Annotated in this window: 54 protein-coding genes (2 of these 54 cut by a window edge); 33 read left to right on the top strand and 21 right to left on the bottom strand. The window is 55.7% G+C overall.

Annotation, left to right across the window (positions count from 1 at the left end; all coding sequences use genetic code 11):
- Nucleotides 1-258 carry the final stretch of a bifunctional NADP-dependent 3-hydroxy acid dehydrogenase/3-hydroxypropionate dehydrogenase YdfG gene (gene ydfG, locus AAZT04_RS07235; RefSeq protein ID WP_044550842.1) on the top strand. 492 nt of this gene lie to the left of the window's left edge, so 258 of the gene's 750 nt are visible here — the last part of the coding sequence; its start codon lies beyond the left edge, outside the window; it ends in the stop codon at nucleotides 256-258.
- 35 nt (nucleotides 259-293) lie between these two features.
- Here the strand turns inward: ydfG and AAZT04_RS07230 are convergent, their stop codons facing one another.
- The gene (locus AAZT04_RS07230; protein ID WP_434679428.1) at nucleotides 294-620 is read right to left on the bottom strand and encodes a YnfA family protein; all 327 of its coding nucleotides are present in this window, start codon (nucleotides 618-620) and stop codon (nucleotides 294-296) included.
- Between the two features lie 148 nt (nucleotides 621-768).
- On the opposite strand from AAZT04_RS07230, the gene AAZT04_RS07225 reads away from it, so the two are divergent.
- Both AAZT04_RS07225 and AAZT04_RS07220 read left to right on the top strand, forming a co-directional pair.
- Complete coding sequence (locus tag AAZT04_RS07225) at nucleotides 769-1,137, top strand: DUF1283 family protein (protein WP_020826762.1); 369 nt, start codon at nucleotides 769-771, stop codon at nucleotides 1,135-1,137.
- An 88-nt stretch (nucleotides 1,138-1,225) separates the two neighbouring features.
- Nucleotides 1,226-1,525, top strand: a complete 300-nt coding sequence (locus AAZT04_RS07220) for a DUF1161 domain-containing protein (RefSeq protein WP_020826761.1) — start codon at nucleotides 1,226-1,228, stop codon at nucleotides 1,523-1,525.
- Between the two features lie 33 nt (nucleotides 1,526-1,558).
- Here the strand turns inward: AAZT04_RS07220 and AAZT04_RS07215 are convergent, their stop codons facing one another.
- On the bottom strand, nucleotides 1,559-3,046 hold the full coding sequence (locus AAZT04_RS07215; protein ID WP_434679426.1) for an MDR family MFS transporter: 1,488 nt from the start codon (nucleotides 3,044-3,046) through the stop codon (nucleotides 1,559-1,561).
- A gap of 274 nt (nucleotides 3,047-3,320) precedes the next feature.
- Between AAZT04_RS07215 and clcB the strand changes: the two genes are divergently transcribed.
- Nucleotides 3,321-4,601 carry a voltage-gated ClC-type chloride channel ClcB gene (gene clcB, locus AAZT04_RS07210; RefSeq protein WP_434679424.1) on the top strand — a complete coding sequence of 427 codons (1,281 nt, stop codon included), beginning with the start codon at nucleotides 3,321-3,323 and terminating at the stop codon, nucleotides 4,599-4,601.
- Here the strand turns inward: clcB and bioD are convergent.
- The 3 genes from bioD to AAZT04_RS07195 form a co-directional block, all read right to left on the bottom strand.
- Complete coding sequence (gene bioD / locus AAZT04_RS07205; protein ID WP_020826758.1) at nucleotides 4,598-5,269, bottom strand: dethiobiotin synthase; 672 nt, start codon at nucleotides 5,267-5,269, stop codon at nucleotides 4,598-4,600. The genes clcB and bioD overlap by 4 nt on opposite strands.
- 152 nt (nucleotides 5,270-5,421) lie before the next feature.
- Nucleotides 5,422-6,639, bottom strand: a complete 1,218-nt coding sequence (gene mlc, locus AAZT04_RS07200) for a sugar metabolism global transcriptional regulator Mlc (protein ID WP_434679422.1) — start codon at nucleotides 6,637-6,639, stop codon at nucleotides 5,422-5,424.
- A 159-nt stretch (nucleotides 6,640-6,798) separates the two neighbouring features.
- Nucleotides 6,799-7,689, bottom strand: a complete 891-nt coding sequence (locus tag AAZT04_RS07195) for a LysR family transcriptional regulator (protein ID WP_046373645.1) — start codon at nucleotides 7,687-7,689, stop codon at nucleotides 6,799-6,801.
- Nucleotides 7,690-7,818: 129 nt separating this feature from the next.
- Here AAZT04_RS07195 and AAZT04_RS07190 point away from each other — a divergent pair, with 129 nt between their 5' ends.
- Nucleotides 7,819-9,084 carry an MFS transporter gene (locus AAZT04_RS07190; RefSeq protein ID WP_207214215.1) on the top strand — a complete coding sequence of 422 codons (1,266 nt, stop codon included), beginning with the start codon at nucleotides 7,819-7,821 and terminating at the stop codon, nucleotides 9,082-9,084.
- A gap of 145 nt (nucleotides 9,085-9,229) precedes the next feature.
- Nucleotides 9,230-10,168, top strand: coding sequence for a DNA replication terminus site-binding protein (gene tus / locus AAZT04_RS07185; RefSeq protein ID WP_129982916.1), 939 nt, complete (start codon nucleotides 9,230-9,232; stop codon nucleotides 10,166-10,168).
- Here tus and AAZT04_RS07180 read toward each other — a convergent pair.
- From AAZT04_RS07180 to AAZT04_RS07165, 4 genes are all read right to left on the bottom strand, one after another.
- Nucleotides 10,158-10,526, bottom strand: a complete 369-nt coding sequence (locus AAZT04_RS07180; RefSeq protein WP_129982917.1) for a VOC family protein — start codon at nucleotides 10,524-10,526, stop codon at nucleotides 10,158-10,160. The genes tus and AAZT04_RS07180 overlap by 11 nt on opposite strands.
- Before the next feature lie 89 nt (nucleotides 10,527-10,615).
- A complete protein-coding gene (locus tag AAZT04_RS07175; RefSeq protein ID WP_129982918.1) occupies nucleotides 10,616-11,305 on the bottom strand; it encodes a helix-turn-helix transcriptional regulator in 690 nt (229 codons plus the stop codon).
- 58 nt (nucleotides 11,306-11,363) lie between these two features.
- A complete protein-coding gene (gene fumC, locus AAZT04_RS07170; protein WP_434679419.1) occupies nucleotides 11,364-12,761 on the bottom strand; it encodes a class II fumarate hydratase in 1,398 nt (465 codons plus the stop codon).
- Between the two features lie 261 nt (nucleotides 12,762-13,022).
- Nucleotides 13,023-13,355, bottom strand: coding sequence for a hypothetical protein (locus AAZT04_RS07165; RefSeq protein ID WP_434679417.1), 333 nt, complete (start codon nucleotides 13,353-13,355; stop codon nucleotides 13,023-13,025).
- A 524-nt stretch (nucleotides 13,356-13,879) separates the two neighbouring features.
- Here AAZT04_RS07165 and manA point away from each other — a divergent pair.
- From manA to AAZT04_RS07145, 4 genes are all read left to right on the top strand, one after another.
- Nucleotides 13,880-15,058, top strand: coding sequence for a mannose-6-phosphate isomerase (gene manA, locus AAZT04_RS07160; protein ID WP_128864961.1), 1,179 nt, complete (start codon nucleotides 13,880-13,882; stop codon nucleotides 15,056-15,058).
- 141 nt (nucleotides 15,059-15,199) lie between these two features.
- The gene (locus AAZT04_RS07155) at nucleotides 15,200-16,699 is read left to right on the top strand and encodes a YdgA family protein (RefSeq protein WP_262259038.1); all 1,500 of its coding nucleotides are present in this window, start codon (nucleotides 15,200-15,202) and stop codon (nucleotides 16,697-16,699) included.
- A 361-nt stretch (nucleotides 16,700-17,060) separates the two neighbouring features.
- A complete protein-coding gene (locus tag AAZT04_RS07150; protein WP_434679414.1) occupies nucleotides 17,061-18,542 on the top strand; it encodes a YdgA family protein in 1,482 nt (493 codons plus the stop codon).
- Between the two features lie 354 nt (nucleotides 18,543-18,896).
- Nucleotides 18,897-20,426, top strand: coding sequence for a YdgA family protein (locus tag AAZT04_RS07145; RefSeq protein WP_434679413.1), 1,530 nt, complete (start codon nucleotides 18,897-18,899; stop codon nucleotides 20,424-20,426).
- A 199-nt stretch (nucleotides 20,427-20,625) separates the two neighbouring features.
- Here AAZT04_RS07145 and AAZT04_RS07140 read toward each other — a convergent pair whose 3' ends face one another.
- Nucleotides 20,626-21,792: a serine hydrolase domain-containing protein gene (locus AAZT04_RS07140; protein WP_434679411.1), complete on the bottom strand. Its 1,167-nt coding sequence runs from the start codon at nucleotides 21,790-21,792 to the stop codon at nucleotides 20,626-20,628.
- Nucleotides 21,793-21,893: 101 nt separating this feature from the next.
- Between AAZT04_RS07140 and AAZT04_RS07135 the strand changes: the two genes are divergently transcribed.
- The 3 genes from AAZT04_RS07135 (at nucleotide 21,894) to AAZT04_RS07125 (ending at nucleotide 24,820) form a co-directional block, all read left to right on the top strand.
- A complete protein-coding gene (locus AAZT04_RS07135; protein WP_048760935.1) occupies nucleotides 21,894-22,823 on the top strand; it encodes a LysR family transcriptional regulator in 930 nt (309 codons plus the stop codon).
- 163 nt (nucleotides 22,824-22,986) lie between these two features.
- Entirely contained in the window at nucleotides 22,987-23,589 is a 603-nt protein-coding gene (locus AAZT04_RS07130) for a TetR/AcrR family transcriptional regulator (RefSeq protein ID WP_020826743.1), read from the top strand.
- A gap of 76 nt (nucleotides 23,590-23,665) precedes the next feature.
- Nucleotides 23,666-24,820 (top strand): MFS transporter, encoded by a 1,155-nt coding sequence (locus AAZT04_RS07125; RefSeq protein WP_434679408.1) that lies wholly within the window; start codon nucleotides 23,666-23,668, stop codon nucleotides 24,818-24,820.
- A 45-nt stretch (nucleotides 24,821-24,865) separates the two neighbouring features.
- Here AAZT04_RS07125 and ampC read toward each other — a convergent pair whose 3' ends face one another.
- On the bottom strand, nucleotides 24,866-26,002 hold the full coding sequence (gene ampC, locus AAZT04_RS07120; protein WP_130015675.1) for a cephalosporin-hydrolyzing class C beta-lactamase: 1,137 nt from the start codon (nucleotides 26,000-26,002) through the stop codon (nucleotides 24,866-24,868).
- A gap of 204 nt (nucleotides 26,003-26,206) precedes the next feature.
- Here ampC and AAZT04_RS07115 point away from each other — a divergent pair, with 204 nt between their 5' ends.
- Nucleotides 26,207-27,082 (top strand): LysR substrate-binding domain-containing protein, encoded by an 876-nt coding sequence (locus tag AAZT04_RS07115; protein WP_427690418.1) that lies wholly within the window; start codon nucleotides 26,207-26,209, stop codon nucleotides 27,080-27,082.
- 2 nt (nucleotides 27,083-27,084) lie between these two features.
- On the opposite strand, the gene AAZT04_RS07110 is transcribed toward AAZT04_RS07115, so the two are convergent.
- Nucleotides 27,085-28,116: a Mal regulon transcriptional regulator MalI gene (locus tag AAZT04_RS07110; RefSeq protein ID WP_046373658.1), complete on the bottom strand. Its 1,032-nt coding sequence runs from the start codon at nucleotides 28,114-28,116 to the stop codon at nucleotides 27,085-27,087.
- Nucleotides 28,117-28,377: 261 nt separating this feature from the next.
- On the opposite strand from AAZT04_RS07110, the gene malX reads away from it, so the two are divergent.
- Both malX and AAZT04_RS07100 read left to right on the top strand, forming a co-directional pair.
- Nucleotides 28,378-29,997 (top strand): maltose/glucose-specific PTS transporter subunit IIBC, encoded by a 1,620-nt coding sequence (gene malX, locus AAZT04_RS07105; RefSeq protein ID WP_048760927.1) that lies wholly within the window; start codon nucleotides 28,378-28,380, stop codon nucleotides 29,995-29,997.
- A complete protein-coding gene (locus AAZT04_RS07100) occupies nucleotides 29,990-31,171 on the top strand; it encodes a MalY/PatB family protein (RefSeq protein ID WP_046373660.1) in 1,182 nt (393 codons plus the stop codon). The genes malX and AAZT04_RS07100 overlap by 8 nt, the downstream gene beginning before the upstream one ends.
- Nucleotides 31,172-31,374: 203 nt before the next feature.
- Here AAZT04_RS07100 and AAZT04_RS07095 read toward each other — a convergent pair whose 3' ends face one another.
- On the bottom strand, nucleotides 31,375-31,743 hold the full coding sequence (locus AAZT04_RS07095) for an NUDIX hydrolase (protein WP_122079186.1): 369 nt from the start codon (nucleotides 31,741-31,743) through the stop codon (nucleotides 31,375-31,377).
- Nucleotides 31,740-32,336, bottom strand: coding sequence for an NUDIX domain-containing protein (locus tag AAZT04_RS07090; protein WP_020826734.1), 597 nt, complete (start codon nucleotides 32,334-32,336; stop codon nucleotides 31,740-31,742). Before AAZT04_RS07090 ends, AAZT04_RS07095 begins: the two co-directional genes overlap by 4 nt.
- 100 nt (nucleotides 32,337-32,436) lie before the next feature.
- Here AAZT04_RS07090 and AAZT04_RS07085 point away from each other — a divergent pair, with 100 nt between their 5' ends.
- The 9 genes from AAZT04_RS07085 (at nucleotide 32,437) to add (ending at nucleotide 39,646) form a co-directional block, all read left to right on the top strand.
- A complete protein-coding gene (locus AAZT04_RS07085) occupies nucleotides 32,437-33,192 on the top strand; it encodes a DeoR/GlpR family DNA-binding transcription regulator (RefSeq protein WP_129982928.1) in 756 nt (251 codons plus the stop codon).
- Between the two features lie 384 nt (nucleotides 33,193-33,576).
- Nucleotides 33,577-34,557 (top strand): 6-phosphofructokinase, encoded by a 981-nt coding sequence (locus tag AAZT04_RS07080; RefSeq protein WP_129940511.1) that lies wholly within the window; start codon nucleotides 33,577-33,579, stop codon nucleotides 34,555-34,557.
- A gap of 10 nt (nucleotides 34,558-34,567) precedes the next feature.
- Nucleotides 34,568-34,882: a PTS sugar transporter subunit IIB gene (locus AAZT04_RS07075; RefSeq protein WP_020826731.1), complete on the top strand. Its 315-nt coding sequence runs from the start codon at nucleotides 34,568-34,570 to the stop codon at nucleotides 34,880-34,882.
- The gene (locus AAZT04_RS07070; protein WP_129982929.1) at nucleotides 34,875-36,242 is read left to right on the top strand and encodes a PTS sugar transporter subunit IIC; all 1,368 of its coding nucleotides are present in this window, start codon (nucleotides 34,875-34,877) and stop codon (nucleotides 36,240-36,242) included. The genes AAZT04_RS07075 and AAZT04_RS07070 overlap by 8 nt, the downstream gene beginning before the upstream one ends.
- Nucleotides 36,229-37,071 (top strand): class II fructose-bisphosphate aldolase, encoded by an 843-nt coding sequence (locus tag AAZT04_RS07065; protein WP_048760913.1) that lies wholly within the window; start codon nucleotides 36,229-36,231, stop codon nucleotides 37,069-37,071. The genes AAZT04_RS07070 and AAZT04_RS07065 overlap by 14 nt, the downstream gene beginning before the upstream one ends.
- Before the next feature lie 95 nt (nucleotides 37,072-37,166).
- Entirely contained in the window at nucleotides 37,167-37,433 is a 267-nt protein-coding gene (locus AAZT04_RS07060) for a hypothetical protein (RefSeq protein WP_129982930.1), read from the top strand.
- Nucleotides 37,434-37,442: 9 nt separating this feature from the next.
- Nucleotides 37,443-37,880, top strand: coding sequence for a PTS sugar transporter subunit IIA (locus AAZT04_RS07055; RefSeq protein WP_041415363.1), 438 nt, complete (start codon nucleotides 37,443-37,445; stop codon nucleotides 37,878-37,880).
- Nucleotides 37,877-38,470, top strand: coding sequence for an AAA family ATPase (locus AAZT04_RS07050; RefSeq protein ID WP_115058918.1), 594 nt, complete (start codon nucleotides 37,877-37,879; stop codon nucleotides 38,468-38,470). Before AAZT04_RS07055 ends, AAZT04_RS07050 begins: the two co-directional genes overlap by 4 nt.
- Before the next feature lie 177 nt (nucleotides 38,471-38,647).
- Complete coding sequence (add, locus tag AAZT04_RS07045; RefSeq protein ID WP_129982931.1) at nucleotides 38,648-39,646, top strand: adenosine deaminase; 999 nt, start codon at nucleotides 38,648-38,650, stop codon at nucleotides 39,644-39,646.
- A gap of 37 nt (nucleotides 39,647-39,683) precedes the next feature.
- On the opposite strand, the gene AAZT04_RS07040 is transcribed toward add, so the two are convergent.
- The 6 genes from AAZT04_RS07040 to AAZT04_RS07015 all read right to left on the bottom strand — a co-directional run bounded on the left by AAZT04_RS07040 (nucleotide 39,684) and on the right by AAZT04_RS07015 (nucleotide 46,479).
- Nucleotides 39,684-40,688, bottom strand: coding sequence for a bile acid:sodium symporter family protein (locus AAZT04_RS07040; RefSeq protein ID WP_046373668.1), 1,005 nt, complete (start codon nucleotides 40,686-40,688; stop codon nucleotides 39,684-39,686).
- A 66-nt stretch (nucleotides 40,689-40,754) separates the two neighbouring features.
- Entirely contained in the window at nucleotides 40,755-41,795 is a 1,041-nt protein-coding gene (locus AAZT04_RS07035; RefSeq protein WP_434679401.1) for an oxidoreductase, read from the bottom strand.
- An 81-nt stretch (nucleotides 41,796-41,876) separates the two neighbouring features.
- Entirely contained in the window at nucleotides 41,877-42,794 is a 918-nt protein-coding gene (gene araC, locus AAZT04_RS07030; protein ID WP_020826722.1) for an arabinose operon transcriptional regulator AraC, read from the bottom strand.
- Between the two features lie 104 nt (nucleotides 42,795-42,898).
- The gene (araH, locus tag AAZT04_RS07025) at nucleotides 42,899-43,882 is read right to left on the bottom strand and encodes an L-arabinose ABC transporter permease AraH (protein ID WP_020826721.1); all 984 of its coding nucleotides are present in this window, start codon (nucleotides 43,880-43,882) and stop codon (nucleotides 42,899-42,901) included.
- A gap of 17 nt (nucleotides 43,883-43,899) precedes the next feature.
- Nucleotides 43,900-45,435 carry an L-arabinose ABC transporter ATP-binding protein AraG gene (gene araG / locus AAZT04_RS07020; protein ID WP_048760901.1) on the bottom strand — a complete coding sequence of 512 codons (1,536 nt, stop codon included), beginning with the start codon at nucleotides 45,433-45,435 and terminating at the stop codon, nucleotides 43,900-43,902.
- Nucleotides 45,436-45,495: 60 nt separating this feature from the next.
- A complete protein-coding gene (locus AAZT04_RS07015) occupies nucleotides 45,496-46,479 on the bottom strand; it encodes an arabinose ABC transporter substrate-binding protein (protein ID WP_434679398.1) in 984 nt (327 codons plus the stop codon).
- Nucleotides 46,480-46,840: 361 nt separating this feature from the next.
- Here AAZT04_RS07015 and AAZT04_RS07010 point away from each other — a divergent pair, with 361 nt between their 5' ends.
- The 6 genes from AAZT04_RS07010 (at nucleotide 46,841) to rsxC (ending at nucleotide 54,185) form a co-directional block, all read left to right on the top strand.
- Entirely contained in the window at nucleotides 46,841-48,526 is a 1,686-nt protein-coding gene (locus AAZT04_RS07010) for a ribulokinase (RefSeq protein ID WP_434679397.1), read from the top strand.
- Nucleotides 48,527-48,560: 34 nt separating this feature from the next.
- Entirely contained in the window at nucleotides 48,561-50,066 is a 1,506-nt protein-coding gene (gene araA, locus AAZT04_RS07005) for an L-arabinose isomerase (protein WP_434679396.1), read from the top strand.
- 159 nt (nucleotides 50,067-50,225) lie between these two features.
- Nucleotides 50,226-50,666: a DUF2569 domain-containing protein gene (locus AAZT04_RS07000; protein WP_020826716.1), complete on the top strand. Its 441-nt coding sequence runs from the start codon at nucleotides 50,226-50,228 to the stop codon at nucleotides 50,664-50,666.
- A 144-nt stretch (nucleotides 50,667-50,810) separates the two neighbouring features.
- Nucleotides 50,811-51,392, top strand: coding sequence for an electron transport complex subunit RsxA (gene rsxA / locus AAZT04_RS06995; RefSeq protein WP_004938443.1), 582 nt, complete (start codon nucleotides 50,811-50,813; stop codon nucleotides 51,390-51,392).
- Nucleotides 51,392-51,964 carry an electron transport complex subunit RsxB gene (gene rsxB, locus AAZT04_RS06990; protein WP_004943888.1) on the top strand — a complete coding sequence of 191 codons (573 nt, stop codon included), beginning with the start codon at nucleotides 51,392-51,394 and terminating at the stop codon, nucleotides 51,962-51,964. Before rsxA ends, rsxB begins: the two co-directional genes overlap by 1 nt.
- Nucleotides 51,957-54,185, top strand: coding sequence for an electron transport complex subunit RsxC (gene rsxC / locus AAZT04_RS06985; RefSeq protein WP_434679395.1), 2,229 nt, complete (start codon nucleotides 51,957-51,959; stop codon nucleotides 54,183-54,185). The genes rsxB and rsxC overlap by 8 nt, the downstream gene beginning before the upstream one ends.
- A gap of 178 nt (nucleotides 54,186-54,363) precedes the next feature.
- On the opposite strand, the gene AAZT04_RS06980 is transcribed toward rsxC, so the two are convergent.
- Nucleotides 54,364-55,257 carry a helix-turn-helix domain-containing protein gene (locus tag AAZT04_RS06980; RefSeq protein WP_020826714.1) on the bottom strand — a complete coding sequence of 298 codons (894 nt, stop codon included), beginning with the start codon at nucleotides 55,255-55,257 and terminating at the stop codon, nucleotides 54,364-54,366.
- A 380-nt stretch (nucleotides 55,258-55,637) separates the two neighbouring features.
- On the opposite strand from AAZT04_RS06980, the gene rsxD reads away from it, so the two are divergent.
- Entirely contained in the window at nucleotides 55,638-56,723 is a 1,086-nt protein-coding gene (gene rsxD / locus AAZT04_RS06975) for an electron transport complex subunit RsxD (RefSeq protein ID WP_434679393.1), read from the top strand.
- 9 nt (nucleotides 56,724-56,732) lie between these two features.
- Nucleotides 56,733-56,778 carry the 5' portion of an electron transport complex subunit RsxG gene (gene rsxG / locus AAZT04_RS06970; RefSeq protein WP_020826712.1) on the top strand. Its footprint extends 584 nt past the window's final position, so 46 of the gene's 630 nt are visible here — the first part of the coding sequence; it begins with the start codon at nucleotides 56,733-56,735; its stop codon lies beyond the right edge, outside the window.

Here is a 56,778-nt window from a genome sequence, read left to right as displayed (position 1 = left end):
CTGCACGGCACCCGCATCCGCGTAACCGACATTGAGCCAGGCCTGGTGGGCGGAACGGAATTCTCTAACGTGCGCTTCAAAGGCGATGACGGCAAGGTGGATAAGGTCTACGACGGCGCCAATGCGTTGACGCCGGAAGATATTGCCGAGTCGGTGTTCTGGGTGGCGACTCTGCCGGCCCACGTTAACATCAACTCGCTGGAGATCATGCCGGTCAGCCAATCCTTTGCCGGATTGAATATCCACCGCGAAGCGTGATTTTATGCGGCAGGGCCAGCCCCTGCCGCCGCTTGTCAGGCCGCTCGCCAGCCCGAAAAAATAATCAGCATCCCCGCCAACGCCACCCCGGCGCCCAGCCAGTCCAACGCCGACAGTTTCACCCCATCAACCACCCGCAGCCACAACAGTGCCGTCGCAACGTAGACTCCGCCATACGCCGCATATACACGCCCGCTGGCTGCAGGATGCAGCGTCAATAACCAAACAAACAGCATCAGGCTGGCCGCCGCCGGCAGCAGCAGCCAGGCGCTGGCGCCCTTTTTCAACCACAGATAAGGTAAGAAACAGCCGACGATCTCTGCCAGCGCGGTGGCGAAAAATAACAGGGTGGTCTTTAACATGGGGAAAGCTTTCTCTCTGTAAAGTAAACGATGTGGCGCTTAATTGGTGCACTCCAAGAGCAGGATGGTATATTTATCAGCACGCCCGAGGGCGCGTTAAAGCCAGTGCTGCCGCTATCAGGCAACACTAACTCATAAGGATGAAACGATGAAAACACTTTCTACTCAACGACTGCTGCGCGGGATGCTGCCGGTCGCCATGCTGATGCTGATGGGCGCCTGGCAGGCACCGGCACTGGCCGCCAGTTGCACTCAGGGCAGCACCTGCGTGACCGTCGACGGCAGTAACAGCGGCGCCATGAGTACCGAAGCGGCTCGTCAGAGCAAAGAACAGTTCAACGACACCAAATCTCTGCGCCATAAGGTCAACACCCGCGTGGAGAAAGAGTTCGACAAGGTAGACAAGGCGATTGATAACGAAGACCGCTGCAACGACAGCCTGAACGTTAATGCATATTGGGAACCCAATACTCGCAAGTGTCTGGATCGTCAGACCGGTCGTCAGATTAATCCTTAATCTTGCGGCAGCACGCGGCGGCCGTTACTCTCCGCCGCCGTTGCTGCTATTCTGACTAAGGAAGCCCATTCTCAAAAAGGACGAATTGATGAAAAAAGCGCTTATCTTGGGTGCAGTGCTGATGGCCGCAGCCCCCCTGGCCGCCCTGGCCTCGTGCGAGAGCGTGAAGGCGGACATTTCGCAGAAAATTATCAACAACGGCGTGCCGGAATCCGGCTTCAAGCTGGATATCGTGCCTAACGATCAGGCCCAACAGGCCGGCGGGCTGGTGGTTGGCCACTGCGAGAACGACACCCAAAAGATTGTATATACTCGCCTGAGCAACGGCGACGACAGCGGTGATGCGGCCCAGACCGGCACCAGTCAAGATACCAAAACCGCACAGTAATTCTGATCCAGGGCGCTATCAGCGCCCTTTCCTTTAGGCTTGTTCCGCCTCTTCTCCCTCACCCTGCGGCCGATGCCGGGCGGGGATCAACATCGCAGCCGCCAATGCCAACAGTGAAATGATAGCGGAGACCAAAAATACCCAATGCAGTGAGGCGGCAACCTGCTGCGTCATCTCTGCCAGCATTTCCGACCCCATTGCGCCACGCGTAGCCGGCTCCATCAACTGTTGGACCGGATCGGTCGTTTGCGGCAGACGCACCTGAAGGTTAATGTTCAGTGTGGCCCCCAAAATCGCGGTACCGATCGCCGAGCCCATCATGCGGGTAAACACCGTGCAAGCAGTGGCGATGCCACGGATGCTGTGGTGCGCGGCGTTCTGCACCGAAACCAAAAACGTGGTGTTGCACAGCCCCATACCGGCACCGATCATAAAGGCGGCCACTCTGCCCCACAGCAAACCACCGCTCGGTTGCATCAGCAATAAGATCAGCCCACCGGCCACCAGCAACAGCGCGCCCAGCAGCGCCGTCGTACGGTAGGACGTCATCAGCATCAGCCGCCCGCTGAAGGTGCTGGCCAGCGGCCAACCAATCGACATCAGCGCCAGCGTGGTACCGGCTTCCAGCGGTGTCCCGCCCATCACGCCCTGAATAAAGGTCGGCAGGAAAGCGCTAATCCCCATCATCGCCGCACCAATCACCAGTCCGCCAATATTGCCGGCCACAATCACCCGGCTTTGCCACAGCGCCAGTGGGAACAATGGCTCCGGCGCACGGCGCTCCTGTCGAACCAACAACATCAGCGCAACGGCCGCCAAGCCCAACAGGGGCAGCACCCACCACCCGAGGTTTTCGGCCTGCAGCAGCGATAACAACAGCGCCGAAACAAACAGCGTCAGCCAGGCAGTGCCCGCCAGATCCAACGCATGCTTACGTAGCTGTTGGTGAGAAGGCAAATAGCGGCCAAGGAAAAACATCGCCAACAGGCCAATGGGTAAATTAACCCAGAACACCAACGCCCAAGGCAGATGCTGGACGATAAACGCGCCCAGTAGCGGGCCAACGATCGCCGAAACACCCCAGACGCTGGACAGATAGCCCATTACCTTCGGCCGTTCGGTGGCGCTGTAAACATCGCCGATGATGGTGGTGGCTATCGGCATAATCGCCCCGGCCCCCAGGCCCTGCAGCAGCCGAAAACCGATCAGCCAGTACATATTGGGTGAGAAGCCGCACAGTACCGAACCCAGCAAAAACAGCGTGGCGCCAAAGAAAAATACCCGTTTGCGCCCGAGGAAGTCCGCCAGCCGGCCATAAATCGGAATAGTAATGGCCTGCGCCAACAAATACACCGCAAACACCCAGCCCAGTAGAGAAAACCCGCCCAGATCGCCGATAATTGTGGGCATCGCCGTGGCGACAATCGTCGCCTCAATGGCTGACATAAACATCGCCAACATGCAGGCAATCAGGATCAACGGACGATGAGGGAGTGGCGCTGAGGCTTCGTTATTTGTCATAGCGTGATTACAAACCTTGGATTCTCATTTTCATCCCATTATATCAGCCCGACGAGTCGCTGCCGTTACCGCTGTCTAGTTAGCTGTTTTCGCTGGCGAAAAACGCACCATTTGAACTTCAAGTGACATCGTCACAAAAATCAGGGTAAATCCCTGCCATCCCGCTAAACCATGAACCCTCCGCCAATTCTGCAAAGATTCACTGGCCTTCGGCTGACACGCCAAGCACAATACTCCGCTGAACCTTTCATTTTTCTCCTGATTTTACTGACGCATGAAACGATGGGTCCACCTGCACCACTATCGCGCCCTGCTGCGCCGCCTGTTTATTGCCATCTTTCTTGGTATAGCCGCCGCGTTGGTGGTTTGGCTGTTTCACCGTGCGATGCTGGGCCTGGAATGGCTGTTGCTCGACCATGAGAGCGGCAGCCTTGTCGCTGCCGCCTCCGCGTTGCGGGCCTGGCGAAGGGCGCTGACCCCGGCGTTAGGCGGCCTGGCGGCGGGCACGCTGCTGTGGGTTTACCAGCGCTATCAACATCAACGACAGATAGCGCCAACCGATTATATGGAAGCGATCGAAACCGGCGACGGGCGGCTGGACGTCAGTGCCAGCCTGGTGAAATGCCTGGCTTCGCTGCTGGTGGTCTCCAGCGGCAGCGCCATCGGTCGCGAAGGTGCGATGATCCTGTTGGCCGCGCTGGTAGGTTCAGTGTTTGCTCAACGCTTCACCCACGAGAAAGAATGGAAACTGTGGGTCGCCTGCGCCGCGGCTGCCGGGATGGCCAGCGCCTACCACGCCCCGCTGGCAGGCAGCCTGTTTATTGCGGAAATCCTGTTTGGCACGCTGATGCTGGCCTCGCTGGGCCCGGTGGTGATTGCCGCCGTTTGCGCACTGCTGATGACCAACTTGCTTAACGGTGGCCAGGCGCCGTTGTATCTGGTTGAGCCTCTGCCCGCCCCCTGGCCGGTGCAATATCTGCTGATGGCGCTACTGGGCGTATTGGCCGGCATTTGCGGCCCGCTATTTTTATGGGCGATGCAGGCCACCGGCCATGCTTTCCGTTCGCTGCGCCTGAAGCCCCCTTTGCAATTGGCGCTCGGCGGCTTGATCGTGGGGTTGCTTTCGCTGCTGTTTCCTGAGGTGTGGGGCAATGGCTACAGCGTGGTGCAGTCACTGCTCAGTGCGCCGCCCGGCGTATTGCTGGTTGGCGCCATTCTGATTTGTAAACTGTTGGCGGTGCTCGCCAGCAGCGGTTCCGGAGCGCCCGGCGGCGTATTCACGCCAACGCTGTTTGTCGGGGCCGCCCTGGGTTCGGTGGTTGGGCAACTGTGCGCCACCTGGCCGGAACTGGGCAGCGCGGTGCCGCTGCTGATGGCGCTGACCGGTATGGCCACGCTGCTGGCCGCAACCACCCACGCGCCGATCATGGCTGCGTTGATGGTGTTCGAAATGACCGGTGAATACACCCTGCTGCCGGGCATTTTGCTGGCCTGCGTGATCGCCACTACCGTTTCACGCGGTTTGCGCTCGGTGTCGGTCTATCACAACGCCTAGCGGTTCAGCAGCGGTGAGATATCCAGGTAATGTGCCAATTCACGCTGCTCAGCCCGCGGCAGATAAGGAATTTCACCCAGCAACGGCGCAGGAATGCGCTGCTGCAACGCGTCGATGGTTTCGGCATAGTGCGCCAGCCCCGGGTTAATGCGGTTAGCCACCCAGCCCAGCAAAGGTAAGCCGTCATTAATGATCGACTGAGCCGTTAACAACGCATGGCTGACACAGCCCAATTTAATCCCCACCACTAAAACTACCGGCAACTGCTCCTGCACCACCCATTCGGCATAAGGCCGCATGTCGTTCATCAGCACGCGCCAACCGCCACTGCCCTCGACCACCACGGTATCGGCCTTGGCGGATAAATGCTGCAGTCCGCTGCTCATCACACCATAGTTGATATCGTCGGTAGGTTGCGCGTGAAACACTTCTTCCAGACAGGTGATGGGATTAATTTCCTGATATGACAGCGGCAGAGTTGAAGAGGCCTGCAGAACCAAAGCGTCTTTATTGCGAAGGCCTTCACTGGTTTCCTGACAGCGTGCAGCAACCGGCTTGTAGCCGGCCACTGAGCGGCCCTGTGCGGCAAAGGCCTGCAACAAAGCGCGAGAAACCACGGTTTTACCGACATCGGTATCCGTTCCTGTTACAAATAAACGCGTTAACATGACTTAATTGCCCCGAGATACACCGTTAACCAAAATATCGCCGGGTTTACGGCGAAAGAGTAGAACGGGGAAAAGTCTAGAGGATGCCGACAGGCACGGGCTTGAGGTAGCGCAACATTTTGGCGTTAAACGATAAGTATTCCTGATTGGTGTTAGCCTTGCAGTAACTGAACCAATAGCGAACCGTTGTATAACGCTTCTTTCACCAAAGCCGCACCGGGCATGGTGCCTTTGTTGAAGAACTGGGTGGACTCCACCTTAATATGCTCGCTGTAAGCCGGCAGAGATTGCTGACGAATGCAGGAGGCAATGGCCGGGTGCAGAATTTCCGCCGCGCGGTTTAGCGGGGAGCCGACCAGGATTTTTTCCGGATTGAACAGGTTGACCATGATAGCCAGGATACGGCCTACGCTATGGCCCACGCCAAGAATGATATCTTTGGCCAGTTGGTCGCCTGCCAGCGCCGCATCACACAGCGATTCGACCGTCAGCGGCATGCCGTGCAGGCTGGAACTCATCGAGGTCCCGAGCCGCGTGCGGGCGATTTCCAACATATTTTCAATACTGGCTACGGTTTCCAGGCAGCCGTGGTTACCGCAGTAACAGCGTTTGCCGTAAGGGTCGACCTGGGTATGACCAATCTCTACCACGCTGCGGCTACCGGCATGCAGCACCCGACCACCGGTGATGACGCCAGCGCCGACGTTATGATCGATCACCACCTGAATGACGTTTTGACTGCCGCGTGAAGCGCCGTATAAGGCTTCGGCCATGGTCCAGGCGCTGATGTCGTGCTGCAGATACACCGGCAGACCGGTGCGCGTTTCCAACGCCGGCCCCAAGGGCATATCTTCCACGTCGTAAAACGGCATGCGATGCACCACGCCGGAAATCGCATCCACCATCCCCGGTAAGGTAATGGCAATGGCCGTCAACCGCTCCAGTTTGCTTTGATGGCGGATAAAGAACTGATCGACTTCGGTCAGAATGCGTTTCAGCAGCGGATCGGGGTGTTTGGCGGCCAGGGGGAGGATTTCCTCAACTACCAGCTTGCTGCTGATATCACGCAGCGCCAGCGTGATGGTGCCACGGCTGATGCGGGCGGAAAGGTAATGCCAGGCTTCGGTGTCCAGCACCAGACCCACCGCCGGGCGGCCGCGGCTGCCCACTTCCTGATATTCGGTTTCTTTAACCAGATGGGCTTCCAACAGCTCCCGCACGATTTTGGTGATGCTGGCGGGCGCCAGCTGTGCTCGCTTTGACAGTTCGATGCGCGAAATTGGGCCCAGTTGATCGATTAACCGATAAACTGCCCCTGCATTTGTTTGCTTGATTTGATCAATATGCCCAGGCTGCCCAACAGCAATCACAAACCTGCTCCTACTATTTTTCGCGCTTCTAAATAAAGACTATCGGCTATGGTGGGGCTTTTGGAATACAGCGTCAACTATTTGATTCGTTATGTGATTTGCTGCACAAATTCACCCTGCTTTCGCTACGGATTGTGTTTTATTTACCCAGTTGCTCCGTCAGGGCAACAGTAACGCCATCAAGGATTTTGCCGCCGCCGTCAACGGCCGTTGACGATGGTGCACCAGCCACACTTCAGTCATCGCCTCCGGCTCCGCGAGCGGCAAATATTGTACTCCGTCGATTTTAACCCGGGCGAAAGACGCCGGAAGTATAGAGATACCCAGGCCAGAAGACACCAGGCCAATGATGGTCATCGCCTCGCCAACTTCCTGAGTGATATAGGGCGTGATCCCCGCCTTGGCCAGCAGCGACAAAATTTCGTCATGCAACGCGGTTCCCACCTCACGCGAGAAAAACACAAAGGGTTCTTCCGCCAGATGCTGGAAACGCAAGGTACCGGAAGCCACCTGGGTTAGCGGATGCCCTTCAGGCACCACTGCCACCAGGGGCTCGCACAGTAAAAGTTGATGTTTCAACACGTCCGGCAAGCGGGTGTTACGCATCACGCCCAGATCGAGCTCGCCATTGAGCAAGGGCTCGATCTGCTGCTTAGTGTTCACTTCTCGCATCTTGATGTGCACCTGCGGGTGTTGCTGACGGAAAGCCCGCAGGCTGCGCGACACTACGCTGATAAAGGGTGCCGAAGAGGTGAAACCAATGGTCAGTTCGCCAAGTTCGCCGCGTTCCAATCGCGCTGCCTTTTCCGCCGCACGACTGACCTGATCGAGCACCTGATAGGCTTCTTTCAGGAACATCTCCCCCGCCTGAGTCAGGCTGACATTGCGGTTATTCCGCGCCAAAAGGCGAGCGCCAACCATTTCCTCCAGCGCCTGGATTTGTTGGCTGAGCGGCGGTTGTGAAATACGCAGCCGCTCCGCTGCACGGCCAAAATGCAACTCTTCCGCCACGGCGATAAAATAACGCAGATGCCTCAACTCAATATTCATACTTTAAACGTCTTAATTTTAATTATTAATATATTAGACAAAAAACTGCCCTCTCCCTATCATTTTGTTAACTCATCAAGTGCTGTGTAAGGAAAGACTGTGACAACCCCTGTGCGTTCTGCGGCCGGTATGCCGTCGACGCTGGCCGCTAACGACGACGCGGCTGCTGCGCCAAAAACCCAACGTTCCACTCTTAACAAACTTCCCTACATCGAGCGCGGTACGCCACAGTTTATGCGCGTCACCCTGGCGCTGTTTTCCGCCGGGCTTGCTACCTTCGCCTTGCTGTATTGCGTGCAACCGATTCTGCCGGTTTTGTCGCAAGACTTTGGCATATCCCCGGCGGAAAGCAGCCTGTCGCTGTCGGTGTCTACCGGATTGCTGGCCCTGGGCCTGATGTTTACCGGCCCGCTGTCTGACGCCATCGGCCGTAAACCGGTGATGGTTGTGGCGCTGCTGCTGGCGGCAATTTGTACCCTGATTTGCGCCTTTATGACCAGTTGGCAAGGCATTCTGCTAATGCGTGCGCTGATCGGGCTTTCCCTGAGCGGAGTCGCCGCCGTTGGCATGACCTATTTGAGCGAAGAGATCCACCCCAGTTTTGTCGCTTTTTCCATGGGGCTGTATATCAGCGGGAATTCCATCGGCGGCATGAGCGGCCGATTGGTGACCGGGGTGCTGACCGACTTCTTCTCCTGGCGCGTGTCACTGGCGGTGATCGGGCTATTCGCTCTGGCCGCCGCCTGCATGTTCTGGCGTATTTTGCCCGCTTCAAAACATTTTCGCGCCAGTTCGTTGCGCCCACGTACCCTGCTGATCAACTTCCGTCTGCACTGGCACGATAAAGGCCTGCCGCTGCTGTTTGCCGAAGGTTTTCTTTTGATGGGCAGCTTTGTCACCATGTTCAACTATATTGGTTACCGCCTGCTGGCTGATCCTTACCACCTGAGCCAGGCGATTGTCGGCCTGTTGTCGGTGGTCTATCTGACCGGTTCATACAGTTCGCCGAAGGCCGGTGCCATGACGTCCCGCTTCGGCCGCGGGCCAGTGTTATTGGCTTCGACCCTGATTATGCTGATCGGGATACTGATTACTGCCCTGGCCCCGGTCGCGGTGATTTTTATCGGCATGATGCTGTTCACCGCCGGTTTCTTTGCCGCCCATTCGGTTGCCAGCAGTTGGATCGGACGTCGCGCCCGCCGCGCCAAAGGACAAGCATCCTCGCTTTATTTATTCTGCTATTACGTTGGCTCCAGCGTCGCCGGGGCCCTCGGCGGTGTTTTCTGGCACAGCTTCGGTTGGAATGGCGTCGTGGCATTTATCAGCGTGATGTTGCTACTCGCCCTGCTAGTCGTGCATTACCTGAAAAAACTGCCGGAAGCAGCTCGCGTTTAACCCCCCCTGTACCCACGGGTGCGGGGGGCCTTAACCCCTCTGGTTAGCCTGGACCACTCAGTGTCTCATTCCTCACCTTAGCCGATGCTGCCCTTCCGTTTGTTGTTCCCTTAATGTATGTTGTAACTAAAATGAGAGGTGCCAGATGGATAAATACGATTTAATTGGCAGGATGAATGGTTGTTTTAACCAACTGGAACAGGCGCTGACAGCCCTCCACCAGCAGGTATTACCGTTACGTTTGTTAGCCGGCAGGGTGTTCAGCCTGCCGGAAATCGAGAAAGGCAAAGAGCATGCGACGGTAGAACAGATTGCCGTCGAGCAGCATGTCGGCCAGGCCGCACGCGACCTGGCGCTGGAGCATTATCAGCGGTTATTTATCCATCACAATAAACACACCGTCAGCAGCAAAGCGGCGGTACGCCTGCCCGGCGTTATTTGCCTGGCGGTAGAGCAGCCGGAATACCTGCAGATCCAGACGCAAATTGGCCTGATAAACCGGCTGAAGGCCGAGCTGGAACAGATTATTACCGTCGATTCCGGCCTGGCGCCGGAGCAACGCTTTGACTTCGTTCATACTCATCTGCACGGCCTGATTACCCTTAGCGCCTACCGTAGTTTGACCGTTGTGACGGATCCGGACTCGGTGCGTTTCGGTTGGGCCAACAAGCATATTATCAAGAACGTAAAGCGCGACGATATTCTGGTGCAACTGGAAAAGAGCCTGAAAGCCGGCCGAGCGGTACCGCCACATAACCGTGAACAGTGGGCAGAACTGGTCAGCCGTGAAATCGATGATGTCAGTCGCCTGCCCCAGCATGCGGCGCTGAAAATCAAGCGGCCAGTGAAAGTACAACCCATTGCGCGGGTATGGTATCAGCCGCAGCAAAAACAGGTGCAGCACCCCTGCCCGTTGCCGCTGATTGCACTATGCCAGGTGGAACATGGCGCCCAGGTGCCGAAGATTGGCGAGTTGCTCAATTACGACGCGGCGACGGTCAAACATAAATATAAGCCGGACGCCAAGCCGTTGAGGTTGCTGATCAAACGGCTCCACCTGTATACCGACGCCCCTACTCGCTGAGGCTGTAAACCCGCAGACGGTGGCCGTCAGGATCGCTGGCGACGAAGCTATGACCGAAGTCCAGCGTCACCGGCGGCTGAATGATATTCAGCCCCCGATCGCGCCACTGCTGATAAAGCGCGTCCACCTGCTGCGGCAATTCGCACAGAAAACCGAGTTCCCCACCGCCACCGGTCACCGTCGTGCTCGGTTGCACGGTATGCTTCGACCACATCGCCAATTTGAGGCCGTTACTCAACACAAACAGCGCAAAAGTGGGCGAAAGCTCCACCGGCTCCAGCCCCAGTAACTGACGGTAGAAATCGGCACTTTTGCCCGGGTTATCAACATAAAGAAGAGTCATATTCGGGGTTGTCATCACATTAACCTTTGGGTGAGGGAACCGGCTGGCTCCCGAGACCTTAAGACTAAGCGCCCCTACTGACAGTTTTTGGCAGCAGTGTGGGATTACTGCGTAGGGATGCCCTGCGATTGATGCCACTCTTTCATCAGCAGGCGGCGTCCTCGTGGATAGCGTTGCGCCAGCGGCGTAGCCAACCGGATACGATCGAGACGAAAATGGCGGAATGACTGACGCAGTTCGCACCAGGCCACCAGCATCCTCGCCTGCTCAAAATAACCGAGGGCAAAAGGCCAGAGGATACGCTCGCTTTCATTGCCGTCGTTATCGCAGTAATGCACCTCGAGCTTGCGTTCCTGGCGAATGACTTCGCGGATCAACGCCAGGGTTTCGTCCGCCACCTTGATCAAATCCAAGGGGCCAATCAACAACGTGCTGGCCTCTAGCTCGTCGCGTAATGCTGCAGGCAGCACGTCGGCAATTTTTACCAGGGCATTATTGGCCGCTTCGGCTAACTGACTGTCACCCCGGCGGCCTACCCAGCGCATGCCCAACACCAGCGCTTCAATTTCCTGCTGTGAGAACATCATCGGCGGCAGCATAAACCCCGGCCGCAGTACATATCCCACGCCCGCCTCCCCAACAATCTCGGCTCCCTGCTGCTGCAAGGTGGCAATATCGCGATACAGCGTGCGCATGCTGATATTCATTTCCTGCGCCAATGCGTGGCCGGCAACCGGGTAGCGATGCCGTCGCAAGATTTGCATCAGCTCGAGTAGACGCTCGGTGCGTGACATGCATTTTCTCCATAAAAAAGGCTTACCTCAGTAAGCCTTTTACAAGCCGAGCAATCAATTACTTCTTCATACTGCCAACCATGTCTTCCGGACGTACCCACAGGTCGAACTGTTCTTCGGTCAGGTAGCCCAGCTTCAGCGCGGAGGCTTTAAGCGTCAGGCCTTCCTTATGCGCTTTCTTGGCAATTTCGGCCGCCTTGTCATAGCCGATATGCGTGTTCAGCGCGGTAACCAGCATCAGCGACTCATTCAGCAACTGGCTGATACGATCGCGATTAGGTTCAATGCCCACAGCACAATGCTCATTAAAGCCCTGCATGCCGTCAGCCAGCAGGCGGATCGACTGCAGATAGTTGTGGATCACCATAGGCCGGAACACGTTTAGCTCAAAGTTACCGGAGGCGCCACCAATATTGACCGCCACATCATTACCCAGCACCTGAGCACACAGCATGGTCATCGCTTCACACTGGGTTGGGTTGACCTTGCCCGGCATAATGGAACTGCCCGGCTCGTTTTCGGGGATCGCGATCTCGCCAATGCCGCAACGTGGGCCAGAAGATAGCCAGCGCACGTCATTGGCAATTTTCATCAGCGAAGCCGCCAGCCCTTTCAACGCGCCGTGGCCGTGCACCAGTGCATCGCAGGTAGCCAGCGCTTCAAATTTGTTAGGGGCGGTGACAAACGGCTGCCGGGTCAGATCAGCCAAAGCCTTGGCTACGCGAACCGCGTATTCCGGATGAGTATTCAAACCGGTGCCCACAGCGGTGCCGCCCAGCGCCAGTTCGCAAATATGTGGAATGCTGGCTTCAATATGCTGCAGGTTGTGCGCCAACATCGCCGCCCAGCCGGAAATCTCCTGCCCCAGCGTCAGCGGCGTGGCATCCTGTAAATGGGTGCGGCCAATTTTGACGATATCGCGATAGGCTTCCGCTTTGTCGCTCAGCGTTTTATACAGTACTTTCAGCTCGGGGATCAGGTGTTCGCGCACGGCGATCACCGCCGCCACGTGCATCGCAGTCGGAAACACGTCGTTGGAACTTTGGCTCTTGTTAACGTCGTCGTTCGGATGGACTCGCCGCTCTTCCCCACGCACGCCACCCAATAGCTCGCTGGCGCGGTTGGCCAGCACTTCATTCATATTCATGTTGGTCTGGGTACCGGAGCCGGTTTGCCAGATAGACAGCGGGAACTCGTTCGTATGCTGGTCCGCCAGCACTTCATCGGCGGCGCTGATAATGGCGTTGGCCCGCTCCGCAGGCAGCAGCCCCAGGTCCATGTTGACGCTGGCAGCGGCGCGTTTGGTCAATGCCAGCGCATGAATCAACGCGGTCGGCATCTTTTCGGAAGAAATGCGGAAGTGCTCCAGGGAACGCTGCGTTTGTGCGCCCCATAGCCGGTCGGCCGGCACTTCGATGGGTCCCATAGAGTCTTTTTCAATACGAACGGCTGCCATCACTATCTCCTTAGTACAATTCCTAAAAATGTACGATTACGCCAGCGCGCGCGAGGCCGCCGGCACACCCATCCAGTATAGTGACATAATAACTATTCGCATTAAGAGAGTTGCCTCACAGCATTTTTCCTCCATTGTCATGGTTATTGTGCGGGTTTTATTTTCTGGCAACACGTCCTTGCCTTTTTCATCGACCAATTGAATATTAACAATAGAAAAAGCGCCGTCTGGCGCTCTCTTTATTAATTTCTGACGAAGGAATTAATGGTGATGTTGATTATAAGCATTAATTCTTTGGTCCTGCAGATGGTTGATTTCATCGTAGGCATCCTGGCGTTCATTATGGCGGTAAATGCCCACCCCCAACGCACCGGCCGCGGCGGCAACCGGGTGGGCGACCGGTGCTGAAGTTACTACGGGCGCAGCGGTCACTACCACCGGCGCCGGCGCAACAACCACTGGGCGCGGTACGACTACCACCGGGCGTGGTGCGATCACCACCGGATGGACACCGTATCCATATGCATGAGTGACCACCACAGCCGCATGTGCACCGAAAGTACACATCATCAGAACCAGCAAGATTTTTTTCATTAGCGTCTCAACGTTAGGAATAATCAGAAGGTCGTTTTATTGACATGCACTGTATAGCGGCACTATTGCCTAATTTAAGCCATTTGTGTGGTTGGCGATAAAAACGGAATAATTATGATGATAGGGATATTCAGCAGGTAATAATTTACGTCAAAAAACACAGATTGAAATATAACGAATAAAAGGAACCCAAATTGGATTTATTTTTGAACTTATGACCGTTTTGAATTTAATATTTCTGCTATGTGCTCTCTCGCAAGCGAACGTGGCGTTTTTTTGAGCGACCATTGCCGGTATTCAACGACATCTGGAGGGTGACAGAGATTGTTATCTCGTTATACTTTACCCACCTTGAACTGCGGCTCGGCGTAACGCCTTTTCACCCCCACGACGACGCCACTTGTTTGATCGCGCACCACTTTTTCGCCCTCCTTCGGGTGTAGGATAAGACGCACCAAATTTGTTTGTTTTACAGTCAGCTACTTACCGTCACCTGGCGGCGAATGCAAAGGATGTTTATCAAAATGCAAAAAATGACCAACGCAGTGCAAAACTATGCATGGGGCAGCCACGACGCGTTAACCCAGCTGTATGGCATTGCCAACCCACAAGGGCTGCCGATGGCGGAACTGTGGATGGGGGCTCACCCGAAGAGCAGCTCTCGCGTAGCCGGTACCGACGGTAATTTGCGCTCGCTGCGCGATGTTATTGATGAAGATCAGCCTAAGCAGCTGGGTGCCGAAGTCGCACGTCGTTTCGGCGAGCTGCCGTTCTTGTTCAAAGTGCTGTGCGCCGATCAGCCGTTGTCGATTCAGGTGCATCCAAGCAAATCCGCCGCCGTAGCGGGCTTTGCCAAAGAGAACGCGGCCGGCATTCCGTTGGATGCTGCCGAGCGTAATTACAAGGATCCCAATCATAAGCCGGAACTTGTATTTGCCCTGACGCCTTTCCTGGCGATGAATGGCTTCCGCGAACTGTCCGACATTGTTTCCCTGCTGCAGCCGATCGCCGGTGCACACCACGATATCGCCGCCTTCCTGCAGCAACCTGATGTCAGCCATCTGTCCGCTCTGTTTGCCAGCCTGCTGGCGATGAGCGGCGAGCAGAAATCGCTGGCGCTGGGGGTGTTGAAAGCCGCGTTGAATAACCAACAGGGGGAAACCTGGGACACGGTGCGCTTCATTGCCGGTTTCTATCCGGATGACAGCGGCCTGTTCTCGCCGCTGCTGCTGAACGTGGTGCAGTTGCAACCTGGCGAAGCGATGTTCCTGTATGCCGAAACACCACACGCTTACCTGAAAGGGGTGGCGTTGGAAGTGATGGCCAACTCGGACAACGTGCTGCGCGCCGGTCTGACACCAAAATTCATCGACATCCCGGAACTGCTGGCCAACCTGCAGTTCCGCCCGCAACCAGCCTCAGGGCTGCTGACCCAGCCGCAAAAGCGCGGTGACGAACTGTTCTTCCCGATCCCGGTAGAGGATTTCGCCTTCTCGCTGCACGATCTTTCCGCCGCTCCACAGGCATTGGCGCAAGATAGCGCGGCAATTGTTTTCTGCGTTGAGGGTGAAGCGGTACTGAGTAAACAGGATCAGCAACTGGTGCTTAAGCCCGGTGAATCCTGCTTCATCGGCGCTTTCGAATCGCCGGTCAGCGTTAGCGGCACCGGTCGAATCGCGCGTGTTTATAATCTGTTGGCGTAAACACTCGGTAAATTTCCGCAAATTAGTTGCTGAAAGAGTAGCTTACCTTCACAATTAAACGCCTGCGGGCGTTTTTTTGTTGGCCCAAATTTGCCCATCCATCTGCGAGAGACAGATGGCTTAATAAGGATGAACAGAACTATGAAAAAATCGTTAGTCGCTGTTAGCGTCATTGTGGTTCTTGGCGCGGCATGGACCGGGGCTTCCTGGTACACCGGCAAACTGATCGAACAACGGATGGGTGAAGTGGTTGATAACGCCAACAGCCAGCTGAAAGCCTATCTGCCGAAAGCCGGCGTTAAACTGGGTTATGAAAATTACCAACGCGGTATTTTCAGCAGTAAAATTCGCTATGTTCTGCGCGCCGACGGCAGCGTCACTACCGACGACGCTCCGCTGAAGCCGGGTGACGAAGTGGCGTTCCAGGAAACCATCGACCATGGTCCGTTCCCGTTTGCTCAATTGAAAAAATTCAACCTGCTGCCAAGCATGGCGTCAGTGCATACCGAACTGGAAAACACCCCGGCGACCAAAGGCCTGTTTGATATCACCAAGGGCAAGTCGCTGTTCACCGCGGAGTCGCGTATTTCCTACAGTGGCGACACCTCCTCCGCCATTGACGTGATCCCGCTGGATTATCAAAAAGACAAGTCGGCGCTGAAATTCGGCGGTGCGACCATTAATGCCGATGTGTCACGCGACATGAAAGCCATCACTCTGGACGCCAACAGCGACAGCGCGGTGATCAGCGGCCCGAACCAGTTTGGTCAGACCGAACAGGTTCAGTTGCTGGGTGTATCACTGAAGAGCCAGACCCATGCCGGGCAGTTCGATCTCAGCCTGGGTAATCAGAACCTGGTGTTGAAACAGATTAAGGTTGCCGTTGACGGTAAAGACACCCTGTTGTTGGACGGCTTTAAGCTGGCGAGCCAATTTGGCGAAAAAGACAGTAACCTGAACGGTCAAATTGATTACACCATCGATTCGCTGAAGGTGCAGAACAGCGACTTCGGCTCCGGCAAGCTGTTGCTGAAAATCGACAAACTGGATGCCAAATCACTGAAAGAGTTCGCCGACCGTTACAACCAGCAGGCGATGGCCATGCTGCAACAGGCGCAAACTATGGATCCGGTGGCTTACCAACAGCAGACCACCGACATCTTGCTGCAGAACCTGCCGCTGCTGTTGAAGGGCAATCCGTCCATCAGCATCGCGCCACTGAGCTGGAAAAACAGCAAGGGTGAAAGCACCTTTACGTTGAATCTGGATCTGACCGATCCAGCGCAGGCCGGCTCCCCGGCAGAATCTCCGGACCAGTTGATTGCTCGCTCGGTGAAAAAGATCGACGCCAACCTGAGTATTCCGGTAGCGATGGCGACGGAAACCACTTCGCAAACGGCCTTACTGCAAGGCTACAGTGCCGAAGAGTCGCAAAAACTGGCGAAACAACAGGTGCAAGGGTTAGCAGCCATGGGCCAGATGTTCAAACTGACCACCCTGAAAGAGGGTGTGATCGGCAGTAGCTTCCACTACGCTGATAACCAGGTTGATCTGAACGGCAACAAAATGTCGCTGCAGGAATTCATCGGCATGTTTGGCCTGTTGGGCGCCCCTGCGGAAGACAGCGCACCGGCACAATAAACGCAAATTTACACCCAGGGGTTCGGCTTGCCGAGCCCCTTTTTATTTCCCCATGCTTACCTCGATTCATTACTTTTATTTTTCGCGCTGCGCTCGTCAAATATACTACCGCGGGCAATTGCAACCTTCGGTGCATGCTATTCAGCAATTAACCCACGTATTGACGGTTAAGCCGCACTGATTAAATCGCGGTTGTTTATCATCTGTTGATATTCCCCTCACTAGCCCCACGAAAATTGATTGCTGAAAGAATGGGCTACGCACACAATTAAACGGTTGCGGGCATTATTTGTTGGCCCCAACTTGCCTATTTATCTGTTTGGAACAGATGGCTCAATTTAATTTAAGGATGAATAAAACCATGAAAAAATCGCTAGTCGCGTTAAGTACTATTGTGGTTCTTGGCGCAGCATGGACCGGGGCCTCCTGGTACACCGGCAAACTGATCGAACAGCGGATGGGTGAAGTGGTTGATAACGCCAACAGCCAGCTGAAAACCTACCTGCCGAAAGCCGGTATTAAACTAGATTACGAAAATTACCAGCGCGGTATTTTCAGCAGTAAAATTCGTTATGTACTCCACCCCGATGACGCTCCGCTGAAAACGGGTGACGAAGTGGCATTCCAGGAAACTATCGACCATGGTCCCTTCCCGTTTACTCAGTTGAAGAAATTCAACCTGCTGCCAAGCATGGCGTCGGTGCATACCGAACTGGAAAACACCCCGGTGACCAATGACCTGTTTGATATCACCAAAGGCAAGTCGCTGTTCACCGCGGAGTCGCGTATTTCCTACAGTGGCGATATTTCTTCTACCATTGATGTGATCCCGCTGGATTACCAAAAAGACAAGTCGGCGTTGATTTTCGCTGGTGCGACCATCAACGCCGATGTATCCCGCGACATGAAGTCCATCACCCTGGACGCCAACAGTGGCAGCGTGATAATCCGTGGCCCGAACCAACTAGGTCAAGCCACTGAGACTCAATTCCTGGGCACTACGCTAAAAAGCCGGACCCATACCGGGCAGTTCGATATCAGCCTGGGCGATCAGAGCCTGGTGTTTAAACAGCTTAAGATTACCGTTGACGGTAAAAACACACTGTTGTTGGGCGGTTTTAAGCTGACGAGCCATTTAGATGAAAAAGACGGCAACCTGAAAGGTCAAATTGATTACGCCATGGATACGCTGAAGGTTAAGAACAGCGACTTTGGCTCCGGCAAACTGTCGGTGAAAATCGACAAACTGGATGCCAAATCACTGAAAAAGTTCGTCGACCGTTACAACCAGCAAGCGAAGGTCAGGTCGCAACAGATGAAAAATATGGATCCCGTTGCTTTCCATCAGCATTCCACCGACATCCTGCTGCAGAACCTGCCGCTGCTGTTGCAGGGCAACCCGTCGATTAGCATTGCACCGCTAAGCTGGAAAAACAGCAAGGGTGAAAGCACCTTTACGCTGAATATGGATCTGACCGATCAAGCGCAGGCCGTCTCCCCGACAGAATCGTCCATTCAGTTGGTTACCCGCTCAGTGAAAAACATCGACGCCAACCTGAATATTCCGGTGGCGATGGCGATGGAAACCGCGGCGCGGTTGACATTACTGCAAGGCTACAGTGCCGAAGAGTCACAGAAAGTGGCGGAACTACAGATAAATGGACTGGCGGAAATCGGCCAAATATTTAAACTGACCACCCTGAAAGAGGGTGTGATCGGCAGTCGCTTCCACTACGCCGATAACCAGGTTGAGTTGAACGGCAACAAAATGTCGCTGCAAGAATTCATCGGCTTGTTCGGCCGGTTTGGCGCTCCAGCGAAAGACGGTACATCTGCGCAATAAACCCAAATTTACACTCAGGGGTTCGGTTTACCGAGCCCTTTTTATTTCCCCATACTTACCTCGATTCACAGCTTTTATTTGTCGCGCTGCACTCGTCAAATACACCACCGTTGGCAATAGCAACCTTCAGTTCATGCTATTCAACAATTAATTCATTGTCAGTTAAGCAGTACTGGTTAAATACGGTTATTTTTCTTCTTTTGAAGTTTCCCTCACAAAATATGTGCATATTGATTGCTTAAAGAGTGAGTTACACACACAATTAAACGGTTGCGGCATTCTTTATTGGCCCCAACTTGCCTATTTATCTGTTTGGAACAGATGGCTCAATTTAATTTAAGGATGAATAAAACCATGAAAAAATCGCTAGTCGCGTTAAGTACTGTTGTGGTTCTTGGCGCTGCATGGACCGGCGCCTCCTGGTACACCGGCAAACTGATCGAACAGCAGATGGGTGCAGTGGTTGATAATGCCAACAGCTTATTAAAATCGAATCTACCGAAAGCCGGCGTTAAACTCGGTTATGAAAATTACCAGCGCGGTATTTTCAGCAGTAAACTCCGTTATGTTCTCCGCGCTGACGGCAGCGTCACCACCGACGATGCTCCGCTGAAAGCGGGTGACAAGGTGGCATTCCAGGAAACCATCGACCATGGTCCCTTCCCGTTTGCCCAGTTGAAGAAATTAAACCTGCTGCCAAGCATGGCATCGGTGCATACCGAACTGGAAAACACCCCGGCGACCAATGGCCTGTTTGATATCACCAAAGGCAAGTCGCTGTTCACCGCGGAGTCGTGTATTTCTTACAGTGGCGATATCTCCTCCACCATTGATGTGATCCCGCTGGATTACCAAAAAGACAAGTCGGCGTTGATTTTCGCTGGCGCGACCATCAACGCCGATGTATCCCGCGACATGAAAGCCATCACCCTGGACGCCAACAGTGGCAGCGTGATAATCCGTGGCCCGAACCAACTGGGTCAGGCCACTGAGACTCAATTCCTGGGCACTACGCTAAAAAGCCAGACCCATACCGGGCAGTTGAATATCAGCCTGGGCAACCTAAACCTGATGTTGAAACAGATTAAGGTTGCTGTTGACGGTAAAGACACCCTGTTGCTGGGCGGTTTTAAGTTGGCGAGCCAGTTAGATGAAAAGGACGGCAACCTGAAAGGTCAAATTGATTACAGCATGGATACGCTGAAGGTTAAGAACAGCGACTTTGGCTCCGGCAAACTGTCGGTGAAAATCGACAAACTGGATGCCAAATCACTGAAAGAGTTCGTCGACCGTTACAACCAGCAGGAGATGACCATGTTGCAACAGGCGCAAACTATGGATCCGACTGCTTATCAACAGCAGAGAACCGACATCCTGCTGCAAAACCTGCCGCTGCTGTGGAAGGGCAATCCGTCGATTAGCATTGCACCGCTAAGCTGGAAAAACAGCAAGGGTGAAAGCACCTTTACGCTGAATCTGGATCTGGATCTGACCGATCCGGCGCAGGCCGGTTCGCCGGCAACATCGATGGAGAAGTTGATTACCCGCACGGTAAAAAGATTCGACTTAAACCTAAGCATTCCGGTAGCAATGGCGACGGAAACCGCGGCGCAATTGACATTATCGCAAGGCTACAGTGCTGAAGAGTCCCAGAAACTGGCGCAACAACAGGTGCAAGGGTTGGCGACCATGGGCCAAATATTTAAACTGACCACCCTGAAAGAGGGTGTGATCGGCAGTCGCTTTCACTACGCCGATAACCAGGTTGATCTGAACGGCAACAAAATGTCGCTGCAGGAATTCATCGGTATGTTTGGCCTGTTGGGCGCACCAGTCGAAGATGGTGCACCGGCACAGGACGCAGTCCCCGCCCCTGCACAGTAAAAGCTAATTCACGCTAAAGGGGCCCGACGATCGGGCCTCTTTTTTATCCGCCGAACCCTATTTCCTGCTTTGCCTTTCTTTCCTGCCTGGCGTTAATCGTCATCATCGACAGTGGCGCATTGGTCAGGCAATATCGGTTTATACGCGGTCAGCCGCGCCGAAACCGCAGCCTTCCTTCATAGGGTTAAGCAGGAGATGCTTAGCGAGTAGGTTCGTTTGTCCCGTAAACAGCATCGCGGATTTGCAGTGGATAACATCCACTCATGCCTTCAAACGCCGTATTGGTCAATGCCACCACGCTGAGCGCCGCTTGCGGATCGTAAAACCAACTGTGGCCATAGACACCGCCCCACTGCAAAGTGCCATTATGCTGAGGTGTCGCCGCCAACTGCGCGTCCTCCAGTACCGCACCGCCGAAACCAAACCCCCAGCCGGGCCCCTGAGTCTCAGCGTGCGACCCGACATGTGGTTGACGCATCAGCGCTGCGGTGGCCGGCTGTAAAATGCCTTCCTTGCCAGTGCGCAAGGTTTCCACCAACTGCAACACGTCGTCTGCATCGCCAACCATGCCAGCGCCGCCAGAAGGATAGGCCTGAGCGTCCAGTGCGCGCGAGGGTGCCAGTTCAATCTCGAAGCCGAACCCTTCCGGCAGGGTCAGCAACATGCCATCTCGTATAGGTTCCGGCTCCGCGGCGGTGTCGTGATACGCCGTTGCCAGATTATCGACATCAGTGGTGTAAAAACCGGTATTACGCAACCCCAAAGGTTGGGCAACCCAATGGTTGAACACCTGCGGCAAGGGCTCGCCCGCCACCTGTTCCAGCACCGCCCCCAGCACATCGATTGCCAGTGAATATCGAAACTCGCTGCCCGGCTCGGCCAACAGATCCGCCTGCGCCAACAGGCGCAGATTCTGTTCCAGCGTTAACGACGACAGTTCCATACCGTCTTTAATACCGAGTCGATGATACGGTCCTTCCGCAGGTTGGCTCAAACGATAATCCAGGCCGGCAGTGTGGCTCAACAAGTGACGGATTTTAATTGGCGGCCGAACCCCATCGGCCAGCGCCGGGGTAAACCACGGCAACCAACGGCTGACGGTATCATCCAGCCCCAGCTTCTGCTGTTCGATCATACGCATGGCCGCCAGCGTAATATAAGGCTTGGACACCGACGACAGCCGAAATTGGGTCTCACGCACCATAGGCTTCTTCTGTTCACGATCGGCATAGCCGCTGGCATTGGCGTAAATCACGCGACCGTGCCGAGCGACCAGCACCACGCTGCCAACGATACGCCCTTCATCAATCGCCTGTTGGCTAACGCCCTGCACTCTTTTTGCTAATGACTGATCCGCTATCGACATGTTTTGTTGCTCTCTGAGGATGATGAAATCAGTCTAAAGCGATTATTATAAAATTAAATGCCACATTTCTTAACGGATCATTAAGCAGGAATTACTGATAGATGAGCTCACTGTTGCAGCTGCTGCCGTTTTTCGAGGCCGTCGCCCGATTGGGCAGTTTTACTCAGGCAGCCAATCAATTGGGCGTCACGCCTCCGGCTGTCTCGCAAAACATTCAGGCGTTGGAAACCCGCCTGGGCGTACGGTTGTTCAACCGCACCAGCCGCTCCGTGCGGCTAAGCGATGAAGGCCGCTTGTTTTATCAACGGGTGGCTCCGGCTATGGGTCAGATTGACGTGGCAGCCGAAGATCTGCGAACTTTGCGCGGCCGCCCTTCCGGGCTGTTACGCATCACTCTGCCACAGCTGGCGGCTTCGCTGCTGGTTATCCCGCATTTGGCCGAGTTTCAGGCGCGTTACCCCGAGATCCAGCTTGAGCTGTTTACCGACGACCATTTCTCCGATCTGGTGCTGGACAGCTTTGATGCCGGTATCCGCATGCACGCCATGCTGCAAAAAGACATGATTGCGGTCCCCATCGACAACGGTCAGAAACGGGTGGTGATCGCCGCCCCCGGCTATTTGGCGCAGCATGGCACGCCGCAAACACCGCAAGCGCTGAGCGATCACGACTGTCTGCGCTACCGTTTTCCCGGCAGCGGTAAATTCGAACCCTGGTACTTCAAGCAGGATGGCGCGCAGCTGACGCTGGAGGTCGGCGGCAGCCTGATATTTAACGAAGACAGATTGATTAAAGATGCCGCGCTGGCGGGATTAGGCATCACCCAGCGATTTATCGGCACGGTACACCGTGAACTGAGCAGTGGGCAACTGGTGGAAGTTCTGGCCGATTACGGCAGCGATGCTCCCGGATTTTTCCTCTATTTTCCCGCCAGTCGGCACATGCCGCTCAAGCTGCGCGTGTTTATTGATTTTATGCGCGAAAAACGAGCGCAACAGTCTCCTTTCGAAAAAAGCCTTAGCGCCCCCTGAGTCTTTTTTGGAAGCACCGTGACAGAAAATGACATAACAAACTGATAAATATATATATATCCTCTTAGGCTATTCGATAAATAACCGAGGGGAAATTATTTGACTGATCGTTCCACAATCAATACTATACGGCCTCAACTCATTTAAAGCCCCCCAACCCGCCATGAGTGCTGAAAAACCTATCTATCCAGGTCGTCCGAGACAGTTCGAAGATGAGGATGTCATTGATGCCGCCGTGGCCGTTTTTAGCGTCAATGGCTATGCAGGCACCTCTGCGCAAGATTTATGCAACGGTACCGGGTTGGGGAGAGGAAGCCTATATAATGCCTTTGGTAGCAAGCAAGCTCTGTACGAGCAAGCGTTGTTGCGCAGCCATGAACACACCATGTCGGCGCAATTAGCCATTCTCACACAGCCTGGCCTGGTGAAGGAGCGACTACGTACCCTGCTGCTGTGGGGAATTGCCGAAGATCTCTCGCAACCCGAGCAACATGACGCCATGGTCTTGTTCTCGGCACTGGAGCGAGGCAGCAAAGACCAGGCGGTCGCCAGTCTGAATCAGGAATATCGGCAACGTTTAGAACAAACCCTGGTCGCGGTGTTTACCGAAGGCCAACAAACAGGAGAACTCGGTAGCAAAGCATCCGCGATTGAAATGGCCAGAGGCTTTTTAGCCGGTTATTACGGTTTGCGCGTGCTGAATAAAAACATTTCAGATAGAAACACCCTCGAAGACGTCGTCGCAGGTCTGTTAATCAACTTATAAAACAAAGAAAAAATCTCACGCAGAGTATTAAATATTTTTGTAACGATCATTCAAAATCCAGGAGAGCAGTAAAGCTATGCCGTTAGCAGTGTATATATTGGGGTTGGCCATTTTTTCAATTGGCACAGCAGAATTAATGGTGGCGGGCATGATGTCTACTTTGTCCGAAGCCTTTAGCATCACCGTCGGGGAAGTTGGCCATTTGATTTCTTATTATGCCTTTGGCGTGATGTTGGGTGGCCCGGTATTAACCTATTTTTTCTTGAAATTTAAAGCCCCCTACCGAACCACCTTATTGTGGCTATTAGCTCTGTATGTGGTGGTACAAGGTTTGAGTGCCTTTATTTCCGACTATTCTATTCTGGTTGCTATCCGAATTGTGACGGGCATTTTGTGCGCTGGGTGTTTGAGCCTCTCGCTGGCGACCAGCATGGCGCTGGTTCCGATACAACACCGCCCGCGCGCCGCTTCAATAGTCATCGGCGGTTTCATGGTCTCTAACGTATTCGGCGTCCCTCTTGCGACTATCATCGATCAACACTGGGGCTGGCGCATCACCTTCGGTCTGGTCGCCGTGTTGGTCTTTATCTGTTTGCTTGCGCTGGTGCGCCTGTTACCTGCTATCGCCGCAGGCAGGACGCTCAAAATGGCAGAGGAAATCAAGGCTTTTAAAAACAAGGCCTATTGGAAAGCCTGCACCACCAGCTGCTTAATTCTGGGTGCCAGCTTCGCGGCCTTCAGCTATTTCGTTCCCGTTTTGGTCGACGTCAGCGGCTTTAGCATGCAGACCGTGCCCTTTATTTTGATGCTTTACGGCCTGGCCAATATTGTCGGTAACATGATCACCGGGCGCTTGGCCTATCGCCACAGCCTGGCGATTATGGTGGTGGGACTGTCTATTCTCAGCCTGTCGTTGTTCGGCATGGCGTTATTTGCCGAATACCCGTTAATCGCCATTTGCGCGGTAATACTGATTGGCCTATCCGGTGTGCCAATGAACCCTGCCATGATGGCGAGAATTGTTAGCGTGGCGCATCCAGGGCCTATGGTTAATGCGGTTCATACCTCAGTGATTAATATTGGTTTAGGCGGCGGTTCTTATTTGGGGGGAATGGCGATCGCCTCCGGTTATGGCTTGCGTTCGGCGTTGTGGATCGGGATGGTATTGGCAGTATTGGCTCTGTTGTCAATTTTACCCTATTTGCGTCGCGGTCAGCAGGGCTGGCGTTAATTTATAACGTGTGAAGTCAGGGGCGCCGCAGCGCCCCTATTGGTATCAGCGTTTGTCCAGCGCCTGAACAATACGGTAAGTGGCTGCAACCCGGTCATCGTTCGGGAACCATTTATTGGCCAGCATCACCACCGCAATTTTTTGCGAAGGGATAAATACCGCATAAGTGGAGAAGCCGCCGGTCGAACCGGTTTTGTTGTACCAGGCCGCGCCCTGATCCTGCTTCGGCGGCGTTATCGCCGTGGCCGGCGCCCCGTTCATGATCATCCCGGCATTGTTGCCTTCCGTCAGCGTCGCCAACTTCTCTGGATACGCATAGCTTTCCCACATCAGATCCTGAGTAAACACCCCGGTACGGTAATAACCGGTATGGGTGGCCGCCAGCGCCTTGCGCCACGGATCCCCGACCTTGACCACCTGCATGTTGGCGTCGAGGTAGCGGATCAGATCCTGGGCGTTGGACTTGATGCCGTAGGCTTCGGCATCCAATGGCCCCGGCGTGACGCGCACCGGTTGGTCTTTTTTATTGTAACCCTGGGCGTAATTCGCCATTTCTTCGGCTGGCACCTTAATATAAGTGTGATTCATCCCCAGAGCCGGCAGCAGCTGTTTTTCCATCGCCTGAGTAAAAGGCTGGTTCAGGCTCTTGGCGGTAATCATCCCCAGCATACCGATGCCCAGGTTGGAATAAACGCGGTAGCTGCCCACCGCATGCGGCGGCTGCCATTGTTGGTAATAGGCCATCAACTGCGCGTCGTTGGTCACGTCGTCCGGGACAAACAGCGGCAAACCGGAGGTGTGGGTCGCCAGATTCAACAAGGTGACATGGTCAAATGCGCTGCCGCGCAACGCCGGCAAATATCGACTGGCCGGATCGGCAAACGACATTTTGCCTTCACTGACCGCGTAGGTCGCCAAGGTCGCAGTGAAGGTTTTGCTCAATGAACCAATTTCAAACAGCGTCTGGTTGGTGATTGGTTTGCCGGTCTGCCTGGACGCCACGCCATAGTGATAAAACTGCTGTTTCCCCTCTACCGATACCGCAATTGCCATGCCTGGAACGGCATATTTCTGCATCAGCGGCTGAATAATGGCGTCAATGTCGGCTTTATCGGCGGCATGGCCTGCCGGCAGGATCAGTGCGGCGAACAACGCGGCCGCCAAGCGATTTATTTTCGTCATAATGAAGCTCTTGAGTTTTAGGGTATCGGCCGAGGCTAAAAGATTTTGTTGTCATTCGACACAAAGACATCCCTGGTTGATGAAGGTATTCCTTTTCTGACTGCGTGATATCCGCACCAGCTGCGCAAAATATCGGGGTTTAGACATAGATTGACAAGCGATAATAATTTCAGCCAGCATAAAGAAAAACTTATGGCTTAGCTTATGCGCAATCGACTTCCTCTGAATGCTCTGCGGGCGTTTGAATCCTCCGCCCGCCACCTGAATTTTACCCGCGCCGGATTGGAACTGAGCGTTACCCAGGCCGCCGTCAGCCAACAGGTGCGAACGCTCGAACAACAATTGGGTATTCAACTGTTCCGGCGGCTGCCGCGTGGTCTGGATCTTACCGAAGAAGGACAGGCGTTGCTGCCGATATTGACCGACGCCTTCGACCGCATTGAATCGGTGCTGCAGCAGTTCGAAGGCGGGCATTTCCATGAGGTGCTGACGGTGGCGGTGGTCGGTACCTTTGCCGTAGGGTGGCTAATGCCGCGTCTGGCGGCCTTCAAAGCATCGCATCCGTTTATCGATCTGCGTGTCTTGACCAACAATAACCTGGTTAACCTGTCCGCCGACGGAATGGATTTTGCTATCCGCTTCGGCGAAGGACGCTGGCCCGCTACCCACAACCTTAAATTGTTTGACGCCCCGCTGACGGTGCTGTGCCCGCCGGAAATCGCCCAACGCCTGCGCACACCGCAGGATCTGCAAAACGAACTTCTGATGCGCAGCTATCGCAAAGACGAATGGGAGCGTTGGTTCACCGCGGCACAGGTCACGCCATGGCGGATAAACGGCCCGGTATTCGACTCTTCGCGGCTGATGGTGGAAGGTGCCATTCACAGCGGCGGCGTCGCCCTGGCACCGGCCCGCATGTTTGCTCGCGAATTACGCGAGGGGGTATTGCTGCGCCCCTTTGCCGCCGAAGCCAATCTTGGTGCTTACTGGCTCACCCACCTGAAATCACGCGATATGACACCCGCGATGAAGGTGTTTGTCGGTTGGATACAGCAACAGGCCAATGAAGAGTCGGCGTAAATTCAGGCAGAACCGCGTTTAATCAACATCGGTGGCAGGATAACGTTTTGCGGCGGCAACCCGGTATCAGCAATCCGCTGTAGCAAGCGTGAGGCCGCGCTGCGGCCCACTTCACGCGCAGAACTGGAAACCAGCGTCAAGGGCGGCTCGGTCAGTTCGGCTTCCGGAACGTCGCCAAAACCGATCAGGGCCACCTGCTGACCGTAATAGGTATCCACACCTTCCGAGCCAATACTGCGCCCGCTACGTACGATGCCAAAATAAGCCCCCAGCGCCACCGACGCCTTGTGGCACACCAGTGCGCTGATGTTCGGATACTGGCGCAGCAGATTTTCTGCCGCTTCCGCCGCCGCCCGTTGCTGACAATCGCACTCGACAATCCATTCGGTGCGAAAAGGCAGGCCGTACTGTACCAACGTGGCGCAAAAGCCCCCCAGGCGCTCGGCGCGGGTCAACGAGCTGCTTTGCCCGCCGAGATAGGCGATTTGACTGTGGCCGCGTTTGATCAGAAATTCAGTGGCCAGTTTGGCGGCCTGCATATTGTCCGGCCGCACCACGTCTACCCCGTCCAAACCGTTGGAACGTGCCGCACAGACTAACGGAACCCCCTGCTCTGCGGCTTTTTCCTTCAGCCCCTCGGCCATACGCACGCCGCCCGCCAGCACCATGCCGTCAACGCCGTGCTCCAGCAGGGTATCAAAACAACGCATCAGCCCTTTGCCATCGCGACCGCTTTGGGTCAGGAACAGCACTTTGCCGTGTTCCTCCAGCACTTCGCTCAGCCCGGCGGTCATTTCCGCATAAAACGGTTCGCAAATATCACGCAGGATCAGCCCAATCACGCCCGACTCTCCGCCACGCAGCGTCGCCGCCTGACGGTTACGCACGTAGCCCAGGCTTTCAATCGCCTGATTCACCCGCGTTACGGTGGTCGATGAAATGCGCCCTTTGCCACTCAGCACCAGCGAAACCGTAGTGACGGAGACGCCAGCCTGCTGCGCAACATCAGTGATGGTGATCTTTTTGATGGTCATGACCTCGGCGAGCCCGATCCTGGGCATTCTGTCCCTGGCCACTCAAGGGTAGCAAGCCAGGGGGATGTCTCTTGGAGCAAATGGTATACCGAATCTGTTTGATCAGTAAAACGTTTTACTGGCTCATCCATTCTCACCGCAAAGCAGGCTTTGAAATTGTGATTAGCGGCGCATTTTTGCTAGGTAAAACGTTTTATCTTATTTTTACCTAACAGGGGTACACACCATTTTTGCATGCTTTTTCGCCAGGAGCCGCCGGTTATGCCAGCACCTAAAAAACAAAAAATTACGCTCTGGGAGTTTTTCCAGAGCCTGGGCAAAACATTCATGCTGCCCGTCGCCCTGCTGTCGTTCTGCGGCATCATGCTGGGGATCGGCAGTTCGCTAAGCAGCCGCGACGTCATCACCCTGATGCCGTTTATCGGCCACCCAGCCTTCCAGTTGTTGTTCACATGGATGAGCAAGATTGGCTCATTCGCCTTCAGCTTCCTGCCGGTGATGTTTGCCATCGCCATTCCGCTGGGCATGGCGCGTGAAAACAAGGGTGTCGCCGCGTTCTCGGGCTTTGTCGGTTTTGCGGTGCTGAACCTGGCCACCAACTTCTATCTGACCACCGCTGGCATTTTGCCCACCACCGATCCGCTGGTGCTGAAAGCCAATAACATCCAGAACATCCTCGGCATTCAGTCGATCGATACCGGCATTCTGGGTGCGGTGATCGTCGGCATTATCGTTTACCTGCTGCATGAGCGTTTTAATACCATTCGACTGCCGGATGCGCTGGCGTTCTTTGGCGGCACCCGCTTCGTGCCGATCGTCACTACCCTGGTACTGGGCCTGTGTGGGCTGGTGATTCCTCTGATCTGGCCGTGGTTTGCCGCCGGCATCAACGGCCTGGGCTGGGTGATTAATGGTGCCGGTGCCTTTGGGCCGATGATTTTCGGTACCGGCGAACGCCTGCTGTTGCCGTTCGGCCTGCACCATATTCTGGTGGCGCTAATTCGCTTTACCGAGGCGGGCGGCACGCTGGACGTATGCGGCCATAGCGTCAGCGGCGCACTGACCATCTTCCAGGCTCAACTCTCTTGCCCGACCACCACCGGCTTTGCCGAAAGCGCCACCCGCTTCCTGTCACAGGGTAAAATGCCGGCATTCCTCGGCGGTCTGCCGGGGGCGGCGTTGGCAATGTATCACTGCGCCAAACCGGAAAACCGCCATAAGATTAAGGGCCTGCTGATCTCCGGCGTAGTGGCCTGCGTGGTCGGCGGGACTACCGAACCGATCGAGTTCCTGTTCCTGTTCGTCGCGCCTTTCCTGTACTTTATTCACGCCATCCTGACCGGGCTGGGCTTCACCGTGATGGCGCTGCTGGGTGTAACCATCGGCAACACCGACGGCAACATCATCGACTTCGTGGTGTTCGGCATCCTGCACGGTACCGCCACCAAGTGGTATCTGGTGCCGATCGTTGCCGCCATCTGGTTCGCGGCCTACTACGCTATTTTCCGCTTCTCCATTCAGCGCTTTAATATCAAAACGCCGGGCCGTGAAAGCGAGACTGCCGGCAGCCAAAGCGCCCCTGTCGGTGCGGTAGGCAAATCCGGTTATAACGTGCCGGCAATCCTGGCGGCGCTGGGCGGTAGCGAGAACATCGTCTCTTTGGATAACTGCATCACCCGTTTACGCTTGTCCGTTGATGATATGAGCAAAGTGGACGATGCCGCGCTGAAAGCCAACCGCGCGATTGGCGTGGTGCACCTTAACGAGCATAACCTGCAGGTGGTGATCGGCCCGCAGGTGCAATCGGTGAAAGATGAATTAGACTCACTGATAGCCGCCGCGCAACCTGCTGCGGCCCTGCAGGGAGCGTCTCATGTTTGATTTTTCTACCCCGGTCGATCGGCACGGTACCTGGTGCACGCAGTGGGATTACATTGCCGATCGCTTTGGCCATGACGATTTATTGCCTTTTACCATCTCCGATATGGATTTCGCCACCGCACCCTGCATTATCGAGGCGCTGCAACAGCGCCTGCAGCATGGCGTGCTGGGGTATAGCCGCTGGCAGCATGAAGATTTTCTCGGTGCGGTACGCCACTGGTATCAACAGCGCTTTGCGACCCCCGTCGACACCAACATGGCCGTGTATGGCCCGTCGGTAATTTATATGGTGGCGCAACTGATTCGCCTGTGGTCGGCACCGGGTGAATACGTGGTTACCCATACCCCGGCCTATGACGCCTTTTATAAGGTGATCCTCGGTAATCAGCGCCAACTGTTGGCCTGCCCGCTGCATCAGCAGGGTAACGACTGGCTGTGCGATATGGCGCACCTGGAAGCCTTGCTGGCACGGCCACAGACCAAAATTCTGCTGCTGTGCAGCCCGCAGAACCCGACCGGCAAGGTATGGCGCGCGGAAGAATTGCAGCAGATGGCCGAGCTGTGCGAACGCCACGACGTACGGGTGATCAGCGATGAGATCCACATGGATATGGTCTGGGGGGAAAACCGCCACACGCCGTGGAGTCAGGTCGCCACCACGCCCTGGGCACTGCTGACTTCAGGTTCGAAAACCTTCAATATCCCGGCGTTGACCGGCGCCTACGGTTTTATCAGTGACGATGCCAGCCGCGAGGCTTATTTCCAGCAGTTGAAAGCGCGCGACGGCTTATCTTCCCCGGCGGTGCTGGCGGTGGCGGCGCATATTGCCGCTTATCGCCATGGCGAACCCTGGTTGGATGCGCTGCGTGATTACCTGCAGGACAACCTGACGTACGTCGCCGAGCGGCTGAATCAGGCCTTTCCTGCCCTGGCCTGGCAGCCGCCGCAGTCTACCTATCTGGCCTGGATCGATCTGCGCCCACTGGGCATAGACGATCGCCAGCTACAGCAGGTTCTGATCGAACGCGAAAAGGTAGCGATTATGCCCGGTTTCACCTACGGCGAAGAAGGCCGTGGCTTCCTGCGGCTGAACGTAGGTTGCCCGCGCAGCAAGCTCGAAGCAGGCATGGACAAGCTGATAAATGGGTTGAAGTTTGTGTTGGACGAGGTTTGAACTGAGGGGCTGGAAGGCAGGCGAAAGCCTGCCTGAAACCGTTGACGAAGTGCTCTGCTGTTTTACTGTAGGGCGCTGCATGCTGCGCCCATTAGAATAATCAATGAGTTAAATCGGGTCGAACATGTTCGACCCCTACCGGCTTAGCCTTTCGCGGGTATGTCCGCAGTCTGAGGCAGGCGAAAGCCTGCCTTTTTTCATTCTTATGGCGTCAACTGCGGGATATCATCCAGACGATAATACACCGGTATTCCCCACTCATTAGCCAGGCGCACGTCGTTATCCGCGCCGGCCGACGCCCCTTCGATGCGATAAATAGCCTGGCACTGGGCTATCAGTCGGTGGGCCACCGGATAGAGAAAGGCTTCACTCACCGCATCCCCCAACTGGGTCGAACCGGCCGCCGCTGCCAGGGGCAGCGCCAACCATTCGCCGATCACCGGCACATGCCCACGCTGATAGACCGCCAGCGCGGCCTGCTCCAACCGGTGCAAGTTGTCGGCAATGCGCTGTGTATCGCCATCGGTGCCGCTACGGTACGGGCCGGCAATCAGGATCAGTTGGGCGCTCATAAACGCTTCTCCAGAGTGTGGTTTAGGGCAACAAACTGCAGCAGCATGATGGTTTTGGCATCGACAATGGTGCCCTGGCTGACAGCGCGCAGTGCGTCTGCCAACGGCAGTTCGATCACTTCGAGATCTTCGCCTTCCGCCTCCACCCCGCCGCCATCGCTGACCCGCTCATCAGCCTGGTATTCGCCGACAAAAAAGTGCAGTTTCTCCGTCACCGAACCGGGGCTCATGTATGCTTCAAACACCTTTTGCACGTTTTGCACGATATAGCCGGTTTCTTCTTCCGCTTCAGCCCGGATGCGCTCTTCTGGCGACGCATTGTCCAGCAACCCGGCGGCAGCCTCTATCAGCATGCCGTCGTGCCCATTGACGAACGCCGGGAAGCGGAACTGACGCGTAAGCACTACCTTTTGCCTTTGCCGGTTAAACAGCAAAATGGTGGCTCCATCGCCGCGGTCGTAGGTTTCACGGCTTTGTCGCTGCCATACGCCATCGCGACGCAAAAAATCAAAGGTGGTTTTTTTCAGCAAATACCAGTCATCAGACAGTACCCGGGTTTCGACAATGCGAACCCGATCTTGGGTAGCGATCATGGTGCTCAACTCCACAAGCAGGAAAGGAAATTGATACTATCGTGCATTTTCGTGTATGATCAAGACATTTCGTGCAGCGCAAATTTAACGGGAAAACGCCATGCTCACCAGCCAACGTAAAAAAATCATTCTGGAAAAACTGGCTCAGGACGGACAGGTTCTGGCCAAACAGCTCAGCGAGATGTTCGGGTTGTCCGAAGATACCCTGCGGCGCGATCTGCGCGAATTGGACAGTGAAGGCCTATTGCAACGAGTGCACGGCGGAGCGCTGCCGGTCTCCCCGGCCATTGCCACCTTTGCCGAAAGAAACGGGCAGGAATCCGCCGCCAAACGTGCGATTGCCAAAGCCGCGGCGGCAATGATTACCCCTGGGCAAGTGGTGATTCTGGATGGCGGCACGACTTCTGCCGAATTGGTCAGGCAGCTCCCGCCCACGCTAGAAGCCACCGTCGTCACCCACAGCCCCAGCGTGGCCGTCGGTCTGGTAGACCACCCGAAGCTCGAAGTGATCCTGATCGGCGGGCGTTTATATAAACATTCGATCGTCAGCGTTGGCGCAGCCGCAGTGGAAGCCATGTCTCATATTCGCGCCGATATTTATTTTATGGGCGTGACTGGCGTGCACCCTACCGCCGGCCTAAGCACCGGCGATCTCGAAGAGGCTTACATCAAGCGGGCACTGGCAGCACGGGCGGCAGAAACCGTGGTATTGGCCTCGGCCGCCAAGCTCAATGCCGCCTCGCAATATGCCATTGGCGATATTTCCATGGCGCAGAGTATTATCGTCGAGCGTTCCACCGATGCTGCACTGACGGGCCCGCTGGAACAGGCCGGTTTGACCGTGGTTAGAGCCTGAATAACCTCAATCATTAAATAACTTAATAAATACGTGGCTATTTCTTTTATCCGCGTATTTATTAACGTCACACTCAGCGTATCGAATAAAAATGCGAGAGTTATCACACTTCATTAAACTTATTTCTTTGCTCCTCGCCATTGATGACGGTAAAGCCGGCCTTAACGCGACGTGAACGCAACTCGTTGATTATTAATAATCATCATCTAAAAATCTCGAAGCCGACAAAAATAAAATGAGATCTCCTTCGCAAAATTAATCCTGCCGGCAAGCCTGTCAAGGCCATCTATAAAAATATTTGTGATAGTTTTGTGATGTCGCCTGCAAATTTTACCGATGCCAAAAATGACAATGAGCTCCACGGAATTAGCTGGAGACAGGTATATGAAGATTGGCGTAGTAATAAGCGGCGGCGATGTCACCGGGATCAATAACTTTATTTTCCAGGTCGCCAGGTTGGCGCAGGCAGATATCATTCTGTTTAACGGCGGCATCCCCGGATTATTGGCTAATCAGCACCATCCTATTGCCCAACGCGATTTGGTTGATTTCTCCATTTCATCAATGCCGATAATCTCTTCCGGCCGCACGGCCAAGAAATTGACGGCTGGAGAATATGAAACCATCAGCAAACAGCTTAAGGCCTTGCACACAGACGTGCTTATTATGGCCGGCGGTGACGGGTCGCTGCAGTTTTTAAATACGCTCAGTGAATTCGGTATTAACTGTTTTGGCGTGGGGATGACTATCGACAATGACGTTTTCGGCAGTCATTACAGCATTGGCTTTTCCACCGCCTGCGAACAGGTGATAAAAGAAGTTTCAAAACTGAGAAACACCGGGCGCGCCCTGCCCGGACGCGTGTTCATGATTGAGCTGCTGGGCGGTTACTGCGGGGAGTTGACGCTGCAATCGGCCATCAAATCCAATGCGGATTTTGCCCTGATCCCGGAATGCCAATATGCCTTGAATCAGCTGGCAGAAAAAATAACTCAACGACTTGAGCAGCAAAATAGCGTGATTATTTTGTGCTCAGAGGGTTATACCAAAGAATACTCGCCCGGTTTTCAAGGCGCTATCGACACCATGATTAAACAATTGGAGCCCAAAATTGGCGTGCGTATTCGTAAAACGATTATGGGCTACGGTCTGCGCAATGGTGAACCGACCGGCGAAGAGATTTATCAGGGGACCATTATGGCCAGCGAAGTGGTTCGCTGTATTTATTCAGGAATGAAGAACAAGGCAATCATTATTAATGCCGGCAACCAACCTATTCCCATCGATTTAATCAGCATGCAGAAACGTTTGGTTGATACCGAAGGACACCATTACAAACTCGCCAGGCAATTAAATATAATCTGAGGAGATATCCATGCTTAAAATACTGTGCGTATGTGGCTGTGGCCTCGGCTCCAGCTTTGCCATCGAAATGAGCGCAAGAGCGGTGCTGAAGAAATTAGAGATTGAGGCAGATATTGATCACACTACTATCTCTGAGGCCAGCGCCTTTAAATCAGATATTATTCTTACCCAGAAAACCTTCGCCGATATTTTAAATGCCGACGCCAGCGAAGAGGAAAAGAAGCGGGTCATTATTCTGCATCGGCTTACCGATAAAGTGGAAATTGAGCAAAAGATCGTGGCCTTCCTGAAAGAACGTGACATGAAGGAAACCCGCCATGAATAGCCTGATTGACTTTATCGTCAAAGATCTGTTGGGCCAGGCTTCCATTCTGGTCGCTTTTATCGCCATGCTGGGGCTATTGCTGCAGAAGAAATCCATCGGCAAAGTGGCCGAAGGCACCTTCAAAACCCTGCTGGGTTTCCTGATCATGATGGCGGGCATCAACATTATTGTCGGTGCCTTGACCTATCTGAACAGTATATTCACCCAAGGGTTCGGCATGACCGGTTATATCACCGACGTCGCCGCCATCGCCGGCCTGGCCAACCGCGAGTTGGGTTCAGAAGTGGCGCTAACCCTGATGGTAATTTTCGCGGTGAATATCATCATTGCGCGCATTACTCCGTTCAAATACATCTTCCTGACCGGCCAGGCATTGCTGTGGATGGCCACCATAGGGGCAGTGATCGGCTACAAGGCCGGGCTGACCGGCATGCCGCTGATTCTGACCGGCGGCATATTCGGCGGCGTGATGGCGGTTTTGATGCCTGCGCTGGCCCAGCCGGTGGTGCGCAAAATCACCGGTTCGGACGATGTGGCCCTGGGGCACTTCTGCACCATCGGTTATCTGGTACAGGCTGCCGTCGCCAAGGTGGTCGGTAAGGGCTCCCGCTCTACCGAAGACCTGGAGCTGCCCGATAACTTCAAGTTCCTGCAGGACACCTACCTGTCGATGGCGGTGGTGATGATCCCGATGTATCTGATCCCGGCGCTGGCTGCCGGTCCGCAGTATATCGTCCAGTATGCCGGCGGCATGAACTACCTGATGTATTCCTTTATGCAGGCCATCCAGTTTGTCGCCGGCGTATTTATCCTCTATAGCGGCGTACGCCTGCTGCTCAATGAGCTGGTACCCGCCTTCCGCGGTATCGCCCTGCGCGTCGTGCCGGATGCCAAACCGGCGCTGGATTGTCCGGTGCTGTTCCCTTACGCCCCCAACGCGGTGATCGTCGGCTTCCTCGCCACCACCCTTGGCTCAATCATCGGCATGATCGTTTTCCCAATGTTCGGTCTGGCGATGATCCTGCCCGGTCTGCTGACCAACTTCTTCGCCGGCGGCACCGCAGGCATCTTCGGTAATGCGCTGGGTGGCCGTCGCGGCGCCATGATTGGCGGGGTTGTTCACGGCCTGTTTATCACCTTCCTGCCGGCCATTCTGGTACCGATGCTGGAAAGTTACGGCTTTGTCGGGGTGACCTTCAGCGACTCCGACGTCATCAGCAGTGGGCTGGTGATGGGACATGCTTTCCAGGGCAACTGGCTATTCATCGCCCTGTTCATCGCCTTCGTCACGCTGATTGCGTGGTTTGTTAACGGTAAATCAACCAAGCACCATGAGGAAAAAGTCCATGAAACTCTATAATTTCAACGAGCTGTTGTCAGTGGCCAAAGCCCGAGATTTCAAGGCGATAGGTTCATTCAATCTCCACTGTCTGGAAATGTTACCGGCCTTTTTCAAAGCGGCCAAAAGTATGCACAGCCCGTTGATGATCCAGATTTCGACCGGTACTGCCGAATATTTGGGTTACAGGCTGCTGGTTGATTCGGTGCGTTCTCTGGCCCAAAGCGAGGATGTTCCCACCTGCCTGCATTTGGATCACTGCTCTGACATTGCCTCCATCGAGACGGCGATTGACGCAGGCTTCAGTTCGGTAATGTATGACGGTTCGCACCTGGAAATGGATGAGAACATCGCCAATACCCGTCGAGTGATCGACATTGCTCGTCAACATAACGTGTCGGTAGAAGCCGAATTGGGTGCCATCGGCGGCTCCGAAGACGGTAAGGCGGTGGCGGAAGAGGATATCTGCTTTACCACGGTGGAAGATGCCAAGCGCTTTGTCGATGAAACCGGGGTCGATATGCTGGCGGTCTCGGTAGGCACCGTCCACGGGCTCTATACCGGCAAGGCGCATATCCAGCACCAGCGTCTGGCGGAAATCACCGCCGCCACAGGTACCCCGCTGGTGCTGCATGGCGGTACCGGCGTCAGCGATGAGGATATGCGGCTCGCGGTAGCCGGTGGCATCGAGAAAGTGAACGTGGGCACCGAGATGAACGTGCAATGGGTAGACCGATGCAAACAAACCTTTGAAAAGGGCAAGGTCAATGACAGCGTGCGCAAATTCCTGATCCCCGCCAACAATGCCGTTACCCAGGTATTAACGGAAAAGATCGGCCTGTTTAAATAATCACTGCCCTATTTTCTTTTTTATAAAACCCACAACCCTGGTGCCCCGGCGCCCGTCGGGGCTGGAAAGTTCACGCTTAATTTGTGGAGAAGGTCATGTTTAATTTTATGAAAAGTACGCGAAACAAAGAACTTGATCACGGCCTACAGAATGTCGAAGCCAATGAAATATCAGCCGAAATTAGTGTATTAGAACAGCAGTTGGCCACAGCGCCGGCGGATAGCGAAATTCATAAGGCTTTAATGCTGGCTTATAATCGCGCATTAAAGATTTATGCCAAAAATAAAAGCTATCGTCAGCAGATCGATGGAATTTTTATTAAAATGGATGAGCTGCGCAATATTATCAGGAAGTCTCTGTGAGGGAATATGATGACGATTAAACAACTGCTCATAGAAGCCGGTGCGATACAGGTCGGCGTGCAGGAAACCGACTGGAAGAAGGTAATTGAGCTGGCAGCCCGGCCCCTGGTCGAAAACGGTTATATTCACGCATCCTATTATCAGGCGGTGATCAGCAACACGTTGGCCCATGGGGCTTATTACGTCTTCGACGAAGGCATTGCCATTCCCCATGCGCGCCCGGAATGCGGCGTGATCAAAAACTGTTTCAGCATGGTGCTGCTGGAGCAGCCGATCGCCTTCGAAGACAGTGAAGAGGCCGACATCGTGATCCTGTTCGGGGCGACCGACAGTAACAGCCACATTGAGGAAGGCATCCGCGCGATTGTGGATTTGCTGGATAACAAGCCGCGGCTCGAACGGTTACGCGCCGCAAAACTCTGGCAAGAGGTGGTGGAAATATTATGACTTCGACAGATAGCGACGGTAAAACCGTTATTTTGGTCAATGGCGTTCCGGCTTCCGGTAAAAGCACCGTTGCCCGCGCGCTGGCGCACCATTTTGATCTGCCTTATCTCTCCCTCGACGGTATCAAAGAACCTTTTATGGCACGCCTGGATAACATAAACCGCGAACTGAACCGTCAGTTGGGTTATGCCGCATACCAGGCTATCTGGTCAATGGTGGCGCAGGCGCCCCTGCGCTGCATCTATGTCATCGACGCCTGGTTTGGCTTTCAGTCCAGAGAACAGCTACGCCAGTACCTGCGCGAGGCGGGCGTGACGCAAGTTTTGGAGGTGTGGAACCAAATATCCGGTGAACTGGCCGCAGAACGCTACGCCGCCCGTACCGGTCAGCGTCCCAAAGGCCACCCCGGCGCGGAGTACTTGCCCGAACTGCGGGCGCTGGCCGATCGCGCCATGCCGATGGCCCTGGGCCCGGTGTTGCGTATCGAGCAGGCACAACCGCTGGACATCGACAGGGTTAACCACTGGCTGGTGCAGCACGGCGTCGGCGATATCCAGGAAAAAAACATCGCAAAACTGAGGGTCGGATAAGCTCTGTTACCGACATCAATGCGGGAGTGGCGCGCTCCCGCTTTGGCGCATAAATGCAGCAACCAGCAACATTAATGTGATTGTCGTCACTTTTTTATGCAACACAATGGCAATTTTCATCATTTTGTTTTTATACTGATCTGCACTTTACCTACAACAAAATAACGAGTGCACATCATGATTGACCCACGCCTCCCCTTGACCGACATCCACCGCCATCTTGACGGCAATATCCGTGCGCAAACCATTCTTGACCTGGGCCGTCAGTTTAACCTTGCCCTGCCCGCCAACGAACTGGAGGCGCTGCGTCCGCACGTGCAAATCACTCACGCCGAACCGGATCTGGTCAGCTTTCTGCAGAAGCTGGACTGGGGCGTAGCGGTGCTGGGCGATCTGGACGCCTGCCGCCGGGTCGCCTACGAAAACGTCGAGGATGCGGCCAATGCCGGTCTGCACTATGCCGAACTGCGCTTCTCGCCGTATTACATGGCGATGAAACATCAGTTGCCGGTGGCTGGGGTGGTGGAAGCCGTGATTGACGGCGTTCGTTCCGGTTCGCGCGATTTGGGTATCGACGTACGCCTGATCGGCATCATGAGCCGTACCTTCGGCGAAGCGGCCTGTTTACAAGAGTTGGAAGGCCTGCTGGCGCACCGCGACGGTATTACCGCACTGGATCTGGCCGGCGACGAACTCGGCTTCCCTGGCAGCCTGTTCCTCAGCCACTTTAACCGCGCCCGCGACGCCGGCCTGCGCATCACCGTACACGCAGGTGAAGCCGCGGGTCCGGAAAGTATCTGGCAGGCGATCCGCGAACTGGGTGCCGAACGTATTGGCCATGGCGTGAAAGCGATTGAGGATCCGGCACTGATGGACTTCCTGGCCGAGCATGGCATCGGTATCGAATCTTGTCTGACGTCCAACATTCAGACCAGCACCGTGCCTTCTCTGGCGCAGCATCCGCTGGCGAAGTTCCTGCGCCACGGCGTTATGGCGTCGATCAATACCGATGACCCGGCCGTACAGGGTATTGAAATTGAACACGAATACCGCGTGGCGGCACCGCAAGCCGGCCTGACGCCAGCTGAAATCCGCACCGCCCAGGAAAACGGCCTGAAAATGGCGTTCCTCAGCGAACAGGAAAAACAGGCGCTGCGCGATAAAGTGCAGGGCTAAGTGAAAATGGGCGCGCCAAGCGCCCTTTTTATTTATTTCATTTCGCGGTCAACGCGCCTGCTTCTGCGCGCTGCTTGGCCGTTTTACGCGCGTAACGCTGCGCCAGTACGGCACACACCATTAACTGCACCTGATGGAAAATCATCAACGGCAGCACCATGGCACCCACCGCCGCCGCCGGGAACAGCACGTTGGCCATCGGGATGCCGTTCGCCAGGCTCTTTTTCGAACCACAGAACACGATGGTGATTTCGTCGGCAGTATTGAACCCCAGCCAGCGCGCGGCATAGGTGTTGATAATCAGCACCACCGTCAGCAACACCAGCGACATCACTAAAATGGTCAATAGCGACCAGCCGTCAATCTTGTGCCAAATCCCTTCCACCACCGCAGCGCTAAAAGCGGTATACACCACCAGCAGAATCGATGAACGGTCAGTGAGATTGATCAGCTTGCGATGACGATCGACCCATTTGCCGATTAACGGCCGGGCCAAATGCCCAACCACAAAGGGTACCATCAGTTTCAAAATGATCGAACCTATGGCGTGCAACACATCGGTATTACCGCCCTGAGTATGCATCAGCGCCCCGACCAGCAGCGGCGAGAGGAAAACACCGAGAATGCTGGATGCCGAAGCACTGCACACCGCGGCCGCCACGTTACCGCCCGCCGCCGAAGTAAAGGCAATCGCCGACTGAACTGTGGCCGGCAGTGCGCACAGGTACAGGAAGCCCAGATAAACCGTCGGTGTCATCAAACCCGGCACCATCAGGTTCATCGCCAGCCCCAGCAGCGGGAACAGCGCAAAGGTGCTGAGAAACACCACCAAGTGCAGCTTCCAGTGCCCCATGCCGGCGATAATCGCCTCACGAGACAGCTTGGCACCGTGCATAAAGAACAACAGCGCGATAGCCGCGGTGGTCAGATGATCAAAAAAGGTTGCCCATCTGCCTTCGCAGGGGAAAACCGAAGCGACAATCACCACCAGAATCAATACCAGCAAAAATTTATCAATGCGCAGACGCTGCAACCAGGACATGGGTCAGGATCCCTCGAGGAGTAAGACGGGTTCGGCACGCCGAACCCTGAGAATAAAACGCCGCGGTCAGACTACCGGCAACGCCTTTTGTTGTTTCGCAGATTCAATCCCCAGCTCGATCATTTCCATCACCTGGATGGCGTCAGCAGCCGTGACCGGATTTTCACCCTCACCGTTAATCGCATCGCGGACAGCCGCGTAATAGGCTGGGTAATTGCCTGGAATGCTGAGCAAAGGTTTTTCCGCCAGCACGCCATCACGTGACAATGTCACTACGCCATCACGCATGTCGTAACCCCAATCGGCCTGCGGCAGACGCTCGCCCGCTTTGAGGCGGTCTTCCTGCGGATCCAGCCCAAACTTGATAAAGCTACCCTGAGTCCCGTGCACGATATAACGTGCGGTTTCCGCCGCGGCCAGCACGGTACCATGCAGAACGACCCGGCGTTTGCCGTAGTTCAATATCGCGTGGAAATAGTCCACCGATTGTGCGCCCGGACGCAGTTCACCCAGATCGACATACAGCGTTTCCGGTTTGCCGAACAGTTGCAGTGCCTGATCGATCAGATGCGGCCCCAAATCATACCAGATGCCGCTACCGGCACCGCCCAGCTCTCGCCAGCGCTGACGCACTTCCGGGCGGAAACGATCGAAATGAGACTCGAAATAAACCACCTCACCAAGCGCGCCTTCTTTCAACAATGCCTTGAGCGTCAGAAAATCGCTGTCCCAGCGGCGATTGTGGAACACCGACAGCAGCTTGCCGCTCTGCTGCGCTTGCTGCTCCAGCTGCTGCGCCTGTGACAACGTCACGGTGAAAGGCTTGTCCACCACCACGTGCTTGCCGGCCGCCATTGCCTGCTGCGCCAGAGGGAAATGGGTATCGTTGGGTGTAGGAATGACGATCAGATCGATAGAGGGGTCGTTAAACAGCGCCTGCGGATCGCTGACTACCGTCATCGATGGCCAGTCTGCGTGCACTTTGCCGGCATCGCTGCTGGAAACCGCAGCCAGCTCTACGCCTGGGGTGCCGACAATCAGCGGCGCATGAAAGGTTTTACTGGCATAGCCGTAACCGACCAGCCCAACCCGAATTTTTTCTGCCATGGTGTTTCCTCTTACTGGCTCGCAATAGACCAGTCAGATTTGACACCATGACGCTGGCGGGAACAAGAAGTAAATGTAATGTTAATTTGTAGCCACAGCATAAGGCGTCTCACGCTGATTCCTGGCCGGATAGTTTATCTCCAGACTACGGCGGCGAAAATCGCTCGGGCTGACCCCGACCCGTTTGCGGAATACGCGGGAAAAATAGAGCTGATCGTCATAACCCACCACCCGGCCGATGGTGGCAATCGACTCCTGAGTGGTCTGCAGCAGCAGCTTGGCGCGGATCACCCGCTGATCTTCGCGCCAGCGCAGAATATTGATACCCACCTGCTCACGGAACAGATGCGCCAGCCGCGAAGGCGACAGGCAGACGTGGCGCGCCACTTCGTCGATGCGCAACTCACCGGCCAGATTACCGGTAATAAACTGGCAGGCCTCTATCACCCGGGGATCCATGATTTTCTGTGGGCTGAGGGGATCCTCTTCCATCGCGCGCAGCAGCAAACGCTCCAGCAGGTTCATCCCCAACTCTTCGGCGAAACGCCGGCCTGAACGCTGCGTTTGCTCGATATTGGCGAACAGCCGGTCGAACTCCAGCAGTAAATTATTGTTCGGTAAAGTTAAACGCCCGACCTCATGGGTTTTGCTGTGCCATTCCAGCCAGTCGGCCCAGTAGGCTCGCGGTCGGAAATACACCCAGCGGTGATACCAGCAGTCGCTGTCCGGCGAACGCCCATAGTAATGCGCCGCCTTGGGGGGAAACAGCAACAGATCGCCAGGATTGCAGTAAAGGGTGTCTTCGCCGTCGAACACCTTGCCCTGGCCCTTGATGGTCAGGTTGAGAATATAGCCCTTCATGCCGCCGGGGCGGTCGATAAAGAAATCCAGCGGGCCGTCCGCCATGATGGGCGTTAACCCCGCCACCAGATAGGCGTTAAAGGTGTAACCCGGCAACAGCGGGTTCGGCTGCGGTTCCTGTGCCATGCGATGGTACATCTGTCCTCCCGGAACGGCTGATAGAACTATCCTGAACAAGTGTATCGGCCCGGCAGAGAACTGCCTGAGCCGATAACAGAACTGTGAACGCGGTTGCCGATTTTCTAAATCCGACGTTTGGCCTGCTGCTTGTAACGGTCAAAAATCACCGCCGCCAGCAAGATCACGCCGCGCACCACATACTGCGAGAACGGTGAGATGTTCAGCAGGTTCATGGCGTTTTCCACCGTGCCGAGGATCAAGATACCGGCGATGACATAGGAGATTTTACCGATACCACCTTTCAACGAAACCCCACCCAGTACGCAGGCTGAGATCACGATCAGCTCATAGCCGATCGAGGTCATTGGCTGACCGCTGGTCATACGCGAAGCCAGAATGATGCCGGCAGCGGCGGAAACCAGCCCGGACAGCATAAAGATCACAATCTTGGTGCGTACCACCGGCACCCCGGCCAATCTGGCCGCCTCCTCGTTACCGCCAATCGCCAGCGTATTGCGGCCAAAGGTGGTTTTATTGAGCAGGAAGCCGAACAGGATCAGACAGGCTACGGTGATCCAAATGGGCGCAGGCAACCCCAGCCAATTGGCATAACCCAACGTAAAGAAGCGCTCGTCTTCAATGCCTACCGCTTTCCCGTCGGAAATGATGTATGCCAACCCGCGGAATATCTGCATAGTGGCCAGGGTGGTGATCAGCGCGTTGATTTTCAGCCGGGCGATAACAAAACCGTTGATCAACCCGGAGACCATTCCCAGCAGCAAACCGGCGCCCACGCCGATCCACAGGCTTTCGGTCATATTGATCACCACCGCGGTAGTGACCCCGGCGCAGGCGATCACCGACGCGACTGACAGATCAAAGTCGCCGGAGGCCAGACAAAACAGCATGCCGCAGGCCACCATGCCGGACATGGATATCGCCAACCCCAGCCCTTTCATATTGATAAATGAGCCGAAATTAGGCACAAACAGCACGCAGGCGATAAACAGTACCGCGAACACCACCAGCATGCCGTAGCTGTCCCAAATCCGCGCCAGCCCCTGGCCGCTGCGGTTTTTCACGGAATCGGTCGTTATGGTCGACATCTCTTTCTCCTTCACTTTCAGGCCACCGCCGCAGCGGTATCGGGGGCAATCTCGGGGGTGCGCAGCATCGCCAGACTGAGGGCTTTTTCCTCGCTGGCGTCATCATGGAGTAACTCACCGGACAGGGCCCCTTCCCGCATCACCAGGATACGGTCCGCCAGCCCCAGGACTTCGGGCAGATCGCTGGAAGCGAACAGCACCGCGATGCCGCGCTGCGCCAGTTGGTAAATCACGTTATAAATCTCGTGTTTAGCGCCAACGTCGATGCCGCGTGTCGGTTCATCCAGCAGGATCACCTTCATGTCTTCCGACAGCCAACGCCCCAGAATCGCCTTCTGCTGGTTACCGCCGGACAGATTCATAATTAGCTGCTCGGCGCTTGGGGTTTTGATATTCAACGCACGTATATGATGCTCGGCGTTGCTGGCCTCCCAACCGTTGTTGATCAGACAACCCGCGCGGACACTGTTCCGCCGCGCGCTGATGTTGATATTGTCGCGTACCGAATGCACCGGGATAATACCGTCCGCCTTGCGGTCTTCCGGACACAGCATGATGCCGGCACGAATAGCGTCTATTGGCGAGCGAATGGCGAGCACCTGCCCATCCAGCATCAGTTGCCCGGCACTGACCCGCGTGGCGCCAAAGATCCCCTTCATCAGCTCGCTGCGGCCGGCGCCGACCAGGCCGAACAACCCGACGATCTCCCCGGCACGCACGCTCAGATCGATCGGCGTTTTCACGCCGGGCGCTTGCAACCCCTGGAGCGCCAAACGCACCGGCCCCAGTTCACGCGGTTGATAGCCGTAGACGTCACCGAGATCGCGCCCCACCATCGCCTGCACCAACTGGGCATTATCAACCTGACGCATATCGTCAAAGGTGCGCACATAGCGGCCATCTTTGAACACCGTGATGGCGTCGCTGAGGGCAAAAATCTCCTCCATGCGGTGTGAGACATACAGGATCACACGCCCTTCAGCGCGCAATTCGCGGATCACCCGGAACAGCTGTTCGATCTCACGGGCGGACAGCGAACTGGTGGGCTCGTCAAACGCGATTACCTTGGCGTTGCGCGCCAGCGCTTTGGCGATTTCCACCATTTGCCACTGGCCGATCGACAGGTATTTCAATGGCGTATCCGGATCGATATCCAGCCCGAGATGCTCCAGTTGAAGCCGGGACTCGTAACGCAGCAGTTTGCGATCCACCAGCCCGCGCCTGGTCGGCAGTTGACCGAGATAAATGTTCTCCGCCACGGTCATTTCCGGCACCAGATGCAGCTCCTGGTAGATGATTGCCACCCCGGCATCCAGCGCGTCGGTAGTGTTGGCGAAGGTGACCGAACGCCCCTGCAGCTGAATTTCTCCCTGAGTAGGCGAATAGTTGCCGCTGAGGATTTTCAGCAGCGTGGATTTTCCGGCGCCGTTTTCCCCCATCAGCGCGTGGATCTGCCCGGCCTGACAGCTGAAACTGATGTCATCCAGCGCCTTCACCCCTGGGAAAGTTTTACCTATGCCTTTAAACGCCAGATACGGCAGCGCGGTAGTCATAGTGTTTTCCTCCTGCAGTTAAAAATGCCGCCCGGCAGCATGCTGTGGGCGGCCCGGTAATTACATCAGGCCTTTCTTCTGCAGTTCGGTTTTAAAGTTGTCGCGCGTGATCAGCACCACGTCGGTCACTTCGGTGAATTTTTGCGGTTCTACCCCCTTTTCGACCCAGTCATGCAACATCTGGATGCTCTTGTAACCGTGAATGTCCGGGCTCGGCAGCAGCGAACCGTAGAAGCCGGTGGCCTGCGCCTTGGACAGCTCACTGACCGCATCCACCCCGTTGATCCCGATGCCAATCACGTTCGGCGTCTTAAACCCCTGGCCTTCGGTAGCGCGCACGCCGCCGAGCACGGTGTTGTCGTTCATGCCGACAATCAGCCAGTTTTTCACTTCAGGATGCTGCACCAGCATTGAGTTGGCGGCGTCGAACGCTCCTGGGATATCGTTGGATTTGGTCGGTACCCGGTAAATCTGCTTTTCCGGGAAACCGGCGGCTTTCAACGCGGCAATAGAACCGCCGGTGCGGCGACGGGCCGTGTCCAGTTCATCGGCGGTAATGGCCATCACCGCGGTATCCGGCAGCTTCCAGCCGCGCTTGTTCAGCTCTTTCCACAGCTCTTCCCCCTGGCGTTCGCCGATTTTGGTGGCGGCCATCATCACCAGCGGCACGCTGTCCATAGGCTTGCCTTTGGCGGTAACGAACTGGTCGTCCACCGCGATCACTTTCAGATTGTAACTGCGCGCCTTGGCGACGATCGCCGAGCCCAATTTCGGATCCGGCGTGCAGATGACAAACCCTTTGGCTCCGCTGGCCGCCAGGCTGTCGATGGCGTTCAGGGTCTTCTCGCCGTCCGGCACCGCGATTTTAATCACCTCAAAGCCGAGATCCTTACCGGCCTTATCGGCAAATTTCCATTCGGTCTGGAACCAGGGTTCTTCCGGCTGCTTGACCAAGAAACCCAGCTTCATGGTCTCGGCGATAGCCGAATGTGACATAACGGCCGCCAGCCCCAGTGTCGCCAGCGCCTTAGTGAATTTATGCATGATGCTCTCCGCTATTTTGTTCTCTGTGGCGACGAAACCCGCTCGCGGTGAAAACGTTATCATTAGAGTAATGGCTGTAGGTGTAGCGCTTATCTCGCGGCATTGCCTTACAGCCGGGGTAAGACGGCTTAAGTTTTAGCGGGTATTTGTTGCTGAAATGTAGAGCGCTATCACATCCGTGGAATACAGCAGATATGTGCATATATTTAGCGAATTTCGCCAAGCGTTAACTTATGACAGCCGTCACAAAACCACTGTGGGAAGCAGAAAAGTGCATACTTCCAGCCAATGGCTCCTCACCTGCCCAGCGCTTCGGCTCCTATGGTTGTCACAGCGTATTAACACATCAGGAGTCAACATCATGACGGCAGGTGCTATTGCCCTGGGATTGGACTTCGGCAGCGACTCGGTGCGGGCGTTGGCGGTCGACTGCCAAAACGGTGCGGAGCTGGATACCGAAGTGGTTTATTACCCTCGCTGGCAGCGCGGTGAGTTTTGCAATGCGTCGGAGAATCGCTTTCGTCATCATCCGCTCGACTATATTGAAGCCATGGAACAGGCGATGGTCAGTCTGGTGCAGCGCATGACCCCGGCGCAACGGCTGCAGGTCGTGGGTATCGGCGTCGACTCAACCGGCTCCACCCCTGCGCCGATCGACCAGCAGGGCCAGGTGTTGGCGCTGCGGCCAGAATTTGCCGACAACCCGAACGCCATGTTTGTGCTGTGGAAAGATCACACGGCTCTTGAAGAAGCGGATGCCATCAATCGGCTCTGCCGCAGCGGCGAATTCCCCGATTATTCCCGCTACATCGGCGGCGTGTACTCTTCCGAATGGTTCTGGGCCAAAATTCTGCACGTCACGCGACGGGACGCCGAGGTACGTCAGGCGGCGGCTTCCTGGATAGAGCTGTGCGATTGGGTGCCGGCGTTACTGTCCGGGACCACCGCCCCACAGCGGTTGAAACGCGGGCGTTGTAGCGTAGGCCACAAAACCTTGTGGCACCCCGACTGGGGCGGCCTGCCGCCAAAACCCTTTTTTGCCGCACTCGATCCATTACTGGTTGAGCATTTGCCCTACCCGCTGTTTGACGACTGCCACACCGCCGAGCTGCCGGTCGGCACACTGAGTGCCGAATGGGCCGCACGCCTCGGATTGCCAACCACGGTGGTGCTGTCAGGTGGCGCCTTCGACTGCCATATGGGCGCAGTGGGGGCCGGAGCCCAGCCTTATACCCTGGTGAAGGTGATTGGCACCTCTACCTGCGACATCCTGATCGCCGATCGCCAGCGGGTGGACGGGCGTGCCATCGAGGGCATTTGCGGCCAGGTTGACGGCAGCGTGGTGCCGGGGTTAATCGGTATGGAAGCAGGACAGTCCGCCTTTGGCGATATGTACGCCTGGTTCGGTCGCCTGCTGAGCTGGCCGCTGCGCGAAGCGGCAAAAAGCCAACCGCAGCTGCAGCCCCAATTGCAACAGATAGAAGCCGGCATGCTGGCCGCGCTGACCGAGGCCTGGGCCGATAAACCGTCACTGGATCATCTGCCGGTGGTGCTGGACTGGTTTAACGGCCGCCGCACGCCCTATGCCAATCAACGTCTGAAAGGCGTGATCGCCGATCTGAACCTCGGCACCGATGCGCCGACGCTGTTCGGTGGCTTTATCGCCGCTACCGCCTTCGGTGCCCGCGCCATCATGGAGTGTTTTGAGCAGCAGTCTATTCCGGTGGACAACGTACTGGCGCTGGGGGGGATTGCGCGTAAATCACCGGCGATCATGCAGGTCTGCGCCGACGTGATGAATCGACCGCTGCAGATCGTGGCTTCAGACCAATGTTGCGCGCTGGGGGCGGCTATCTTCGCCGCGGTGGCGGCCGATCATTTCCGCAGCGTGCCCGAAGCACAACGCCACATGGCCTGCGGCATCGAACGCACTCTCCAGCCGGATCCGCAGCGCGTCGCCCGCTACCAACAGCTTTATCAACGCTATCAGCAATGGTGCCAGGCCGCCGAGCCGCGCTATGCCCCTAACGCCGGTTCAGCCTGCTGAACCCCCATTTCGACATGACAATTCAGGAGTCTCCATGGACGCATTCAAGCAGCGCGAAGTCTGGTTCGCCATCGGCAGCCAGCACCTGTACGGCCCGCACACCCTGCAACAGGTCAAGGCACACGCCGAGCAGGTGGTGGAAAATCTCAACCGTGAGGCCGGATTGCCGGTAAAACTGGTGCTGAAACCGCTGGTGACCACGCCGGATGAAATCACCGCCCTGTGCCGCGACGCCAACTATCAGCCACAGTGCATCGGCATCATGGCCTGGCTGCACACCTTTTCGCCGGCCAAAATGTGGATCGCCGGACTGTCGATCCTCCACAAGCCGCTGTTGCAATTCCATACCCAGTTCAACGCTCAGATCCCGTGGGACAGCATGGACATGGACTTTATGAACCTCAATCAGACCGCACACGGTGGCCGCGAATTTGGCTTTATTGGTGCCCGTATGCGCCAGCAGCACAGCGTGATAGCCGGCCATTGGCAAGACACGGAAGCGCACCGGCGCATTGCGCAGTGGATGCGTGCAGCCAACGCCAAACAGGCCAGCCAGCAGTTGAAGGTGGCCCGCTTCGGCGACAACATGCGTGAGGTCGCCGTGACCGAAGGTGACAAAGTCGGGGCGCAGATCCAATTCGGCTATTCGGTGAATGCCTATGGCATCGGTGATTTAGTCAGCGTGATCAATGAGGTCAGCCGTGGCGATGTGGATACGCTGATTGAAGAATACGAAACCCGCTACGTCTTGAGCGATGCGGCGCAAATCAACGGGGAAAAGCGTGAAAACCTGCTCGACGCGGCGCGAATCGAATTAGGCATGAAGCGCTTCCTCGAACAGGGTAACTTCCAGGCCTTCACTACCAATTTTGAAGACTTGCATGGCATGAAGCAGTTACCGGGGCTGGCGGTACAACGCCTGATGCAGCAGGGTTACGGCTTCGGCGGCGAAGGCGACTGGAAAACCGCCGCGCTGTTGCGCATCCTGAAAGTGATGGCGCAGGGACTGGAAGGCGGTACCTCATTCATGGAGGATTACACCTACCATTTCCAATCGGGCAACGATTTGGTGGTCGGTTCGCACATGCTGGAGGTTTGCCCATCGATCGCCAAAGAACAGAAGCCACTGTTGGATATACAACCGCTGGGTATCGGCGGCAAGGCGGATCCAGCACGGCTGATTTTCTCCACGCCGGCCGGTGCGGCGATCAATGCCAGCCTGATCGACCTGGGCGACCGATTCCGCCTGCTGGTCAATCAGGTGGACACCGTGGAACAACCGCATCCGTTGCCCAAACTGCCGGTGGCGCGCGCCATCTGGCGGGCTCAGCCAACGCTTGCCACCGCCGCCGAAGCCTGGATCCTGGCGGGTGGTGCACACCATACCGTGTTCTCACAGGCGTTGGATGCCGACCTGCTGCGACTTTACGCCGAGATGCATAACATCGAGTTTGTGACGATCGACCACAGCACCAGCCTGCCGGCGTTCAAAAATGAGCTGCGCTGGAACGAAGCCTACTATCAGCTTAATCGCCGTTAATCGGCCTGCTACCGGCGGCTTATCATGCCGTCGGTAGCCAAACGTGCTGCACCGGCCTCCTGGCGCCGACCATCCGCTTGATATTGATGACGAAGCCCGCATTACCCGCTAAGCTATGCGGCTGTCACATTGAATCATGTCTTACCCAGGAAGCCGTTTATGTCTCAAGCTGATTACAACCGTATTGGCGGTTGGTTGCTGGCCCCGATGTCCTATCTGATCGTCACCCTGCTTAGCGCCAGCCTGATGCTGCTTCTGTATGCCATGGCGATTTTCATGCCGGAATCGCGCGAATACCTGCTGACCAACGCTCAGGCGTTTAGCCTACAGTGGTATTTTTCAGTGCTGACCACGATGGCAATGTGGTGCTTTACGCTGTGGCTGCTGTGGCTGTTCTGCCATCGTTCGCAACGCTTCCCCAAGTTTTTCCTGCTGTGGTTGCTGATTACCGTGCTGCTGGCGGTGAAAGCCTTTGCCTTTGCGCCGGTGCCGGATGAGTTGGCCGTACGCAGCCTGGGTTGGCCCCTGCTGATGGCGGCATTGTTAGTGCCTTATATGAAACGTTCCAAGCGGGTCAAAGGGACCTTTACCGAACGCTAGGCGCGTTGTGGCACGTTTTGTGCGTATGATTGTGTAAATTTTCGCCAAAAAAGGGCGAAAATAGCAATAACCTTGCTATCACTGTGTTGTGGTCAGGCCGCCAATTCCCGATAATAGGCGGCTTTTATTTTTTTAGGCATCGCAATGACCGAATACCTGCTCCTGTTTGTCGGCACCGTACTGGTGAACAACTTCGTCCTGGTGAAGTTCCTCGGCCTGTGCCCGTTCCTCGGCGTTTCCAAGAAACTGGAAAGCGCCATCGGCATGGGCATGGCTACTACCTTTGTCATGACGCTGGCCTCCGTCAGCGCCTGGGTGATCAACACCTTTATCCTGGTTCCGTTGGATCTGGTGTATCTGCGCACCCTGTCATTTATTTTGGTGATCGCCGTCGTGGTGCAATTTACCGAGATGGTGGTACGCAAAACCAGCCCGGCACTGTATCGCTTGCTGGGCATCTTCCTGCCGCTGATCACCACCAACTGCGCGGTGCTTGGCGTTGCGTTGCTTAACGTTAACCTCGGCTACAACTTCCTGCAGTCTGCGGTTTATGGCTTCAGCGCCGCCGCCGGCTTCTCGCTGGTGATGGTGCTGTTCGCCGCGATCCGTGAGCGTCTGGCGGTTGCCGACGTGCCTGCGCCATTTCGTGGTTCTTCCATCGCGTTGATCACTGCCGGGTTGATGTCTCTGGCCTTTATGGGCTTTACCGGGCTGGTGAAATTCTAATGACCGCGTTATGGATTGCGATTGCTGCGCTCAGCGCCCTCGGCCTGTTGTTCGGGCTGGTGCTGGGCTTCGCCGCGCGCCGCTTTGAAGTGGAAGAAGATCCGGTGGCCGAGCAGGTCGACGAGATCCTGCCGCAGAGCCAATGCGGCCAGTGCGGTTACCCCGGTTGCCGTCCTTACGCCGAGGCGGTGGCCAACGGTGAGATGATCAACAAATGCGCCCCCGGCGGCGAGCAAGTGATGCTGAAATTGGCCGAACTGCTCAACGTCGAGCCGCAGCCCCTGGGCAGCGAAGCCGCCGCCGAGCCGGTGCGTCAGGTCGCTTATATCGATGAAGCCAACTGCATCGGCTGCACCAAGTGCATTCAGGCCTGTCCGGTGGACGCAATAGTGGGTGCCACGCGCGCCATGCACACCGTGATTACCGATCTTTGTACCGGCTGCGACCTGTGCGTCGCGCCGTGCCCTACCGATTGTATTGAAATGAAACCGGTCGCCACCACTACCGCCAACTGGAAGTGGGATATGAAGACGATCCCGGTGCAAGTGATCCACGTGGAGCAACATGCTTAATTTGTTCGCCGCCTTCAAAAAAGACCGGATTTGGGATTTCGACGGCGGGATCCATCCCCCGGAAATGAAAACCCAGTCCAGCGGCGTACCGCTGCGTACCGCCCCGCTGCCCGACACCTTCGTCATCCCCTTGCAACAGCATTTGGGACCGGAAGGCGAATTGTGCGTCAACGTCGGCGAGCACGTGCTGAAAGGCCAGCCGCTGACCGTCGGCCGTGGCCGTACCGTGCCGGTGCATGCGCCGACCTCCGGCACCATCAGCGCCATCAAACCGCATATCACCGCTCACCCTTCAGGGCTGGCAGAGCTGTGCGTTATTATTCAGCCGGATGGCGAAGACCGTTGGTGCGAACGCGCACCGGTGGCGGATTACCGTCAACTGCCTACCGGCGAACTGATCCAGCGGATTCATCAGGCCGGCATCGCCGGGTTGGGTGGCGCAGGTTTCCCTACCGCCAGCAAGCTGCAGGGTGGCATGAACGGGGTAGAAACCCTGATCCTCAATGCCGCGGAATGCGAGCCTTATATCACCGCCGATGACCGTTTGATGCAGGAGCATGCCGACCAAGTGATCGAAGGCACGCAGATCCTGCGCCACCTGCTGCAGCCGAAAGTGACGCTGATCGGCATCGAGGACAATAAGCCCGAAGCGATCGAAGCGTTAAAACTGGCGTTGCGCGATCAACCGGGCATCTCGCTGCGGGTGATCCCAACCAAATATCCTTCCGGCGGCGCCAAGCAGCTCACCAAGATCCTGATCGGCAAGGAAGTGCCGCACGGCAAACACTCCTCCGCTATCGGCGTGCTGATGCAAAACGTCGGGACTGCCTTTGCCATTAAGCGCGCCATTGTCGACGGCGAACCCTTGATCGAACGCGTGGTCACCCTTACCGGTGAAGCGCTCAGCCAACCGGGTAATCTGTGGGCGCGCATCGGCACCCCGGTGCAGCACCTGCTGAACTTTGCCGGTTTCCAGCCGCAGGCCCAACAAATGGTGGTCATGGGCGGCCCGCTGATGGGCTTCACTCTGCCCGCGCTGAACGTGCCGATCGTTAAGATCAGCAACTGCATTCTGGCCCCTTCCGTCAGTGAAATGGCGCCGCAAGAACCTGAACAGTCCTGTATTCGCTGCGGTTTATGCGTTGATGCCTGCCCGGCGGGCCTGTTGCCACAGCAGCTTTACTGGTTCAGCCGTGGCGAAGAACACGAAAAAGCCCGCAAGCATAACCTGTTCGACTGCATTGAGTGCGGTGCCTGCGCCTTTGTATGCCCCAGCAATATTCCGCTGGTGCAGTACTACCGCCAGGAAAAGGCCGAAATCAAAGCCATCGATCAGGAAGCCGCGCGCACCGCCGAAGCCAAGGCCCGTTACGAAGCCAAATTGGCCCGTCTGGAACGTGAAAAACTGGCGCGCGAAGAACGTCACAAGAAAGCGGCCGTCAAAATGACCGACGGCGATCAGGATGCGGTACAAGCCGCCCTGGCCCGCGTGCGCAGTAAAAATGCCGCGCCGGCAACCGGAACCATCAGCGGCGAGGCACCGGACAATAGCGAGATGATCGCCGCCCGCGAAGCCCGCAAAGCGCAGGCGCGTGAACGTCGTGCTCAGCAAGATGCGGCTGCCACCCCAGCGACGCCTCCTGCTGTCGAGGGCGAAGATCCGCGTAAGGCTGCAGTTGCTACTGCGTTAGCCCGGGTTAAAGCCAAGAAAGAAGCTCAGCAAGCCGACGCAGTTGGAACGCCTGCTGAGCCGGTAGTTGTGGTGCAGGAAGAAGATCCGCGCAAGGCAGCTGTGGCCGCTGCATTGGCACGGGTCAAAGCCAAGAAAGCCGCGCAGCAGGCCGAAACCGTTCAATCGTCGACGGAACCAGCAGCTGCCGTGCAGGAAGAAGATCCACGCAAGGCAGCGGTTGCGGCGGCCATTGCACGCGCTAAAGCCAAGAAAGCCGCGCAGCAGGCCGAAACGGTTGAATCGCCGACGGAACCAGTAGCTGCCGCGCAGGAAGAAGATCCACGTAAGGCGGCGGTTGCTGCGGCCATCGCTCGCGCTAAAGCCAAGAAAGCCGCGCAGCAGGCCGAAACCGTTGAATCGCCGACGGAACCAGCAACTGCCGTACCGGAAGAAGATCCTCGCAAGGCGGCGGTTGCGGCGGCCATCGCACGCGTCAAAGCTAAAAAGGCCGAGCAAAACCTGGCGACGGCGGAAAACGATAAAGAGTAGCGGAAGCGGCGCCTTGCAAAACGCAAGGCGGCCCTGGCTGTTTCACTCAATAATGCGTGAGCGCCGCTGGCGACCACTTGAGCACGCAGCAAGGCGTGAGATGTGAAGGTTGGTGGACCAAACAGGCGGTTCGTAATACAGGGCGCGTTCCAATAGTCTCAGCCCTTGGAGTCACGCCCTAATCAATAGAGATCAGATAGGTATAATCAACGTCAATCTGGCGCATCTTCGAATCCTGATTCCTCTCCTTGGTTTGAATTATTTCCATCTCCACGCTCCCTTTCACTTCATTACGCAGCCCCGGCATCACGTGGGTGATCAGATAGGCAAAGAACTGCGAACATTCTTTCGCCGAGCCCAGATGGTTAATAGAAATATATTCACGCCCGGCGATCGGGATAGTGTCGATCTGGTAGCCCGACAAAATATCCTGTTTGTTCTCAGGATCCACTGCCATGATGTGGGTGGCCGAATACGCGTCATCATCTCGATTTCGCACGGAATGAATGCTGTAGACCCGATGACAATCCACACTCAGCCCACGGAAGAAATCGGTGAAGATTTCGTCCTTCATCGCCATACAAGACGAATGTTCGATCTCCGCTTCCGAGGCAAAATCCAACTGGCGCGAAAAACCCACCAGCTGCATATCCGGCAACGTCAGGCGTTTCACTTCTGGGTAATAATCGGCTGCGAAATTGGCATCGAAACTAAAGCGCGGCATCAGGTTTTTCACATCCCAGGTGTCCATCGAACGATAACGATTGGGCGTGGTGTCGAAACGCTGTTTGAACATGCGGGTAAAGGTTTGTTGGGAATCAAAGCCCAGTTCGTCTGAAATATCGATGATAGAACGGTGGGTGATACGTAACGCCACCGCTGCACGCGTCAGAATACGTGAACGGATATAGGTGGCGAGCTGAATGCCGGTGATGCGTTTAAACTTGCGTTGCAGATGCCACTTGGAATAGCCGGAAATACGCGCGACTTCGTCCAGATTAGGCCGTTTCTCCAGATGTATCTCAACCCACTCAATCAGTTCTTCAATAAAAAATACATCTTCATTTGTCATTAATGTACATTCACTAACTTAATAATACACGGGATAATAACCCACATAGATTATGCAAAAGTTGTTATTTTGTGCGAAAAAAAGGCCCTAAAATACCCTGCAAATCCAGTGGTTATCGCCTGTTGTCGGCCAGTGATGCCGACGATTTTTGTTTTGACTGACCAAACTACCCCGCTTTTCTCGGCAAAAAAAATCTAATCGCGCCATTAGAAATTTCCCCCTCGCGTACACCCCGTGCTAAAAGCCGAATACCCGCAAAATTAAGACGTATTACCCTCGCAGTGATTCAGGTAGAATGCAGCGCTATAATTTTTCCTGCGGCTCCTCTGAGAGGCGCGTTGAACCTGCCGATGCACGGCAAAGATAGGTGTAGTTATTCTATGAAGTTCAGGCCGGTACAACAAACAGCCGCCAAAGGCTTGCACATCGCCAGTTCTCCTTTCACCCATAACCAGCAAAGCACCAGCCGTATTATGCTGTGGGTCATGCTGGCTTGTATTCCCGGTGTCGCGGCGCAGGTGTGGTTCTTTGGCTACGGTACTCTGATTCAAACCGCCCTGGCGATGCTGGTCGCCCTGCTGGCGGAAGGCGCTATCCTCGCCTTGCGCAAGCTGCCGGTTCGCACGCGTCTGGCAGATAATTCTGCCCTGCTGACCGCCTTGCTGTTGGGCATCAGCCTACCGCCACTGGCCCCCTGGTGGATGATTGTCATCGGCACTTTCTTTGCCATCGTCATCGCCAAGCAGCTGTACGGCGGCCTCGGGCAAAACCCGTTCAACCCGGCGATGGTCGGCTATGTGGTGCTGCTGATCGCCTTCCCGGTACAAATGACCAGTTGGCTGCCGCCGGATGAACTGCGAGCCACCGCGCTTTCATTCCAGGATACCCTGTTGGCGATCTTCAGCGGCCATACCGCGCAGGGCGCCACCATTCACGAATTGCAGATGGGGATTGACGGTATCAGCCAGGCCACCCCGCTGGACGGTTTCAAAACCGGGTTGCGCAGTGGCCATAGCGTCGAACAAGTGTTGCAACAGCCGCTGTTTGGTGGCGCTCTGGCCGGTATCGGTTGGCAATGGGTCAACCTCGGTTTCCTGGCCGGCGGGCTGTTTATGCTGGCTCGCCGCCTGATCCACTGGCAGATCCCGTTCAGCATGCTGGCAGCTATCGCCGTGTGCTCCGGGCTGGCCTTGTGGCTTGACCCGCTGCAGCAGGCATCGCCGCTGATCCACCTGTTCTCCGGGGCCAGCATGCTGGGGGCGTTCTTTATTGCTACCGACCCGGTCAGCGCTTCCACCACGCCAAAAGGCCGCCTGATTTATGGCGCATTGATTGGCGTGCTGGTGTGGCTTATCCGTGTTTATGGCGGTTACCCCGACGGCGTTGCCTTCGCCGTTCTGCTGGCCAACATTACCGTACCGCTCATCGACCACTACACGCAGCCTCGCGTGTACGGCCATCGCTAAGGAGCCATGATGCTGAATTCAATGAGAAAGCATGGCACCACGCTGGCGGTGTTTG

The sequence above is a fragment of the Serratia sp. Je.1.23.a genome (genome assembly GCF_051129805.1).
Taxonomy (GTDB): domain Bacteria; phylum Pseudomonadota; class Gammaproteobacteria; order Enterobacterales; family Enterobacteriaceae; genus Serratia; species Serratia liquefaciens.
The sequence above is the reverse complement of the archived record's forward strand: the minus strand, read 5'-3'. Positions and strand labels throughout refer to the sequence as shown.

Bases quoted from the DNA above. Each gene is read 5' to 3' on its own strand.
- AAZT04_RS07230 (WP_434679428.1), bottom strand. From the start codon at position 620: ATGTTAAAGACCACCCTGTTATTTTTCGCCACCGCGCTGGCAGAGATC.
- AAZT04_RS07225 (WP_020826762.1), top strand. From the start codon at position 769: ATGAAAACACTTTCTACTCAACGACTGCTGCGCGGGATGCTGCCGGTC.
- AAZT04_RS07220 (WP_020826761.1), top strand. From the start codon at position 1,226: ATGAAAAAAGCGCTTATCTTGGGTGCAGTGCTGATGGCCGCAGCCCCC.
- AAZT04_RS07215 (WP_434679426.1), bottom strand. From the start codon at position 3,046: ATGACAAATAACGAAGCCTCAGCGCCACTCCCTCATCGTCCGTTGATC.
- clcB (WP_434679424.1), top strand. From the start codon at position 3,321: ATGAAACGATGGGTCCACCTGCACCACTATCGCGCCCTGCTGCGCCGC.
- bioD (WP_020826758.1), bottom strand. From the start codon at position 5,269: ATGTTAACGCGTTTATTTGTAACAGGAACGGATACCGATGTCGGTAAA.
- AAZT04_RS07195 (WP_046373645.1), bottom strand. From the start codon at position 7,689: ATGAATATTGAGTTGAGGCATCTGCGTTATTTTATCGCCGTGGCGGAA.
- AAZT04_RS07190 (WP_207214215.1), top strand. From the start codon at position 7,819: ATGCCGTCGACGCTGGCCGCTAACGACGACGCGGCTGCTGCGCCAAAA.
- tus (WP_129982916.1), top strand. From the start codon at position 9,230: ATGGATAAATACGATTTAATTGGCAGGATGAATGGTTGTTTTAACCAA.
- AAZT04_RS07180 (WP_129982917.1), bottom strand. From the start codon at position 10,526: ATGACAACCCCGAATATGACTCTTCTTTATGTTGATAACCCGGGCAAA.
- AAZT04_RS07175 (WP_129982918.1), bottom strand. From the start codon at position 11,305: ATGTCACGCACCGAGCGTCTACTCGAGCTGATGCAAATCTTGCGACGG.
- fumC (WP_434679419.1), bottom strand. From the start codon at position 12,761: ATGGCAGCCGTTCGTATTGAAAAAGACTCTATGGGACCCATCGAAGTG.
- AAZT04_RS07165 (WP_434679417.1), bottom strand. From the start codon at position 13,355: ATGAAAAAAATCTTGCTGGTTCTGATGATGTGTACTTTCGGTGCACAT.
- manA (WP_128864961.1), top strand. From the start codon at position 13,880: ATGCAAAAAATGACCAACGCAGTGCAAAACTATGCATGGGGCAGCCAC.
- AAZT04_RS07155 (WP_262259038.1), top strand. From the start codon at position 15,200: ATGAAAAAATCGTTAGTCGCTGTTAGCGTCATTGTGGTTCTTGGCGCG.
- AAZT04_RS07150 (WP_434679414.1), top strand. From the start codon at position 17,061: ATGAAAAAATCGCTAGTCGCGTTAAGTACTATTGTGGTTCTTGGCGCA.
- AAZT04_RS07145 (WP_434679413.1), top strand. From the start codon at position 18,897: ATGAAAAAATCGCTAGTCGCGTTAAGTACTGTTGTGGTTCTTGGCGCT.
- AAZT04_RS07140 (WP_434679411.1), bottom strand. From the start codon at position 21,792: ATGTCGATAGCGGATCAGTCATTAGCAAAAAGAGTGCAGGGCGTTAGC.
- AAZT04_RS07135 (WP_048760935.1), top strand. From the start codon at position 21,894: ATGAGCTCACTGTTGCAGCTGCTGCCGTTTTTCGAGGCCGTCGCCCGA.
- AAZT04_RS07130 (WP_020826743.1), top strand. From the start codon at position 22,987: ATGAGTGCTGAAAAACCTATCTATCCAGGTCGTCCGAGACAGTTCGAA.
- AAZT04_RS07125 (WP_434679408.1), top strand. From the start codon at position 23,666: ATGCCGTTAGCAGTGTATATATTGGGGTTGGCCATTTTTTCAATTGGC.
- ampC (WP_130015675.1), bottom strand. From the start codon at position 26,002: ATGACGAAAATAAATCGCTTGGCGGCCGCGTTGTTCGCCGCACTGATC.
- AAZT04_RS07115 (WP_427690418.1), top strand. From the start codon at position 26,207: ATGCGCAATCGACTTCCTCTGAATGCTCTGCGGGCGTTTGAATCCTCC.
- AAZT04_RS07110 (WP_046373658.1), bottom strand. From the start codon at position 28,116: ATGACCATCAAAAAGATCACCATCACTGATGTTGCGCAGCAGGCTGGC.
- malX (WP_048760927.1), top strand. From the start codon at position 28,378: ATGCCAGCACCTAAAAAACAAAAAATTACGCTCTGGGAGTTTTTCCAG.
- AAZT04_RS07100 (WP_046373660.1), top strand. From the start codon at position 29,990: ATGTTTGATTTTTCTACCCCGGTCGATCGGCACGGTACCTGGTGCACG.
- AAZT04_RS07095 (WP_122079186.1), bottom strand. From the start codon at position 31,743: ATGAGCGCCCAACTGATCCTGATTGCCGGCCCGTACCGTAGCGGCACC.
- AAZT04_RS07090 (WP_020826734.1), bottom strand. From the start codon at position 32,336: ATGATCGCTACCCAAGATCGGGTTCGCATTGTCGAAACCCGGGTACTG.
- AAZT04_RS07085 (WP_129982928.1), top strand. From the start codon at position 32,437: ATGCTCACCAGCCAACGTAAAAAAATCATTCTGGAAAAACTGGCTCAG.
- AAZT04_RS07080 (WP_129940511.1), top strand. From the start codon at position 33,577: ATGAAGATTGGCGTAGTAATAAGCGGCGGCGATGTCACCGGGATCAAT.
- AAZT04_RS07075 (WP_020826731.1), top strand. From the start codon at position 34,568: ATGCTTAAAATACTGTGCGTATGTGGCTGTGGCCTCGGCTCCAGCTTT.
- AAZT04_RS07070 (WP_129982929.1), top strand. From the start codon at position 34,875: ATGAATAGCCTGATTGACTTTATCGTCAAAGATCTGTTGGGCCAGGCT.
- AAZT04_RS07065 (WP_048760913.1), top strand. From the start codon at position 36,229: ATGAAACTCTATAATTTCAACGAGCTGTTGTCAGTGGCCAAAGCCCGA.
- AAZT04_RS07060 (WP_129982930.1), top strand. From the start codon at position 37,167: ATGTTTAATTTTATGAAAAGTACGCGAAACAAAGAACTTGATCACGGC.
- AAZT04_RS07055 (WP_041415363.1), top strand. From the start codon at position 37,443: ATGACGATTAAACAACTGCTCATAGAAGCCGGTGCGATACAGGTCGGC.
- AAZT04_RS07050 (WP_115058918.1), top strand. From the start codon at position 37,877: ATGACTTCGACAGATAGCGACGGTAAAACCGTTATTTTGGTCAATGGC.
- add (WP_129982931.1), top strand. From the start codon at position 38,648: ATGATTGACCCACGCCTCCCCTTGACCGACATCCACCGCCATCTTGAC.
- AAZT04_RS07040 (WP_046373668.1), bottom strand. From the start codon at position 40,688: ATGTCCTGGTTGCAGCGTCTGCGCATTGATAAATTTTTGCTGGTATTG.
- AAZT04_RS07035 (WP_434679401.1), bottom strand. From the start codon at position 41,795: ATGGCAGAAAAAATTCGGGTTGGGCTGGTCGGTTACGGCTATGCCAGT.
- araC (WP_020826722.1), bottom strand. From the start codon at position 42,794: ATGTACCATCGCATGGCACAGGAACCGCAGCCGAACCCGCTGTTGCCG.
- araH (WP_020826721.1), bottom strand. From the start codon at position 43,882: ATGTCGACCATAACGACCGATTCCGTGAAAAACCGCAGCGGCCAGGGG.
- araG (WP_048760901.1), bottom strand. From the start codon at position 45,435: ATGACTACCGCGCTGCCGTATCTGGCGTTTAAAGGCATAGGTAAAACT.
- AAZT04_RS07015 (WP_434679398.1), bottom strand. From the start codon at position 46,479: ATGCATAAATTCACTAAGGCGCTGGCGACACTGGGGCTGGCGGCCGTT.
- AAZT04_RS07010 (WP_434679397.1), top strand. From the start codon at position 46,841: ATGACGGCAGGTGCTATTGCCCTGGGATTGGACTTCGGCAGCGACTCG.
- araA (WP_434679396.1), top strand. From the start codon at position 48,561: ATGGACGCATTCAAGCAGCGCGAAGTCTGGTTCGCCATCGGCAGCCAG.
- AAZT04_RS07000 (WP_020826716.1), top strand. From the start codon at position 50,226: ATGTCTCAAGCTGATTACAACCGTATTGGCGGTTGGTTGCTGGCCCCG.
- rsxA (WP_004938443.1), top strand. From the start codon at position 50,811: ATGACCGAATACCTGCTCCTGTTTGTCGGCACCGTACTGGTGAACAAC.
- rsxB (WP_004943888.1), top strand. From the start codon at position 51,392: ATGACCGCGTTATGGATTGCGATTGCTGCGCTCAGCGCCCTCGGCCTG.
- rsxC (WP_434679395.1), top strand. From the start codon at position 51,957: ATGCTTAATTTGTTCGCCGCCTTCAAAAAAGACCGGATTTGGGATTTC.
- AAZT04_RS06980 (WP_020826714.1), bottom strand. From the start codon at position 55,257: ATGACAAATGAAGATGTATTTTTTATTGAAGAACTGATTGAGTGGGTT.
- rsxD (WP_434679393.1), top strand. From the start codon at position 55,638: ATGAAGTTCAGGCCGGTACAACAAACAGCCGCCAAAGGCTTGCACATC.